The 41,134-nt window shown below is 45.9% G+C and carries 46 protein-coding genes and 1 pseudogene; 43 read left to right on the forward strand and 4 right to left on the reverse strand.

The genetic code is table 11. From position 1 onward, the window contains the following. Positions 1–111: 111 nt before the first annotated feature. Positions 112–825, forward strand: a complete 714-nt coding sequence (locus tag ACTNBR_RS12125) for a phosphatase (protein WP_427819682.1) — start codon at positions 112–114, stop codon at positions 823–825. Positions 826–864: 39 nt separating this feature from the next. Continuing rightward, on the forward strand, positions 865–1,482 hold the full coding sequence (locus ACTNBR_RS12130; protein WP_427808529.1) for a DUF1836 domain-containing protein: 618 nt from the start codon (positions 865–867) through the stop codon (positions 1,480–1,482). A 41-nt stretch (positions 1,483–1,523) separates the two neighbouring features. On the opposite strand, the gene ACTNBR_RS12135 is transcribed toward ACTNBR_RS12130, so the two are convergent. Further along, positions 1,524–1,832: a YerC/YecD family TrpR-related protein gene (locus tag ACTNBR_RS12135; RefSeq protein ID WP_427808531.1), complete on the reverse strand. Its 309-nt coding sequence runs from the start codon at positions 1,830–1,832 to the stop codon at positions 1,524–1,526. 219 nt (positions 1,833–2,051) lie between these two features. Between ACTNBR_RS12135 and pcrA the strand changes: the two genes are divergently transcribed. The 3 genes from pcrA to rlmD all read left to right on the forward strand — a co-directional run bounded on the left by pcrA (position 2,052) and on the right by rlmD (position 6,217). Next, positions 2,052–4,283: a DNA helicase PcrA gene (pcrA, locus tag ACTNBR_RS12140; protein WP_427808533.1), complete on the forward strand. Its 2,232-nt coding sequence runs from the start codon at positions 2,052–2,054 to the stop codon at positions 4,281–4,283. 135 nt (positions 4,284–4,418) lie between these two features. Beyond that, entirely contained in the window at positions 4,419–4,667 is a 249-nt protein-coding gene (locus ACTNBR_RS12145; protein ID WP_427808535.1) for a DUF4366 domain-containing protein, read from the forward strand. A gap of 146 nt (positions 4,668–4,813) precedes the next feature. Continuing rightward, positions 4,814–6,217, forward strand: coding sequence for a 23S rRNA (uracil(1939)-C(5))-methyltransferase RlmD (gene rlmD / locus ACTNBR_RS12150; RefSeq protein ID WP_441018469.1), 1,404 nt, complete (start codon positions 4,814–4,816; stop codon positions 6,215–6,217). 229 nt (positions 6,218–6,446) lie between these two features. Here rlmD and ACTNBR_RS12155 read toward each other — a convergent pair whose 3' ends face one another. Further along, entirely contained in the window at positions 6,447–7,340 is an 894-nt protein-coding gene (locus ACTNBR_RS12155; RefSeq protein ID WP_441018467.1) for a restriction endonuclease, read from the reverse strand. Positions 7,341–7,616: 276 nt separating this feature from the next. Between ACTNBR_RS12155 and ACTNBR_RS12160 the strand changes: the two genes are divergently transcribed. From ACTNBR_RS12160 to ACTNBR_RS12175, 4 genes are read left to right on the forward strand one after another with little or no spacing between them, the layout of a single operon-like run. Then, a complete protein-coding gene (locus tag ACTNBR_RS12160; protein ID WP_441018466.1) occupies positions 7,617–8,537 on the forward strand; it encodes a DpnII family type II restriction endonuclease in 921 nt (306 codons plus the stop codon). 14 nt (positions 8,538–8,551) lie between these two features. Then, complete coding sequence (locus ACTNBR_RS12165; protein ID WP_441018464.1) at positions 8,552–9,838, forward strand: hypothetical protein; 1,287 nt, start codon at positions 8,552–8,554, stop codon at positions 9,836–9,838. Positions 9,839–9,852: 14 nt separating this feature from the next. Then, positions 9,853–11,811: a DEAD/DEAH box helicase gene (locus ACTNBR_RS12170; RefSeq protein WP_441018462.1), complete on the forward strand. Its 1,959-nt coding sequence runs from the start codon at positions 9,853–9,855 to the stop codon at positions 11,809–11,811. Next, positions 11,786–12,718 carry a DUF3883 domain-containing protein gene (locus ACTNBR_RS12175; RefSeq protein ID WP_441018460.1) on the forward strand — a complete coding sequence of 311 codons (933 nt, stop codon included), beginning with the start codon at positions 11,786–11,788 and terminating at the stop codon, positions 12,716–12,718. The genes ACTNBR_RS12170 and ACTNBR_RS12175 overlap by 26 nt, the downstream gene beginning before the upstream one ends. Before the next feature lie 40 nt (positions 12,719–12,758). On the opposite strand, the gene dcm is transcribed toward ACTNBR_RS12175, so the two are convergent. After that, positions 12,759–14,207, reverse strand: a complete 1,449-nt coding sequence (dcm, locus tag ACTNBR_RS12180) for a DNA (cytosine-5-)-methyltransferase (RefSeq protein WP_441018458.1) — start codon at positions 14,205–14,207, stop codon at positions 12,759–12,761. Between the two features lie 187 nt (positions 14,208–14,394). On the opposite strand from dcm, the gene ACTNBR_RS12185 reads away from it, so the two are divergent. From ACTNBR_RS12185 to ACTNBR_RS12195, 3 genes are all read left to right on the forward strand, one after another. Next, positions 14,395–14,772 (forward strand): helix-turn-helix domain-containing protein, encoded by a 378-nt coding sequence (locus ACTNBR_RS12185; RefSeq protein ID WP_441018456.1) that lies wholly within the window; start codon positions 14,395–14,397, stop codon positions 14,770–14,772. Next, positions 14,772–15,434, forward strand: a complete 663-nt coding sequence (locus tag ACTNBR_RS12190; RefSeq protein ID WP_441018454.1) for an ImmA/IrrE family metallo-endopeptidase — start codon at positions 14,772–14,774, stop codon at positions 15,432–15,434. Before ACTNBR_RS12185 ends, ACTNBR_RS12190 begins: the two co-directional genes overlap by 1 nt. 118 nt (positions 15,435–15,552) lie before the next feature. Next, positions 15,553–15,756, forward strand: a complete 204-nt coding sequence (locus ACTNBR_RS12195; RefSeq protein ID WP_441018452.1) for a hypothetical protein — start codon at positions 15,553–15,555, stop codon at positions 15,754–15,756. Positions 15,757–15,838: 82 nt separating this feature from the next. Here the strand turns inward: ACTNBR_RS12195 and ACTNBR_RS12200 are convergent, their stop codons facing one another. Beyond that, entirely contained in the window at positions 15,839–17,050 is a 1,212-nt protein-coding gene (locus tag ACTNBR_RS12200) for a hypothetical protein (protein ID WP_441018450.1), read from the reverse strand. A 352-nt stretch (positions 17,051–17,402) separates the two neighbouring features. Here ACTNBR_RS12200 and ACTNBR_RS12205 point away from each other — a divergent pair, with 352 nt between their 5' ends. From ACTNBR_RS12205 to ACTNBR_RS12355, 31 genes and pseudogenes are all read left to right on the forward strand, one after another. After that, positions 17,403–17,891 (forward strand): RNA polymerase sigma factor, encoded by a 489-nt coding sequence (locus ACTNBR_RS12205; protein WP_441018448.1) that lies wholly within the window; start codon positions 17,403–17,405, stop codon positions 17,889–17,891. Between the two features lie 82 nt (positions 17,892–17,973). Then, positions 17,974–18,177, forward strand: a complete 204-nt coding sequence (locus ACTNBR_RS12210) for a hypothetical protein (protein ID WP_441018446.1) — start codon at positions 17,974–17,976, stop codon at positions 18,175–18,177. Beyond that, a complete protein-coding gene (locus ACTNBR_RS12215; protein ID WP_441018444.1) occupies positions 18,170–18,508 on the forward strand; it encodes an rRNA biogenesis protein rrp5 in 339 nt (112 codons plus the stop codon). The genes ACTNBR_RS12210 and ACTNBR_RS12215 overlap by 8 nt, the downstream gene beginning before the upstream one ends. Next, entirely contained in the window at positions 18,501–19,631 is a 1,131-nt protein-coding gene (locus ACTNBR_RS12220) for a DUF2800 domain-containing protein (protein ID WP_441018442.1), read from the forward strand. The genes ACTNBR_RS12215 and ACTNBR_RS12220 overlap by 8 nt, the downstream gene beginning before the upstream one ends. 4 nt (positions 19,632–19,635) lie before the next feature. Continuing rightward, the gene (locus ACTNBR_RS12225) at positions 19,636–20,181 is read left to right on the forward strand and encodes a DUF2815 family protein (protein WP_278778867.1); all 546 of its coding nucleotides are present in this window, start codon (positions 19,636–19,638) and stop codon (positions 20,179–20,181) included. A 67-nt stretch (positions 20,182–20,248) separates the two neighbouring features. Then, the gene (locus tag ACTNBR_RS12230) at positions 20,249–20,440 is read left to right on the forward strand and encodes a hypothetical protein (protein WP_278826185.1); all 192 of its coding nucleotides are present in this window, start codon (positions 20,249–20,251) and stop codon (positions 20,438–20,440) included. A gap of 57 nt (positions 20,441–20,497) precedes the next feature. Next, entirely contained in the window at positions 20,498–22,426 is a 1,929-nt protein-coding gene (locus ACTNBR_RS12235; RefSeq protein ID WP_441018440.1) for a DNA polymerase, read from the forward strand. An 88-nt stretch (positions 22,427–22,514) separates the two neighbouring features. Further along, positions 22,515–23,264 carry a phage antirepressor KilAC domain-containing protein gene (locus ACTNBR_RS12240; protein WP_441018438.1) on the forward strand — a complete coding sequence of 250 codons (750 nt, stop codon included), beginning with the start codon at positions 22,515–22,517 and terminating at the stop codon, positions 23,262–23,264. A 3-nt stretch (positions 23,265–23,267) separates the two neighbouring features. Beyond that, positions 23,268–23,693 carry a DUF7768 domain-containing protein gene (locus ACTNBR_RS12245; RefSeq protein WP_441018436.1) on the forward strand — a complete coding sequence of 142 codons (426 nt, stop codon included), beginning with the start codon at positions 23,268–23,270 and terminating at the stop codon, positions 23,691–23,693. Beyond that, on the forward strand, positions 23,686–25,932 hold the full coding sequence (locus ACTNBR_RS12250) for a phage/plasmid primase, P4 family (RefSeq protein ID WP_441018434.1): 2,247 nt from the start codon (positions 23,686–23,688) through the stop codon (positions 25,930–25,932). The genes ACTNBR_RS12245 and ACTNBR_RS12250 overlap by 8 nt, the downstream gene beginning before the upstream one ends. Before the next feature lie 150 nt (positions 25,933–26,082). Next, positions 26,083–26,364: a VRR-NUC domain-containing protein gene (locus tag ACTNBR_RS12255; protein ID WP_441018432.1), complete on the forward strand. Its 282-nt coding sequence runs from the start codon at positions 26,083–26,085 to the stop codon at positions 26,362–26,364. Then, the gene (locus ACTNBR_RS12260; protein WP_441018430.1) at positions 26,345–27,691 is read left to right on the forward strand and encodes an SNF2-related protein; all 1,347 of its coding nucleotides are present in this window, start codon (positions 26,345–26,347) and stop codon (positions 27,689–27,691) included. The genes ACTNBR_RS12255 and ACTNBR_RS12260 overlap by 20 nt, the downstream gene beginning before the upstream one ends. A 5-nt stretch (positions 27,692–27,696) precedes the next feature. After that, positions 27,697–27,921, forward strand: coding sequence for a hypothetical protein (locus ACTNBR_RS12265; protein ID WP_441018428.1), 225 nt, complete (start codon positions 27,697–27,699; stop codon positions 27,919–27,921). Next, on the forward strand, positions 27,918–28,331 hold the full coding sequence (locus ACTNBR_RS12270; protein ID WP_441018426.1) for a sigma factor-like helix-turn-helix DNA-binding protein: 414 nt from the start codon (positions 27,918–27,920) through the stop codon (positions 28,329–28,331). The genes ACTNBR_RS12265 and ACTNBR_RS12270 overlap by 4 nt, the downstream gene beginning before the upstream one ends. Positions 28,332–28,465: 134 nt before the next feature. Next, positions 28,466–28,840, forward strand: a complete 375-nt coding sequence (locus ACTNBR_RS12275; protein WP_441018424.1) for an HNH endonuclease — start codon at positions 28,466–28,468, stop codon at positions 28,838–28,840. A 107-nt stretch (positions 28,841–28,947) separates the two neighbouring features. Next, positions 28,948–29,487, forward strand: coding sequence for a P27 family phage terminase small subunit (locus tag ACTNBR_RS12280; protein ID WP_278826195.1), 540 nt, complete (start codon positions 28,948–28,950; stop codon positions 29,485–29,487). A 2-nt stretch (positions 29,488–29,489) separates the two neighbouring features. After that, positions 29,490–30,272: an S-adenosylmethionine synthetase N-terminal domain-containing protein gene (locus tag ACTNBR_RS12285; RefSeq protein ID WP_441018422.1), complete on the forward strand. Its 783-nt coding sequence runs from the start codon at positions 29,490–29,492 to the stop codon at positions 30,270–30,272. Further along, entirely contained in the window at positions 30,272–31,540 is a 1,269-nt protein-coding gene (locus ACTNBR_RS12290; protein ID WP_441018420.1) for a site-specific DNA-methyltransferase, read from the forward strand. Before ACTNBR_RS12285 ends, ACTNBR_RS12290 begins: the two co-directional genes overlap by 1 nt. After that, positions 31,533–33,383 carry a DNA cytosine methyltransferase gene (locus ACTNBR_RS12295; RefSeq protein ID WP_441018418.1) on the forward strand — a complete coding sequence of 617 codons (1,851 nt, stop codon included), beginning with the start codon at positions 31,533–31,535 and terminating at the stop codon, positions 33,381–33,383. Before ACTNBR_RS12290 ends, ACTNBR_RS12295 begins: the two co-directional genes overlap by 8 nt. A 93-nt stretch (positions 33,384–33,476) precedes the next feature. Next, the gene (locus ACTNBR_RS12300) at positions 33,477–34,181 is read left to right on the forward strand and encodes a virulence protein (RefSeq protein ID WP_441018416.1); all 705 of its coding nucleotides are present in this window, start codon (positions 33,477–33,479) and stop codon (positions 34,179–34,181) included. Continuing rightward, entirely contained in the window at positions 34,178–34,411 is a 234-nt protein-coding gene (locus tag ACTNBR_RS12305) for a DUF4314 domain-containing protein (RefSeq protein ID WP_441018414.1), read from the forward strand. Before ACTNBR_RS12300 ends, ACTNBR_RS12305 begins: the two co-directional genes overlap by 4 nt. Continuing rightward, entirely contained in the window at positions 34,401–34,589 is a 189-nt protein-coding gene (locus ACTNBR_RS12310; RefSeq protein WP_278826201.1) for a DUF5049 domain-containing protein, read from the forward strand. The genes ACTNBR_RS12305 and ACTNBR_RS12310 overlap by 11 nt, the downstream gene beginning before the upstream one ends. Beyond that, the gene (locus ACTNBR_RS12315; RefSeq protein WP_441018412.1) at positions 34,579–34,821 is read left to right on the forward strand and encodes a DUF7678 domain-containing protein; all 243 of its coding nucleotides are present in this window, start codon (positions 34,579–34,581) and stop codon (positions 34,819–34,821) included. Before ACTNBR_RS12310 ends, ACTNBR_RS12315 begins: the two co-directional genes overlap by 11 nt. Positions 34,822–34,967: 146 nt before the next feature. Continuing rightward, positions 34,968–36,533: a terminase large subunit gene (locus tag ACTNBR_RS12320; protein WP_441018471.1), complete on the forward strand. Its 1,566-nt coding sequence runs from the start codon at positions 34,968–34,970 to the stop codon at positions 36,531–36,533. Positions 36,534–36,550: 17 nt separating this feature from the next. Beyond that, on the forward strand, positions 36,551–37,924 hold the full coding sequence (locus ACTNBR_RS12325) for a phage portal protein (protein WP_441018410.1): 1,374 nt from the start codon (positions 36,551–36,553) through the stop codon (positions 37,922–37,924). Continuing rightward, positions 37,809–38,555: a head maturation protease, ClpP-related gene (locus ACTNBR_RS12330; RefSeq protein WP_441018408.1), complete on the forward strand. Its 747-nt coding sequence runs from the start codon at positions 37,809–37,811 to the stop codon at positions 38,553–38,555. The genes ACTNBR_RS12325 and ACTNBR_RS12330 overlap by 116 nt, the downstream gene beginning before the upstream one ends. A 6-nt stretch (positions 38,556–38,561) precedes the next feature. Next, positions 38,562–39,737 carry a phage major capsid protein gene (locus tag ACTNBR_RS12335; protein ID WP_441018406.1) on the forward strand — a complete coding sequence of 392 codons (1,176 nt, stop codon included), beginning with the start codon at positions 38,562–38,564 and terminating at the stop codon, positions 39,735–39,737. Between the two features lie 67 nt (positions 39,738–39,804). Continuing rightward, positions 39,805–40,077: a head-tail connector protein gene (locus tag ACTNBR_RS12340; RefSeq protein WP_278826207.1), complete on the forward strand. Its 273-nt coding sequence runs from the start codon at positions 39,805–39,807 to the stop codon at positions 40,075–40,077. Further along, on the forward strand, positions 40,077–40,409 hold the full coding sequence (locus ACTNBR_RS12345; RefSeq protein ID WP_441018404.1) for a phage head closure protein: 333 nt from the start codon (positions 40,077–40,079) through the stop codon (positions 40,407–40,409). Before ACTNBR_RS12340 ends, ACTNBR_RS12345 begins: the two co-directional genes overlap by 1 nt. A gap of 2 nt (positions 40,410–40,411) precedes the next feature. Continuing rightward, positions 40,412–40,792 carry an HK97 gp10 family phage protein gene (locus ACTNBR_RS12350; RefSeq protein WP_441018402.1) on the forward strand — a complete coding sequence of 127 codons (381 nt, stop codon included), beginning with the start codon at positions 40,412–40,414 and terminating at the stop codon, positions 40,790–40,792. Beyond that, positions 40,789–41,028 (forward strand): annotated as a pseudogene (locus tag ACTNBR_RS12355) (hypothetical protein); the annotation flags it as partial. The gene ACTNBR_RS12350 and the pseudogene ACTNBR_RS12355, both read left to right, overlap by 4 nt. Between the last annotated feature and the right edge of the window lie 106 nt (positions 41,029–41,134).

The raw sequence follows: 41,134 nt of genomic DNA on the forward strand, positions 1-41,134 counted from the left end.
ATTTCAAGGGGATAGTCTACCCATTTTTGTGGATAACTCGATTGATTTCATGGGAGCTGGTTCAAGGTTTTGTAGTATCGAGCATTTTTATATGCTCATGAATAATTCAGGATGAAGATTGTTTTAGATACACATGCACATACATTGGCAAGTGGACATGCATATAATACGATAAGAGAAATGGCAAAGGCGGCTGCGGATAAAGGACTGGAGGCGATCGCACTGACGGATCATGCGCCGGACATGCCCGGAAGCTGCCATTTGTTCTATTTTCAGAATCTGCGTGTCGTTCCAAGAAATCAATGCGGCGTAAAGCTCTTCCTTGGAACGGAAGCCAATATACTGGATGAGAACGGAAGTGTGGATCTCCCGGATTCGGTTCTTGCGGAAATGGATCTGGTCATTGCCAGTATTCATCCGCCGTGCTATAAAGGGGCAAAGACGAAAAAGGATATTACAAACGCATATCTTGCAGCAATGGAGAACCCGCATATTGATATTATCGGGCATCCGGATGATGGTAGATTTATGGTAGATTATGAAGCAATCGTAAAGAAGGCGAAAGAGACGCACACGCTTCTGGAACTGAATAACAGTTCCCTCCGTCCGGGAGGATTCCGTGTGAATACCAGGGAAAATGATCTGGAAATGCTGCGTCTCTGTAAAAAATATGAGGTGCCGATCTCCATTGGAAGCGATGCCCACGTGGATGTGGATCTGGCAGGATTTGATCTGGCGATGGAAGTTTTGAAAGAATGCGAATTCCCGGAAGAACTGGTGGTAAATACATCCCTTGAGAGGCTGGAAAAAATACTTGCCATCTAGTTTTCATTACTATATAATGAATATATTGAGGTGAGAAATATGACAATTGACACGGAAGATTTACTGAACAGTATTATGGAGAGTATCGGAAGGATCGATTATATCAAACCTGCTGATATCCCGAATATTGATCTCTATATGGATCAGGTAACGACCTTCATGGAGGAACAGCTTAAGACGACGAAGCGGTATCCGGATGACAAGATCCTGACGAAGACAATGATCAATAATTATGCGAAAAATGACCTCCTTCCTCCGCCGGTGAAGAAGAAATACACCAAGGAACATCTGCTGGTATTGATCTTTATTTATTATTTTAAGAGTATTTTATCCATCAAGGATATCGGAACTCTGCTCGAACCCATGATCAGCCGATATTTCGGCTCGGAATCCGAGTTGGATATGGAGCGCGTTTATGAAGAAATCTGTCAGATGGAGAAGGGCAGGGTCGGACAGACGCAGGAAAGTGTCGGCGAGCTGTACAAGATCGCTGAAGATTCTTTCAAAGATGCACCGGAAGAAGAAAGGGAGTATCTCCAGATGTTCGCCTTTATCTGTAATCTGAGTTTTGACGTATATATTAAAAAGCAGCTGATTGAAAAGCTCATTGACGGATTTCCGGAACATGAAGAAAATAAGAAAAAGCATAAAAAATAAGAACAGGACGCTTTCCCCAGGCGTCCTGTTTCTTCTCACTTTTATTCTTCAGTTGCCTCCGGGTCCTTGCTAAGGCGGGCGAAAACCATGTCATATCCGTCATTTCCATAATTCAGTGAACGGTTTACACGGCTGATCGTCGCTGTAGAAGCTCCTGTCTTTTCTGCGATTTCCAGATAAGTCTTCTGTTCTCTCAGCATCTTCGCTACTTCGAAGCGCTGTGAGAGTGATAACAGTTCATTTACCGTGCAGACATCTTCAAAAAAAGTATAACATTCTTCGCGGTTTTTCAGACTTAAAACAGCATCAAATAAAAAATCAACAGCTTCAGTTCTAATTTTCCGGCTCATGATGATCCCTCCGTATCTTTATTGACCATACCATTTTAACACAGTAAATTTTTAAAGTCTATAAATATTTTCTTAAGTTCCATTTGTATGTAGGGATTCTTGAAAAAACAAGAGACAATTGAAGGATTTTATATTATAATAAAAAGTACGTCTGCGAAGGCAGAGATTAGACAGGAAAAGACAGGCTGTGACAAGCGGCTGCAGAAAAGGATGTAGAATATGAGTATTTATGATTCATTAAACGAACAGCAGAAAGAGGCTGTTTGCCATACAGAAGGACCGCTTCTGATCCTTGCGGGAGCAGGTTCGGGAAAAACGAGAGTGCTGACACATCGAATCGCATATCTCATTGAAGAAAAAGGAGTGAATCCTTGGAATATACTGGCGATTACATTTACCAACAAAGCGGCAGGAGAAATGCGGGAGCGAGTGGATTCCATCGTAGGATTCGGGGCAGAGAGCATCTGGGTGAGCACCTTTCATTCCATGTGCGTCCGGATTCTGAGAAGATACATTGACCGTCTGGGATATGATACCAACTTTACGATCTATGACGCAGATGATCAGAAGACTCTGATGAAAGATGTGTGTAAATATTTGAAGATCGACACCAAGATGCTGAAAGAAAGAACCATTCTCGGGGCAATCTCATCGGCAAAGGATGAGATGGTCACACCGGAGGAATTTGCACTGAGGGCAGAGGGCGATTATATGCAGAAGAAGATCGCGCAGGCTTACACCGAATATGAGAAACAGCTGCGGGCAAACAATGCGCTGGATTTTGATGATCTGCTGCTAAAGACGGTTCAGCTTTTCCAGACACAGCCGGATGTTCTTGAGAGCTATCAGGAACGATTCCGCTATATCATGGTGGATGAGTATCAGGATACCAATACAGTACAGTTCATGCTTGTGAGTATCCTTGCGGGGAAATACAAGAATCTCTGTGTAGTCGGAGACGATGATCAGTCCATTTACAAATTCCGTGGGGCAAATATTAAGAATATTCTGAATTTCGAACAGGTATTTCCGAATACGAAGGTCATCAAGCTGGAACAGAACTATCGATCCACGACGACGATCCTGGATGCGGCAAATGCAGTGATCCGCAACAACAAAGGACGTAAGGCGAAGGCGCTCTGGACCCAGAACGGTCTGGGAACGCCGATTCAGTTCCGCCAGTTTGATACGGCATTTGATGAGGCGGAATACATAGTAAACAATATAAAAAATGAAGTAAATTCAGGAAAACGAAGCTATCATGACTTTGCGGTTCTCTATCGTACCAATGCCCAGTCCCGTATGTTTGAAGAAAAGTTGGTCGTATCCAATGTGCCCTATCGGATTGTGGGCGGCATCAATTTCTATGCCAGACGGGAGATCAAGGATCTTCTTGCATATCTGAAAACCATTGATAACGGAAGAGATGACCTGGCTGTGCGGAGGATCATTAATGTGCCGAAGAGGGGAATCGGCCTGACCACGATCAACCGCGTGCAGGAGTATGCCGCAGAGCGTGAGATCGGCTTTTATGATGCGCTGGTTGGCGCACACAGTATTCCGGCGATTGGGCGAAGCGCAGGGAAGCTGGAATCCTTTGTGGCGCTGATCGAACAGCTGAAAGCCGAAAGCGCAAACATGAGCATTTCCAAGCTTATGGATGAGATCATCGAGCTGACCGGGTACGTGGAAGAACTGCAGGCTGATACTGATGAAGAGGCACAAAGTCGTATTGAAAATATCGAAGAATTCAAGAATAAAATCATAGCATACGAGGAATTATGTGAAGCAGAGGGAACGAAAGTTACTTTGTCCGGATTTCTCGAAGAAGTCGCACTGGTAGCCGATATTGACAGTCTTGACGAGGATACCGATTACGTGGTTCTTATGACCCTGCATAGTGCGAAAGGATTGGAATTTCCGCATGTCTATCTGGCAGGCATGGAGGATGGACTTTTCCCAAGTTATATGTCTGTTACCTCGGATGATCCGTCCGATATCGAAGAAGAAAGAAGACTCTGTTATGTGGGAATCACCCGGGCGAAGGAAGAACTGACCCTCACCTGCGCAAGACGGCGGATGGTCCGGGGCGAGACACAATATAACAGGATGTCCCGTTTTATGCAGGAAATCCCACCGGAACTTTTATCTACCGGAGAAGTCTTCCACAAAGAAGAGAAAAAGGCAGAAGAGGCAAAGCGGACAGCATATCAGCAGGCTGTGATGAATTTCCACAAGAATGCCTATGCCGCACCGAAACAGTTCCAGGTCAAGAAGAGTGAGGGACTTTCTTACGGTGTAGGAGACAGGGTGCGTCATATGAAATTCGGTGAAGGAACGGTGACACAGATCACCGAAGGCGGACGTGATTACGAGGTGACGGTTCAGTTCGATACGGCCGGTGTAAAGAAGATGTTTGCTATGTTTGCAAAACTGGAAAAAGTCGAATAGAACGATAAAGAATTTCTAAAAATGATATAATTTGGTAGAAATTTAGTAACGGGAATGATATAATAATTTCATATTGATGAGCGTATGATACTCAGTGTAAGAACTCTGAGTGAATGGCAGAAAGGATGTGAAGGCATGAGCAGAATAGAAGAAATGCTTGCTACAACAAAATTGAATGACTTAATCCACAAGAAAGAGGAAGAGGATAAGGCTCAGAAGACGATTCTCTGGGTTCTGGCTATTGTAGGAGCAGTCGCAGCAGTTGCAGCAATCGCATATGCAGTATATTGTTTCTTTACCCCGGATTATCTTGAAGATTTCGATGAAGATTTCGACGATGACTTCGATGAAGATTTCTTCAGTGACGAGGATGAAGTACAGTAAGTTGAAAAGAGTAAAGCGAGGCAGGAATTGAGAGAAAGGTTCCTGTCTTGTTTTTTGCCATGCCTGAGCTTTGCTTATGCCAAGAAATTTGCATTGTTGATTAGAACAAGTATATTAGAATAGAATAGTATTTTTAGAGGTGTACGATGAAAAAAGGACAGATTCTGGAAGGAATGATTGAAAAAGTAGAATTTCCAAATAAAGGGATTGCAAGAATAGATGGGGAAGAGAAAAACGTGATTGTTAAAAACACATTGCCAGGGCAGAAGGTGAGCTTTGCAGTGAATAAAATCCGCAAAGGGCAGGCAGAAGGAAGACTCCTTCAGGTACTGGAACCGTCCCCGATTGAGATAGAACCGATGTGCCCACATTTCTGCCAGATGCCATCTGCAGAAGGAGACGATTTTCAAAAAGGCTGCGGAGGCTGCACGTATCAGAATCTCCCCTACGAAGAACAGATCCGCTTAAAAGCGACACAGATTAAAAACATGATGGATTCAGCGGTAAATGGAGACTATATCTGGGAAGGCGTCGCAGAAAGCCCGGTGCGGGAAGCATACCGGAACAAGATGGAATTCTCCTTCGGAGATGAGTACAAAGACGGTCCGCTTGCACTTGGAATGCATAAACGGGGAAGCTTTCATGACATCGTCCCTGTGACCGGATGCCGGATCGTAGATGAAGATTACCGGAAAATCCTTGCCGCCGTGCTGGAATTTGCCGCAGGGACAGGCCTTCCATACTACCACCGCATGCGTCATGTAGGATTCTATCGCCACCTACTGGTCAGAAAAGCGGTAAAGACAGGGGAAATCCTGATCGATCTTGTGACAACGACAGAGTATGAACTGGATAAAAGGGGACTGGTGAATTGCCTGACAGCCCTTGAACTGGACGGGACGATAGCCGGAATTCTTCATACGAAAAATGACAGCCTGGCGGATGTCGTGAAAGATGAAGGAACGGAAATATTGTATGGGCAGGATTATTTTTACGAAGAACTCCTGGGACTTAAGTTCAAGATCACACCATTTTCCTTCTTCCAGACCAACTCCCTGGGAGCGGAAGTGCTGTATGAAAAGGTAAGAGACTATGTCGGCGAGACGAAAGATAAGGTGATTTTCGATCTCTACAGCGGAACCGGCACCATTGCCCAGATCCTTGCGCCGGTTGCAAAAAAAGTTGTTGGTGTGGAGATCGTGGAAGAAGCAGTGGAAGCGGCAAAGGAAAATGCGAAAATGAACGGGCTCGATAACTGTACCTTCTGGGCAGGCGATGTGCTGAAGGTGATCGATGACCTCGGGGAAGTGCCGGATCTGATCGTGCTGGATCCGCCCAGAGACGGCGTGCACCCGAAGGCGCTGGAGAAGATCATTGATTTTGGTGTGGAGAAGATGGTGTATATTGCATGCAAGCCGACCAGTGTGGCGAGAGATCTGGAAATGCTGCAGGGGAGAGGGTATCAGGTGGAACGGATTGGGTGCGTGGATCTTTTTCCTGGGACTTATCATGTCGAGTCAGTAGTATTGCTGTCAAAGGTACAGAAGTAAATAGTGTAAATAGACTTAAAATAAAGCATTTCCGGGTATTCGGACAACCTTATGTGGGTTGCCTGGATACCCGGATTTTTTCTTTTTGAGAACAAATCAACCGCCGAAATCAGAGGTCGAGTTGACAGGATGAAAATGGCTAAGGTTGAGTTGACAGAAAGACTTTGCGGAGGGTTGAGTGGATAGGAATATTAAAAAAGCTGACCACCTGTATAGTGATCAGCTAATTTTATATTTTCTTAAAGAACTCTTCATCAATAGCGTAGGTAGTTACTGGATGAACTCCAATTTCATATTCAGTAAGTTTGTTAATGAACTCTTCGCCATCCAGGAGGTCGATTTGCTGCTTTCCGGGGCTACAAGCTTCTTCTCTAGCTGCCTTTGAGAAAGTACCAGTTGTGATAAAGAGCCCCTTTTCTATGTTTGTGGTTAGAGAACCACGAAAGTCTCTAATGTCTGGTGCACCGACAACACCGCTATATCGTTTGCATTGGAATGCAACATTGAAACTGAAAATCCCGTTGATTTTCAGTTTTCCAGTTCCATCAATTCCACCATCTCCAGATTTTTTTGTTACCTCTACCTGCGAAAAGCCACATTCACGAAGGACTCGTTGTGTCAATCTCTCGAACCCATATGGGTTCATTGATTGAAGAATTTCAGCTAACTTTTCTTTCCAAGGTTTAATTTCATCTGGATATTCTTCGTCATCGTTAGTGGGGTCATCATCTTCAGGGATATCATCTGTCGTGGTTGTAGTTGTAGCTTTGTTCCGCTTTTCTGCATTCTTTTTAACTACTGAAGCCACAATTTCTTTTTCATCTAATACATCTACACCTACAAATTCAGGAGTGATTGACCATACGGAACGGGCACTATTTTGAATTACTCCGTATTTAGAAAGATAGGTTCTTGCCCAAGCTAACTGATAAGACAACTCGCTTTGGTTAACTTTTCCCATGTGCGTAATATCAGCAACCTCATCCGGGATGTTTAAGTCTTTAATTACTTGGTTGAGAATTTCATCATTAGTTCCAGAACCACCGAGTTCTTTCAAAGCGGTAAAGGCAGGCATTATTAACTTATTGTATCGTGGAATTCGGCTGTCTATTTTGTTTCGCACATGATCACTTCCTTTACGGCATAATTAATTACAATTATACAGCACTAGGCTTCAAAGATCAAGATCACAGATTTGTAGATTCGTCTTCTATTATCCAATCATACCTTTAACAAATACGCAAAACAGCGTAATGGCGGAAAAAGGTCCCTCGTAAATACAGCGGAGAACGAAATTTTAGGTTCTCACAAAATTCCGCAGAAAAGTGTAATTTTAATATTGCCATTTACACACATCGGTGATATAATGTGTATATTATGAAAGATAGGAGGATCAGCTATGTCAGCAAAGAAGCTTACTTACGATGAACTTTTTAACTCGACAACAATGTTCTATATGAATGACCAGTATGAAGCAGAAATCGAAGAAGAAGTAAGGTCAAAAACGGCAGATATCTCCGTTGGCCTCAGAACTATTAAGGATAAAGAAAGTCTTAAACAATATATTATTGACCACAAAGATGCCTTGGATAATCTTACCTCTGTTGCAGAGATTTCTGTAGAACGATTTAAGCGTATGGTATCAATGATTAGAAAAGACAGAGGTTTTGTTTTTGCCACAGAATGGAGTCTTGGAAAAATAAGAACTGCGATGATGGAAAGTCCAGCTATGATGGAGAGTATTTTGAATCTCATCTGGAACGGCAAAAATGATGAGAAGATGAAGGCTTGTATCCCAGCTTTCTATCTGGAAAACATGGCAATGGATGAAACCACACTTAAAAAACTGCAGGATGAAAGCCTTGTGCGACAGCTGGTTAAGCGTGGATTAGAAGGAAGATACAGTAATGGTATTGGTGATGCAGTTCTTGCGGATATCGAGAGAGAAATCAAACGTGTTTGTGCAAAGCATGGGTTGGAGTATCAGAAGAACGTACGGGTGCCACTGTTGGACAGAGCAGTTAGTTTTGTTTTGGAGAGCCCAATGCAGCCTAAACTGATTATTGATGTCTCCTACAGCGTTACTACATCAAGTAGCCAAGGTAGCAAGAAAGAGGCAGCAAGAAAAACTGTTGAAGTCTTAAGTAGAGAAAAGGCGGCAGGTCGAAATATCGTGTTCGTTAATTTCCTTGATGGTGCTGGCTGGATTGGCCGCCAAGCGGACATGAGAGAGATACATCGTTGTTCTGATTATGTATTGAATTTTCAGAATCTTGGAACGTTAGAAGATATCATAGACGCTCATATTTCAGATTTTTAATGGAGGGCTTTTGAATGAATGCACAGGAGAGAAAAGCTAAATTAAAAGAATTCACTGATAATCCGGGTACCGCAGTTCGCACAGGTATTCCTATCACCTACCATAACAGCATCATCACCTTGAATGCATATGCAATTCCGTTGGAATATCTTGTGTACAACCCTTACAACGGTCGTATTGGTAGTGTAGTTAAATCCTATGAGAGACAGAACCACACTCTCAATCCAGAGGATTCTGCAGATAAGGCGCTGATTGAGAAGTTTTTATGGGAATCAAAGCCGGAAGCTAACAAGAAAACGAAGGCACGTCTTCTTAAGGAACATCAGCAAAAGCACGGTATCGTAACTGCAGATGGTATCATTATCGATGGAAATAGAAGAGCAAGTTTACTTAATAATATAATGGCAGATGCCGATATCCCGTATACGGATAAGAGCCATTGTCAGTACTTTATTGCCATCATCCTGCCGGAGGATGCAGATAAAAAAGAAATTCTTGCACTCGAGACTACATATCAGATGGGTGAAGACGCAAAGGTCGATTATAATCCTATCGAAAAGTATTTGAAGTGCAAAGACCTTAAGGACGCTGGATTTACCGATGATGATATTGCTGGAATGATGGACTGCAAACCTGGAGAGGTTCGTACCATGCTTTCTGCATTGAAATTGATGGATGAGTATCTTGACGAATATGGCTATTCAGGAATGTATACGCAGCTCGATAAGAATGAGGACTCATTCTTAAAACTGGATTCAGCTCTCAAAAAGTACAAAGCGGGAGTCCCGTCCATGTGGGCTTATGATCCAGACGCTGATGTTTCGGATTTGAAACTTATTGCTTTTGACTACATTCGCTCTGGCTTTGAACAGACTCTTTTCAGAAATATTATTACGGCGCCTACAGCAAAAAAACCTGCATCAAGTTTTTTTGCGAAGCAGGAAGTTTGGGAGACATTCAGGGATGCCCATTTTGAAGCAACTGATTCTATTCAGGAAGACTCTGTAGAGGACATTATGGCTACCAATCCTCCAGATTTATCTCGTGCATTAAAAGCAAGAGATAAGAAGTGGCAGCAGAAGGTCGGAGACGATTTTGAAGAGAACTTTGTGCGTTGTCTGGATCAGCTTAATAACCATGCAAATGCTGCTAAACCTCTCCAACAGTTAATTAAAGCCTGCCAGGCTCTTGAGGTAGTAGATGTTGACCAGCCGAGTTTCTTGAACGATAGCAGCGTCAAGGGGTGCGTAACTACTTTGGATGAGTTCGTGGCGAAGTTTAAAGAAATACTTGGAATGTAAAGGAAGCGTAGTGTATGAGGAAGCTATATCTTGAATCAAAAGAAAATAGCAATAGCCTTATCATTACTGGAGACATAGAGGCAATCTTTTCTAACCGAAGATCTGCCAGATATATTAAGGATAACCTGCACTATAGCCTAGTGCAGGAAGCCTTAGTTATTGATGTAGAGGATGACTTGAATAAAACAATAGACAGGCTGAAAAAGGTCTGCGAATATATTTCGGCTGAATTGATTTATTCTGGAAGCGTATCCGAGGCAGTAAACCAATATGCAATGGAAGAAGAAAAGTTTGCTGAATTTGCGGAAAAAGCACGATTGATTCGAGATAATCACTGTAATCGTGTTGATTTTCAAGCTTTTATAGATTCGGTAAGCAGAAACCTAAAAAATAGAAGTTTGTATGAACTTCAGCTTTTGTCGGCTTACCACTTGGCTTTTGCACAGAATGCGTGTAATTTTTCAGTACCAGGTGCTGGTAAAACAAGCGTGGTATATGGTGCATTTGCGTATCTATCAAATCTTGATAAGACCGATAAAAAGTATGTTGATAAGCTATTGATAATATCTCCGTTAAGCGCATTTGGACCGTGGGAATTAGAATACGAAGAGTGTTTTGGAGAAAAACCATCAACAAAGCGTTTGAACGGCTCGGTGTCTTTGGATGATAAGAAACAGTATTTATATTCTTTAGACCCCGCAAAAATCACATTACTTTCGTATGCGTCTGTACCATCTTTGAAGGAAGAACTGATTTATTTTCTTCGTAACAACAAGGTTATGGTGGTACTAGACGAGGCACATAAGATTAAGAATACGAGTGGTGGCATCACAGCTACCGGTGTACTTGACATTGCTACTTTTTGTTCTTCAAGAGTGGTCTTAACGGGTACGCCTGCACCAAATGGATATGAGGATCTTTACAACTTATATAAATTCATTTGGCCAACAAAAAAAGTTATTCCTTTCGAAGTGTATCAGCTAAAAGATATGAGTAAAGCTGAGAACGATCCTCGTGTTGATACCTTGCTTCGTGCTGTAGAGCCGTTTTTCATTCGTGTTAAGAAGAGTGATTTAGGTATTCCGGCGGCAACTGAACATGCGCCTATAATAGTTCGTATGGGTGATACCCAAAGGCGTATTTACGATGTAATTGAAAAACGATATATGGGTGAAATTGTATCAAACAGGGATAACAGTTTCAGACAGGATCTAGTAAAGGCTCGATTAATTCGATTGATGCAAGCTGCTACAAACCCCAACCTGTTAACGGTGCCATTAAAGAACTTCGCGTCCTTTGAGGACTTTGACCCGGAAGTTGTCGAAGAGGATAATTCCTTAATAAATGACATTTTGCAATATTCTGCAAATGAAGTACCTGCAAAATTTGTAAAGGCAAGAGAATTAATTGAAGACATTATCCAAAATAAAGGCAAGGTTGTAGTTTGGGCTATTTATGTAAAGAATATTTTAGACTTTGAAGCATATTTACAATCCTGTGGTATACCCTGCAGAACTCTGTACGGTGCAACACCTGTTTCTTCTGGTGATGAAGATGATGACACCACCGAAACCCGTGAGAAGATTATCTCAGAGTTTCATCGTGAAGATTCATCATTCAATGTCATCATTGCTAATCCGTTCGCAGTATCTGAATCGATTTCTTTGCATAAAGTGTGTCACAATGCAATTTATATGGAACGTAGTTTTAATGCTGCTCACTTCATTCAGTCAAAAGATAGAATTCACAGATATGGCTTAAAACAAGGAACAGTAACCAATTACTATTATCTCTTGTCCGAAGACTCTGTTGATGATGTAATTCACAACAGGCTTATCACAAAGGAGACAAGGCTTCGTGAGATAATCGAGAGTATGCCGATCCCGCTCTTTGAAAATGCGGAATTGGAGACTGGAGATGAAGATATCAAAGCCTTGATAGCAGAGTATGTTAATAGAACTAAAAAGATGTAATTCAATCGGCAATGTTGATGGTCTACTGTTCCTGATATCAATGATTGCCGGAAAGGATAAAATAAGCCAATCTGAAATTCGGAATAGATGTGCACTTGAGAACGGAATAACTCTGAATTGCCCAGGTGCAATTGCGTTTCTGCAGTATTTGGGATATGTAGATGTCACTGATAGCAGTGTTGTTCCTAATGATAGCATGAACGTTTTTTCTGCAGAGAAAGTTGATGTTATTAAAATCCTTATTAAGCGGTGTATGGAATGCCTAGTTGAGGAAGGTATATTCGATGCAGACACAATAGGGTTTGATTCTGAAAAAGGACGCTTGAGCATAAAGCGCTCTGCGTTTCCACTCTCTCATGCAGCTATAAGAAATTTTCTTACGACAGCGGGAGCGTTGGAAAAGGAAGAACACGGCGAAATATGTCTGACAGATTATTATGAGAGTGACTTTACAGCGCAGCTACGTTCTAGAAAGAAGAGATTTACTCTTGAAGAACTGATGCAAAAACAAGAAGAACAGAGCATGCGTGGTCTTGAGGCTGAAGAGTTTGTCCTTGAAATCGAGCGCAGTCGACTGCCTATTAAAGCCGGGAAAATAAAGAGAATTTCTGATATTGATGTATCTGCTGGTTATGATATTGTCTCATTTAGCAAAGCGGAATCAGAAACCTATGATCGGTTTGTAGAAGTTAAGTGCTATATTGGACAGCCACATTTTTATTGGTCTGAAAACGAAGTGGATGTTGCTAAGATTAAAGGTGAGAAATACATTCTTTGTCTTGTAGATTATTCACGGATATTAGAACCTGGTTATGAACCAGAGTATATTTCAGATCCATACAGCGTAATATTTGATGATGAATCCTGGATGGTAAATACGGCATCTTACAGAATTCAAAAGATATAAAAAGTGGGCATGACTTAAAAAGTCATGCCCAAAGTTTTTCTTATGCTCTATACAAATCAGCAAGTCTTCCAGAGATCGCTTTTATGACAGGAACGCATACTGTATTTCCGAGGAGATCAAACGCTTCACTTTCTTTTAAGAATGATAAATCATAATCTTCTGGGAAGCCACAGAGTCGTTGTCCTTCTCTGATTGAAAGTCTACGAAGACCATCACCATCGATAATTCCAAGATGAGATACATCCATTGCAACAAGAGTCGGTGCCAAATCATTTGGATTGAGAATCTTCGTGAATTCAAATGAAAGCTTTCCGGCTACGATGTTGTATCCCTTAGGTTTTGTTTCGTCCGGGACTCTACGTCCGTTTTCTTTCTTTCGAGGATGTTCTAAGGTTAAATACCCCATATCAACAAGTTCGGTGAGAAAATCATGTAAATCTTCTCTTGGGAAGAATGTTGAAATCTGTGCCTCTGTCAGAGGCATACCGTCCATCCAATCGATTCCTATTTCAGCTGCCCATTTGCGTTTGCGTCTTTCTAACAACAACTGGTTTAAGAATTCACATTGTTCTGCAGTAGTGTCTCCTTTAAGACCTAACTCCCAACTATGGATGTTGTCAGCACCGCCACGCTTATCCTTGATAGCTTTGCCAACAACTTGATCTGGGGTAAAGTGTGCGAACAGTTTCTTTGTGAATTCTGAGTCTACTGTAGGCAAGCCACTTTCAAGGATATCTCCTAACACAGCAGTTTCATCATTGAAATTATCAAGAGATACATGGGCGTCAACACTACCGACGATGTATACTCTTTTTCTTGACTGTGCCAACCCAAAGTATTGGCTATCAATAAGACGATAAGATACATAGTATCCTAACTGTTTCAAGTGATTGACAATTATAGAAAGGGTTCTTCCGTTATCGTGATTCACTAGACCTTCGACATTCTCCAATAAAAAGCCGTATGGTTTCTTTTCTTTTAGAATACGTTCAATTTCAAAGAACAGTGTACCACGAGTGTCTTCAAAACCAAGACCAAGACCTGCAGCTGAAAATGGCTGACACGGAAAACCCGCTAAAAGAAAATCAAAATCAGGAATTTCAGAAGCCGGGATTTGTGTGATGTCTCCAGCAACATCTGAATCTCGATAATAATTCTTATAAGCTTTGATTGCGTATTCCTTTATTTCGCTACTGAACACGCAGTTGGGGTTAAATCCTCTCTCACGAAATGCAGATTCGAATCCAAGTCGAATTCCACCAAGTCCAGCAAAGAGATCAATAAATCTAACCTCGTTATCAGCAGATCTTTTCCGTCTGGATATCTGTGCTTCTATTAGATCTATACACTTTTCAGAAAAGCTGTTTCCTTGAGCATACAGTTCAATCTCATCATTTTGGGTTGGGGTAATATAGATGGTTTTTGCAATCTTCTTTTGGCTTTCTGGGAGAGGAGTGCGTCCTGAACCTTCTCGTTTTCCTCCGTGCATAAGCATACTCCTTCCAGGTTATTCTACTCCGTCAATAATAATACCACATGAAACTTGATTTTGCAATGCCTTAAATCAAGTTGGAAAGACTTTGTTTTTCGTAGGCATTGACAAACATGTATCGGTGTAGTATATTAATATTACGCAAAAGAGCGTAATGGCGTAATTGCTAAAAGGAGGAAGAAAGATGGCAGGAGAATTTGGAGCATTTATAGCTCGTAAGCGTTTGGAAAAAGATATCAAGTTAAAGCCTATCGCAGAAAGGCTTGGTGTTTCAGTAACTTATTTGTCTGACATTATTAAAGGCCGTAGAAATCCACCCGATATCGATGGATTAGAGGCTATTGCTGCAGCATTAAATCTTGATGAGAACGAACGCAATGAAATGTTTGATCTCGCAGGCAGAGAGAGAAACCAAGTATCCCCTGACTTGCCAGAATATATCATGGATGAGGCTTTACCGAGTGCACGAGTTGCTTTAAGAAGGGCAAAGAGTCAAAGTCTTGGAGATGACTTTTGGCAGGAGGTTAATAAAATCATTGATAAAAGAAATGGAGGCCACTAATGAACTACAACCCAAACAGTTTAGTACCATTCATTCCGCCAGAAGAGTATGATGCCGTGGCAGAAGAGTTTCTAAGTTTGTACTGCGAAGAGGCTCTGCTGAAACCAATGGCGGTCCCGATAGAACACATTGCAAAAAATGAATTAGGGCTGGATGTGAAGTATATTTGTCTATCCGAGGAACTGGATATTTACGGTATGACACTCTTTACGGATGGTGCAGTTGAGATATACGACCCAGAAGAAGGTTTGTATGACACGAAGGTGTTTAAAAAGAAAACCGTTCTTATTGATCCCGAGGCTGTAAAGAAAACGAATATCGGTTGTCGAAATAATACATTGGCTCACGAGTGTGTTCACTGGTTCAAGCATAGACTATATTATAAGATGCAACAGTATACGCTTCCTCGGCAAGCTAAACATTGCAAATGCAGAGTCTGTGACCTTCCTGGTTTGACTGACGAAGAAAACATTATGGAGGCTCAAGCTGTAGGTATTGCCCCAAGAATCCTTATGCCGAAATCAACTTTTATTGAAGCAGCTGAAGATGTTGGGATTATTCCAGGGGAAGATAACTGGAGAGCGGTTGCTGAACTTGCTGAACTATTTGATGTGTCGAAGCAGTCAGTCGGCATTAGACTTGAAGAATGTGGCTTACTATAATACTTGCTGTTAATACAGCAGCAAGTATATTTTTTTGATATTAAGTTACGCAAAACAGCGTAATTGCGTAAGAAAGGAGGGCGATGCCTATGAATAACGCAAGGAAGGAGGAAGATAAATGCTTGAAGTTAGGGATGCTAACAATTGCAAAGTATGTGAGATAGAGGAGTGTTCAGGAATGATATATGTTGGATACAAAAGGCAGATGAATACAGTTGAATTGTCAATTGGGAAGCCATATACAATAGAGCGAAATGGTTGCCGGACTGTAATTACAAGAACAATTGGGAATCATTACAGAATTAACCGATACAGTGCTTAATTAAATATGCTGCAATCCGCAGAGCTGATTTACGGCCAGGATTTGTTCTTCACTTTGGAGGACTTCCTGGCCGTTTTTGCTTTTATTTGCCATTCTTTCGACTTGCGAATCCTGGTTTATTACGTGGACGATCCGGATTCTCTTTATCTTTCATACGTTGTCTACGTTTGGCAACAAGCGAACCGCAACGATGAGAGCAGTACATTCTATCAAGATGCCCTTCATTGGGTGTGAAGAACTTCTCACAGGTAGGGTTCTTACACTTTTTCAGCATGTTTTTTGAAGAAATCATTAGCAATAATTCCATGCAGAACCCTTCAAATTGGAAATTGAAATTCCAATCCACATTAAACTCTCCATTTGCTGTAGGTGTCATTTGTGGATGAACCTGATGCATGAGTTCATTTATGGAGTCCGCCAAAACAAACGGGGCCACATCATACATGATTTGTTGCAGTTCTTGTGGGATGTCTAAATCAAAAGGAACGGTCAAACTGAAAAACTCATCATATTCCATCTGATTCAAAGCAGCAGTATCGAGTTTACATACTTCAATGATTAGATTATAGAGCTTTTGGATATAGGGCTTACGTAGTAAGCGAGACAGTTCTTTATCAATGTAAACCTTGTTTTGATTTTTTCCAATAGCTTGTATTTCGGAACAAAAATCAAGCAGATCAATAGCAAGTTTTCCTTGTGTCGTTTTGCTTTTATGACGCACGGATAGGAAGTAGTACTGAAAGGCGGTTGTAGGTGTATGACATTCTGGGTCATCACCATCGAAATTGTATAGAGCGAACCTGTCATACAACAAGAGAGGGAGCAGATATTTAAGCATATCCAGAGGTTTTTTCTCTTTACTTTCAAGTTCGTATTTTATCTGCATCATACGTTTTGCAGTAGACACATGTCGACAAAACTCACTCTTAGTCATGGTGTCATTTCGGTAATAAGGATTCCATGCCGCATAGGCTTCTTCTGTAAAGTCAATTCCCATTATGTAGTAGCCAGGCTGTTGATCATTGATTTTTGCTGATGAATACGGAAGTCCATACCTGTTACAGAAGTCAAGTATTTCAGCATCTTTGCTTGTATCAATGTTAGCTAGGTCAACCAGAAGATATTGATTGGTTTTGAAATCATCACAGAACAAACGCTTTTTTATTAGCTTTTTTTCACCTTCTCTTGCTGGATGAAACTCTTCTGATACGAGTATTGCATTTCCGTTATCATCAACGATTCGGTATGTACCAACGTAATTATCTACAAAGAAACCTCGGTCTGATGTAATCATGGATATCCCTCCTTGTGTCATACAAAACGGTATATAGAGCGTATGACGTTGTTTATTTATAATTGTATCACAACGAAATAAATATTCCTATTTGAACTTTCAGATGACGTCGCATTTGGTGCGATGTGATCTGAAGGCTCAAAGCTTTCAAAAAATCTCATCGTCTGAGATGCGCATTAGGACGGCGGGATGCATATAGGAAATCCGAAACAGCGAAAGCTGTGCAGAACTCCGATGCACCCACCGTATTTCAGCATGCTCACTTTCAGGCTCGGGGTCGGTGGAATCGGAATCCATCGACCCCTTTTGCGTCCCACCGTTCTTGCCCACCAGGCAGAAAGGAAGGGACTTTATGAGAAAGTTCAAAACAGCAGCGGATAACCGCACCAACTACATTTATTACTTCAATGACGGCAGCAAGTGCGTCATCACTCCGGGAGAAGACGGAGAAAACACTACCATCATAGCACAGCTTCATGCGATGGATGATGAACAGGTCGATGCTGACCGTCGTGAGGATTATCACTGCCCGGTTCATTACCAGGCATACTCCGATGGCGAAGGAGAAGATGCGGATGACCGCAACCCTTATCTGTGCGACACAGATGCAGATCCATTGGAGCAGATGCTTGCCTCTATCAGACAGCAGGAACATTCGGACAAGCTGGACAGGCTCAAAGCGGCACTTACCACACTTACTGACCTGCAGAGAGACACCATCTACAAAAAATTCTACCGCAACATGTCCAACGTGGATATTGCAGCGGAAGAAGGCGTGTCCGAGGCAGCAATCCGTAACCGTCTGAAAAAGATCTTTGCAAATCTTGCGAAAAAAATCTAAGAAATGGGGGTTCGATTCCCCCGTTCCTTTCGCATATGGACAGAGGGATACAACAAAAGACCCTCGGAAAGGAGCCAATGCAATGAAACACAAAGTATGTATCAACATTGCAAAACCCGGCGGTACACCGACCCCGGTAGTAAGAAGCGGTACTGTGCAGATTCGAAAGCGTCTGCTCGACTTCCTCTTTGGGCAGCAGGCCAATGTCCTTGTCCTGTCCCCCGGTGACTCGGTGCAGACTGTCGAGATCCGAGAACTGAAGGAGGGAGGTAAGAACCGTGACTAACAATCAGAAGTACAACTTATTTCTTGATGCGGTGAGAATCATCCGCTCTCTGGCAGATGTGTTCGAGGCAATTGCAGAAACCTACAGAGATGCAACTGTAGTAGAAGCCGATGCCAAGGTCATTGATACACAGGAAGTAAAGGAACTCCCTGCTGAGAAGGAAGTAACCTTGGAAGATGTCCGTGCTGTTCTGGGTCAGAAGAGCCAGGCTGGTATGACTGCCGAAGTGAGAGAACTCATTACAAAATACGGCGGCACCAGACTGTCAGACATTGACCCGGCACAGTACAAGGCACTTCTTGCTGAAGCGGAGGTGTTGGGAAATGAGTAAACACGCATTTCTTTCTCCTTCCGGTTCACACCGTTGGCTGAACTGCACACCAAGTGCGATGCTTGAATCCGAGTTTCCGGGCGGCAGCAGTTCAGCCGCCGAAGAAGGTACCGCAGCCCACGCATTTTGCGAACACAAGTTAAAGAAAGCGCTCCGCAGAAGAAGCAAAAGGCCTGTCTCCGATTACGATAGTGACGAGATGCAGGAGTACACCGATAGTTATGTGGATTATGTGCTGGAGCAGCTTGAAGTCGCAAAGCAGGCCTGCAAAGACCCAATGGTGCTGATTGAGCAGAAAGTAGACTTTTCGGAATATGTTCCGGACGGCTACGGTACAGCAGACTGCATCATCGTATCGGACGATGCCCTGCAGATTATTGATTTTAAGTACGGGCTGGGAGTTTTGGTGGATGCTGAACAGAATACGCAGCTGATGTGTTATTCCATCGGTGCGCTGAACATCTTCGATAGCCTGTATGACATCAAGCAAGTAACGATGCACATCTTTCAGCCTCGCAGGGAGAATGTCCAGAGCTGGACTATCCCGGTAGATGAACTGAAAGCATGGGCAGAGAACGAACTGAAGCCGAAGGCACAGATGGCCTTAAACGGCGAGGGCGAATATCACCCCGGCGAATGGTGTCAGTTCTGTAAGGCAGCAGTACGCTGTCGAGCAAGGGCAGAAGAAAAACTTCGTCTTGCACAGCAGGAGTTCAAAATGCCGCCGCTTCTTACAGATGCTGAAATCGAAGAAGTGCTGACTATCCTTCCTGACCTTACCAAGTGGGCAGACGGCATACTGGCTTATGCCACCGATGCGGCAGTCAACCACGGCAAGGAGTGGAACGGCTTCAAGGTTGTCGAAGGCAGATCCGTCCGCAAGTACAAGGACGAAGAACTGGTCGCACAGGCAGCCAAAGACCACGGCTATACCGATATCTACCGTCAGAGTCTTATCACCATGACGGAGATGCAGAAGCTGATGGGCAAGAAACAATTTGAACAGATCCTGGGTGACCTCATTGTGAAACCCCAGGGTAAGCCGACCTTGGTTCCGATAACGGACAAGCGTCCGGCAATGAACGTAACAAACGCCAATAACGAATTTAAACAGGAGGATTAATATCATGGCTATTTCTAAGACAAAAGTTATCACAGGTGTAAACACTCGTCTCTCTTATTTCCACGGCTGGGAACCTACCAGCATCAACAACGGACCTGAGAGATATTCCGTTTCCGTACTTATCCCTAAGTCTGACACCGAAACAGTGAAGGCTATCAATGAGGCTATCGATGCCGCAATCGAGGAGGGCGTTGCCAAGTTCGGCGGCAAGAAGCCTAACAAGGCCGCTATCAAGCTTCCTTTGCGTGACGGTGATACCGAGCGTGATGATGAGGCCTATAAGGGTCATTACTTCATCAATGCCAACAGCACAACTCCGCCTCAGATCGTGGACAAGTATGTGAAGCCTATCCTTGACCGCAATGAAGTATACTCCGGCTGTTATGCACGTGTATCTCTGAACTTCTATGCGTTCAACAGTAACGGTAACAAGGGCGTGGCATGCGGACTGGGCAACATCCAGAAGATCCGTGACGGTGAAAGCCTTGGCGGCAGAAGTTCTGCAACTGACGATTTCAGCACTGTGGCTGATGACGATTTCCTTTCCTAAACATATAAACCCGGCGGGCGGTGGTGTAGCCACCGTCTGCCCCACAATGAATAACGAGGTGAACGTAATGAACGAATTATACGAATTTATGAAACAAGTCGATGTGATAGTCCTTTTCTGCCTGATCTACGGTCTTGCCATCAATGGTATCGTATGGGCAGTGTGCGAATTCTTTAGCTTTGTAGTAAAGAAGGTAAAGTGCTTTATTGCCAAACGCAAAGAGAAAAAGGCTGCACATGAGGATGATGTGACGGAGTAAACATGACGGGCGGCGGAGGATATTCTTCTGCCGCCTTTGTCATAGAAAGGAGCAGCTATGCAGTATTTAAGCATTGATATCGAAACATACTCCAGCGTGAATCTGCAGAAAGCCGGAGTTTATAAATATGCCGAGAGTCCTGACTTCGAAATCCTGCTGTTCGGTTACAGTGTGGATGGCGGAGCAGTTCATGTCATAGACCTTGCCTGCGGCGAAAAGATTCCTGCGGAGATTGTGGATGCCTTGTCGGATGAATCGGTTATCAAGTGGGCATTCAACGCACAGTTTGAGCGTGTATGCCTGTCGAATTATCTTGATACCTGGCTTTCCCCTGACAGCTGGCACTGCACGATGGTGTGGTCGGCAACACTCGGATTGCCTTTGTCCTTGGAAGGAGTAGGAGCAGTTCTGGGACTGGAGAAGCAGAAACTGACCGAGGGAAAGCATCTCATCAAATACTTCTGTGTTCCCTGCGCCCCTACCAAGACCAATGGCGGCAGAACCAGAAATCTTCCTCAGCACGATATGGAAAAGTGGGAGCAGTTCAAGGCATATAACCTGCGTGATGTGGAAACCGAGATGAGCATCCAGAAGAAACTGTCCCGTTTCCCTGTTCCCGATACCATCTGGGATGAATACCATCTCGACCAGGAAATCAATGACCGCGGCATCGGTCTGGATATGACGCTTGTGGAGCAGGCTATTGCCATCGACAGCATCAGCCGTAAAAGTCTCACACAGCAGATTCAAAATCTGACCGACCTTGACAATCCCAACTCTGTGGCACAGATGAAAGGATGGCTTTCGGATAACGGACTGGAGATGGATACCCTTGGCAAGAAGGCTGTGGCAGAAACACTCAAGACTGCACCAAAGCATCTGGCAAATGTCCTTTCCCTCCGTCAGCAGCTTGCCAAGAGCAGCGTGAAGAAATTCACCGCCATGCGGACTGCTGTGTGCAAGGATTCCAGGGCAAGAGGAATGTTCCAGTATTACGGTGCCAACCGAACCGGACGATTTGCCGGGCGCATCATCCAGCTGCAGAATCTTCCGCAGAATCATATGTCAGACCTTGAAGCTGCCAGGGCACTTGTCCGAAGCGGGAACTACGATGCCCTGGAACTTTTGTATGACGATATCCCGGATACGCTGTCGCAGCTGATCCGTACAGCATTCGTTCCCCAGGATGGCAGGAAATTCATCGTGGCAGATTTCTCTGCAATCGAAGCGAGAGTCCTTGCCTGGCTTGCAGGTGAGAAATGGAGAATGCAGGTATTCGCCGATGGCAAGGACATTTACTGCAGCTCGGCATCGCAGATGTTTGGTGTCCCGGTAGAAAAACATGGCATCAATGGTCATCTCCGCCAGAAGGGTAAGATTGCGGAACTGGCACTTGGTTACGGCGGTTCGGTCGGTGCGCTCAAAAGTATGGGTGCTTTGGAGATGGGACTTACAGAAGAGGAGCTTCAGCCGCTGGTGAACGCATGGAGAAATGCCAACCCGATGATAACGGCTCTGTGGTGGGATATCGACAGAGCGGTGAAGACCACGGTCAGAGAACACATTCCAACTGAGGTGGCAGGACTGAAGTTTATCTATGAGAGTGGATTCCTTTTCATGAGACTTCCTTCCGGCAGACGGCTTGCCTATGTGAAGCCACGCATGGGTATCAACCAGTTCGGCAGTGAGTCCGTAACTTATGAAGGCGTGGGTGCTACAAAAAAGTGGGAGCGTCTTGAAAGCTATGGCCCGAAGTTTTGTGAGAATGCTATCCAGGCAATCGCAAGGGATATTCTCATGTATGCCATGCAAACACTCCGCAACTGCAGTATCGTTGCCCATGTCCATGATGAACTGATCATCGAAGCGGACAGTCGCATGAGCCTCAGTGCAGTCTGTGAGCAGATGGGCAGAACACCTCCCTGGGCGAAAGGACTGCTTCTCCGTGCTGACGGATACGAATGTGATTTTTATAAAAAAGACTGATTTTAGGGGGTTCGATTCATTCGGATTCTTCGCATATAGGCAGAAGGAAGTGTCCTTCTGTCTATTTCATTTTTTAGGAGGATTCGCTATGGACGAATTAATCAGAATCAATTACGACAGTGAGCGCCCTACTGTGAACGGACGTGATTTGCATGAGGCTTTGCAGGTGAAGACCGCATACAAGGACTGGTTTCCAAGAATGTGCGAGTACGGCTTTGTGGAAGGCAGAGACTTCTGCTCATTTTTGAGCGAAAGTTCTGGCGGACGTCCGGCAGTAAACCATCGGCTTACCATCGACATGGCAAAGCAACTCTGCATGATTCAGCGCACTGACATCGGCAGAAAGTTCCGTCAGTACTTCATCCAGGTGGAAGAGGCATGGAACTCCCCGGAGGCCATTATGGCAAGGGCACTGCAGTTTGCCAATCAGCAGCTGGCACTTTTATCACAGCAGAACATGGCTCTTACAGAAACCGTGGCTATTCAGAATCAGCAGATCACAGAGATGAAACCGAAGGTCAGCTACTACGATGTGGTGCTGAATTGCAAAGACCTTATTTCTACATCTGCTATTGCCAAGGATTACGGCAAGTCTGCCATCTGGATGAACCGATATCTCCACGAAAAGGGTGTGCAGTTTAAGCAGGGTGACATCTGGCTTTTATATCAGCGTTATGCCCGAGAGGGTTATACCAGCACCAAGACTCATACCTATCCCGGTACGAATGGTGAAACGCATACGAAGGTGCATACCTACTGGACACAGAAAGGCAGACTCTTCATTTACGAACTGATGAAATCAGACGGTTATATGCCTCTGATCGAAATGGAGGTGTAAGCCGTGAACATCGATAAGTTCAATTCAGAAGGTTACTATGACCCGACAAGTTATGAGGCTATGACCAATGTGGCAAAGGCGGACAAGCAGTCCACTTTTCGCCCGCTGGTTTATATCTGTTCTCCGTTTTCCGGTGATACGGAATACAACAGCAATCAGGCAAGGAAGTACAGCCGTTTTGCTTACGAGCAGAATACGATTCCGGTGACACCGCATCTTTTGTATCCGCAGTTCATGGATGATGAAAATCCAAAAGAACGTGCCGATGCCATGCGTTTCAACTATGTGCTGCTTGGCAAGTGCAATGAACTGTGGGTGTTCGGTGATGTGATATCCAAGGGCATGGCACATGAGATCAGTATCGCAAAAAAGAGACAGCAGACCATCAGATGGTTTGACAGAAACTGCAAGGAGGTTAACCATGATTGATTTTACCCTTTATACCGCAAACTGCTGCGGTGACAGTTCCAACTGCGTGTATCCCAATAAGGCTCACATTACGGACTCGGCATCTTTCGTGGCTGCCATCAAGCAGGATCATGTGTGTGCTGCTTATAAGAACAACTACCGCAGCAATGACAATTTCCTTGAAACGGATGCCCTTCCGATGGACTGCGACAATGACCACTCCGATGATCCGAAAGACTGGATCTATCCCTTGGATGTGGTGATGGCATTCCCGGATGTATCCTTACTTGTCAGCTATAGCCGTAACAACATGAAGGTGAAAAACGGCAAGGCGGCAAGACCAAAGTTCCATGTGTATTTCCCTATCCCGACCATGACGGATGGAAAAGCCTATGCGGAACTGAAGAAACGCATCCAGGAGTTCTTCCCGTATTTTGATGCGGATGCTCTGGGTGAGGCTCGTTTCCTTTACGGCACCGATTCACCGGACATTGAAGTATATGACGGAGCAGGTAATGTAGCTGACTTTATTGACCGCGATGAGTTCGCAGACTTTGATGCCAGTACGGAAGAAATCAGTGAAGGCAGCAGAAACAGCACCATGAGCCATATCGCAGGAAAACTTATCAAGAGATACGGTGCAACGGATGAAGCTCATGCCCTGTTTATGAAAACAGCGGAAAAGTGCAATCCACCTCTGGCTGATTCCGAACTGGATAAGATCTGGCACTCTGCCACCAAGTTCGGTACCAAGGTATCCAGGCAGGAAGGCTATATCGATCCTAAGGTCTATAACTCTGACTGCGTGTTAAAGCCGGAGGATTTCTCCGATGTGGGACAGGCCACGGTACTCGCAAGAGAGTACAAAGGAAAACTTCGCTTTTCGCCTGCTACCGATTACATGGTCTACAACGGCAGCTTTTGGGAAGAAACCGCACCGAAATCCCAGGGCATCTCCCAGGAACTGACGGAGCGTCAGCTGGAAGAGGCTGAAGCAGAGATCAAGAAAGCAATGGATGAGATGAACAAGAACGGTGCGATGGAGATCCTTGTGGCAATGGGTCCGAAGAAGGCAGCGAATGCCTTCAACCGTCAGCAGGCACATTCTTTTGAGATGTATGAGAATGCACTGAATTACAAGAAGTATGCCATCAAGCGCCGTGACTCCAAATACATCGCATCTGCCTTAAAAGAGGCAAGACCGATGCTTGAGATTGAGCAAAAGTTTCTGGATGCGGATGAATTTCTGCTGAACTGTCCGTCCGGTACGATAGACCTTCGTAAGGACACCCGCAGTTTGCGTGACCATGACCCGGAAGACTTCATTACCAAGCAGACCGCTGTTGACCCCGGAAAAGACGGAGCGGATATCTGGCAGGATGCTCTGAACACCTTCTTCCAGAACGATGCTGCCCTTATTGACTATGTCCAGAAAATCGTAGGTCTGTCCGCAGTGGGCAAGGTCTATGTAGAGGCACTTATCATTGCCTACGGTGAAGGCCGAAACGGCAAGTCTACCTTCTGGAATGTGGTGTCGAGAGTCCTTGGCACCTATAGCGGAAATATCTCTGCGGATATGCTGACGGTCGGATGCCGCAGAAATGTAAAACCGGAACTTGCCGAGGCAAAAGGTAAAAGACTGCTCATTGCTGCTGAATTGGAAGAAGGCATGAGACTTAACACATCCAATGTAAAGCAGCTCTGCTCCACGGATGAAATCTATGCAGAGAAGAAATACAAAGACCCGTTCTCCTATGTTCCTACCCATACGCTTGTGCTTTATACCAACCACCTGCCCAAGGTCGGTGCAATTGATAAGGGTACCTGGCGAAGACTCATCGTGATTCCCTTCGGTGCAAAGATCGAGGGCAGTTCGGATATCAAGAACTATGCCGACTATCTGTTTGAGAAGGCCGGCGGTGCGATTCTCTCCTGGGTGATTGAGGGTGCAAAGAAGGTTATTGCGGATGACTTCCATATTGCTGCGCCCAAGAAAGTTCAGGAGGCTATCGATGCCTATAAGGAAAACAATGACTGGATGAGTGCGTTTTTAAACGAACGCTGCGAGATTGATGATACCGCCGTGGTCAAGTCGGGAGAACTTTACAACGAGTACCGTTCCTTCTGCTTACAGGTGGGTGAGTATGTTCGCAGTTCCGCAGATTTCTATACCGCTGTTGAGTCCTTCGGTTTTGAACGGTTCAGAAACAGAAACGGCAGATTTGTCAAAGGCTTAAAGCTGAAAACTGAGTTTGAATAAGCCTTATACCGGTATGTGTGACACCTTATGCTACCTATCTTACTAACTTTTCTAAAAAGCCTAAAAAAACAGATATATAGAAAAGTATAGAAAATACCCTGCATAAGGCGGCACACATACCAATATTAAGCCGTGATGGAGGTGCGGAATATGCGTGAAAAAGAAGTTGAGCAGGCCCTTGTCCGCTCCGTCAGGAAAGCGGGTGGGCTATGCATGAAGTTTACCTGTCCGGGCATGGACGGTGTGCCGGACAGACTGGTACTTCTCCCTTTTGGGAAGTGTGCCTTTGTAGAATTAAAGGCTCCCGGTAAAAAACCGAGGCCTTTACAGATACGAAGAATGAAACAGATTACCGCTCTTGGTATTTCCTGCTATGTGATTGATGCTAAGGAGCAGATAGGAGGTGTAATTGATGCAATATCATCCTCATGATTATCAGACATATGCGACCAATTTCATATTGGAACACCCGGTGGCGGCAGTGCTTTTAGAAATGGGACTTGGGAAGAGTGTCTGCACCCTGACTGCTATCTATGAATTGATGTTGAACCGCTTTGAAGTGGAAAGCGTTCTGGTCATTGCACCTCTTCGAGTAGCAAGAGATACATGGCCTGCGGAGATTGAAAAATGGGATCACTTAAAAGGTCTTACCTACTCGGTGGTCATCGGTACAGAGGCTGAAAGGATAGCTGCCTTAAACAGACCCGCCCATATCTATCTCATCAACCGAGAAAATGTGGACTGGCTCATTTCAAAGAGTGGTGTGCCCTTTGATTTCGATATGGTGGTCATTGATGAACTTTCCTCATTCAAATCTTACTCAGCCAAACGATTCAAGAGTCTGCTGAAAGTAAGACCAAGGATAAAAAGGATGGTGGGACTTACGGGTACGCCATCCAGCAACGGACTTATGGATCTGTGGGCAGAATTTCGAATACTTGATATGGGTCAAAGGCTCGGCCGGTACATAACGAACTATCGCAATATGTTCTTTGTGCCGGATAAGCGAAATCAGCAGATGATTTTTTCCTATAAGCCAAAACCGGGAGCGGAGAAACTCATCTACCAACTGATTTCGGATATTACGATTTCCATGAAGTCGGCAGATTTTCTGAAAATGCCGGAATGTGTGATAAACGAAGTCCCTGTGGTGCTTTCTGAAAAAGAAAGAAGTATTTATGAGAAAATGCGTGATGAGATGGTCATTTCCCTGGAAGAGGAAGAAATCGATGCGGTGAATGCAGCGGCTCTTTCCGGAAAACTTCTGCAGATGGCAAACGGTGCTGTCTATACCGAGGATAAGGAAATCGTGAATATCCACGACCGCAAACTGGATGCCCTGGAGGACCTCATCGAAGGCGCAAACGGCAAACCTATTCTGATTGCTTATTGGTATAACCACGATTTGCAGAGAATCAAGGAACGGTTTAAGGTTCGTGAGATAAAGACATCTCAGGATATCAAGGATTGGAATGATAGTGAGATACCTGTTGCTGTGATACATCCTGCGAGTGCAGGACATGGACTGAACCTCCAAAGCGGTGGCAGCACCCTTGTGTGGTTTGGACTTACCTGGTCTTTGGAACTGTATCAGCAGACCAATGCCAGACTCCACCGCCAGGGTCAGACGGAAACAGTGGTCATACACCACATCATTGCAAAGGACACCATCGATGAAGATGTGATGAAAGCACTTCGTAGAAAAGAGAAAACACAGTCCGACCTTATCGATGCTGTCAAAGCAAGGCTTCGGAGGTGATGCTTATGGCTGACCCTTATGAAAACCTTGCAAATGCCATTATTACAACAGCTGCCAAGGACTATATGGCAGCGTTAAAGATACTGAAAAAATCACCCGCAAATGTAAATGCCAAAAGTACCGTGACTGAGTGTGAGCGTTTCTTTCGTTCCTCCTGGTATGCGGCACTTACAAGCGTGGATAGTGAATTCCTTATACGAAGACTGAGAGAGGAGGCTTTGAAAAAATGACCGCAAAGGAATATTTAAGACAGGCCTACCGCCTGAACGAGAGAATCAACTCCCATATCGAGGAACTGGAAAACCTGCGTGACCTTTCCACCCGCATCCAGGGAGTCAGCTACGGAGAACATATTCCTTCTCCCAACAGACCAACGGATGCTCCTTTCACAAAGGTGCTGTTTAAGATTATGGAATACCAGGAGAAAATCAATCATGAGATTGACACCCTTGTTGACCTCAAGGCAGAGATGGAAGATGCTATCGAGAAACTGTCCAATGTGGATGAACGTCTTCTTCTCCGTTATAGATACCTGGATAACCATTCGTGGGAAGAAATCGGTGTGCTGTTAAATGCGTCTGTACGCACCGTGCATCGTATTCATTCTTCTGCACTGCAGAACTTTTCTGTGCCGGACTGAAAGTTGGCACACTTTGGCAGAGAATGGCACAGTCCTTATAGGTATAATGGTAGTATAGAAAACTGTATGATGAACGAAGCCTCAAGGGAGAAATCCCCTGGGGCTTTTGCTTTACCCGGACGGAGGTGAGGACAGTGCCGAGAAGGCCGAAACGACCATGTTCACATCCCGGCTGTCCCAACCTGACTGATGGCAGGTTCTGCGAGGAACACCAGAAGGAAGAGAACAAACGATACGAGCGCTATGACCGTGACCCCGCCATCAAACGCAGGTATGGACGAGCATGGAAAAGAATCAGGGACAGCTATGCTGCAAGCCATCCGATGTGTGAGGAGTGCTTGAAGAACGGTATCTATGTACCGACCGAAGAGATCCACCACAAGCTGCCGTTATCTCAAGGCGGCACTCATGACAGAGAGAATCTCATTGCACTTTGCAAGTCCTGTCATGCAAGAATCCACGCCAAGAGTGGTGACAGATGGCACAACAACTGCCCCCAGGGGCGGTAAAAATCTCTACGCATTAAGGTCCCGGGGAACGGCGCGAGGGTCACACGCGCAAAAATTGCTATTCAAAGGGCCTATAAGGAAAGGTCCCGTGAGGAGGTGAAAAACGAGTGGCAAAAGACGGAACGATGAGAGGCGGTGCAAGACCCGGTAGCGGGCCAAAACGCAAGGCTCTGACAGAGAAAATCTCTGCGGGCAAGACTGCTACCGTCATTGACCTGCCGGATGCGTCCGAACTCACGGGTGTGGATATGCCTCCTGTGAAGGACTATATGAAAGCAAAGCAAAAAAGCGGGACAGATCTGTGTGCGGAAGAAATCTTTCAGGAAACATGGAACTGGCTTAAGAAGGTGGGATGCACCGAATATGTGAATACGCTGCTGATCAATCAGTATGCCATGAGCGTTGCAAGACAGATTCAATGCGAACAGGCAATTTCGGAATATGGTTTCCTGGCAAAGCACCCTACGACCGGGGCGGCTTGTCAGAGTCCGTATGTGTCCATGCTTCAGCAGTTCACAAAACAGGCAAACCAGTCCTGGTATCAGATTTACCAGATTGTTAAGGAGAACTGCTCCATCGAGTACACGGGAGCAACTCCGCAGGATGATGTAATGGAGCGCTTGCTGCGCGCCCGGAAAGGACACTGACTATGATTGAAAAAGTAAATCCATGCCACCCTGATAAAGTGGCAGACAGAATCGCAGGCGCAATCGTTGACCTGGCGTATAAAACAGAAAAAGATCCGAAGATTGCCGTTGAGGTACTCATCGGACACGGTGTCTGCTATGTAATTGTAGAAACAAGTGCAGACATTTTTGCAGAACAGATTAAAAGAATTGTACATCGTATTGCCGGACAGATGGCTGTTGTTTCTGATATCAAACCCCAGGATAAACACCTGGCAGATAATCAGGCGGATGGTTTCCGCTGCGGAGATAACGGCATCTTCAAGGGTATGCCCTTGACGGATGAGGAGAAGAAACTCTCTGCAATCGCAAGGGATATCTACAAAGCCTATCCCTGTGATGGTAAGTACATCATGGATGGCGAGAGACTCATCATCTGCCAGAGCAATGCAAAGACGAAAGAACTTCGAAACAAGTATCCGGGGGCAGACATCAATCCTATCGGGGATTGGACTGGCGGCACGGATGTTGATACCGGGGCAACTAACAGAAAGCTTGGCTCAGATATGGCACAGTCCGTCACAGGCGGCGGTTTGCATGGTAAAGACCTATCCAAGGCGGATGTATCCGTAAATATCCACGCATTTTTGAAGGCGCAGAAAACAGGTCAGCCTGTGGTGCTTTCCTGTGCTATCGGTGATGATATCGTGGACGGAGTTCCTTATTCCGAAATCGTGGAAGAAGCAAGAGAGTATATCAACTCCCTGGGTGGATTTGAGAAATTTGCGGAATGGGGGTTGTTCTGATGGCAAAAACGACTACGGAGATGCAGCTTGTTCCGCTCTCCAAATTAGTACCCTATATCAATAATGCAAGAACCCACTCCCCGGAGCAGATCACAAAGCTTCGTTCCTCCCTGCGTGAGTTCGGTTTTGTAAATCCCGTTATCATCGACCGTGACTATGGCATCATTGCCGGACACGGCAGAGTGATGGCTGCCAAGGAAGAAGGCATCGAGGAAGTTCCTTGCGTGTTTGTGGATTACCTTACCGAAGCACAGAAAAAAGCCTACATCATTGCGGACAACCGATTTGCCCAGGACGCAGGTTGGGATGAGGAACTCTTGAGAATCGAGATAGAAGCCTTGCAGGGCATGGATTTCGATGTGGGGCTGACAGGCTTTAACGATGATGAGATTGCTGATCTTTTCGCCGGAGATGATAAGTCTGAGGCAGAAGACGATGATTTCGATTTGTCCGCAGCACTTGAGAAAGCATCCTTTGTACAGCGTGGGGATATCTGGACAGTTGGCAGGCACCGTCTTATGTGCGGTGATGCCACATCCGCCGAAGATGTAGCCGCTCTTATGGACGGTAAGAAAGCAAACCTCATCGTAACAGATCCGCCTTACAATGTGGCCTTTGAAAGTTCCGATGGTCTTTCCATTAAGAACGATAAGATGGCAAACGATAAGTTCTATGAATTCCTGCTTTCGGCATTTCAGAACATGGCGGCAAACCTGGAAAAAGGCGGTGCAGCCTATGTGTTCCATGCCGATACGGAAGGACTTAATTTCCGCAAGGCATTTGTAGATGCAGGTTTCCATCTTGCCGGATGCTGCATCTGGGTGAAAAACAGTCTGGTGCTCGGACGCTCCGATTACCAATGGCAGCATGAACCCGTCCTGTACGGTTTCCTTCAGAACGGCAAGCATTACTGGAGCAAGAACGCAGGAAGAAACCAGACTACTATCTGGAATTTTGACAAGCCGAAGAAGAACAAGAACCATCCGACTTCAAAGCCCCTTGATCTCCTGGCATATCCCATTGGCAACTCCAGTCAGGAAAATGCAATCGTCATTGACACCTTTGGAGGCAGCGGTTCTACCCTGATGGCCTGTGAGCAGACCAATCGCATCTGCCACACGATGGAACTGGATGAGAAGTATGCATCTGTTATCTTACGCAGATTCGTGGGAGACGGCGGTGACCCTGACAGCGTATATGTGATCCGAAACGGAGAGAAATATATGTACTCCGACCTTGTAAAAGAGGTGGAGGCAGCAAATGAATAATGACAGATTGACCCTCGGCAGCCTGTTTGACGGCTCCGGGGGTTTTCCTTTGGGCGGTGTGCTTTGCGGTATTGAGCCTGTGTTTGCATCGGAGGTCGAGCCTTTTCCAATTAGGGTGACCACAAAGCGTTTTCCCAATATGAAACACATGGGTGATGTAAGCAAGCTTGACGGAGCAAGCCTTCCTCCTGTTGATATCATCACTTTCGGAAGTCCGTGCCAGGATATGTCTGTGGCCGGCAAGAGAGCGGGTTTGGATGGCAGCCGTTCCAATCTTTTCTATGAAGCCATCCGAATCGTAAAGGAAATGAGGTGTGCAACCAATGGAAAATATCCAAGATTTATCGTCTGGGAAAATGTCACCGGTGCCTTCTCCTCAAACAAGGGTGCAGACTTCAAAGCGGTCCTTGAGTCCGTATGTTCAGTCAAAGCCGATTCCGTTTCTATCCCTGTCCCTCCGAAAGGCAAATGGACAGGAGCAGGACACATTGATGTGGCAGATGGATTCGATATTGCCTGGCGAACAGTCGATGCTCAGTATTGGGGAGTACCCCAGAGAAGAAGACGTATCTATCTTGTCGCAGATTTTAGTGGCGGATGCGCCGGAAAAATACTATTTGAGTCAGAAGGCTTGTCTGGGTATCCTCCGCAGGGCTTCTGCCCGTGGAAAGGAACTGCCGGAACTTTTGAAGAGAGCCTTGGAGAGACAGGCAGCACAATCTGCTTAAATGACCAGGGCGGCAATCGCATGGATGTGACGGAAGATGTGACCTGCACCCTTCGTGCCGAGAGCCATCATCCTCCGCTTGTGTTTGAGAACCACTCACAGGACAGCCGATACACAGGCCCCCTTGATGTGGCACAAACCGTGCTTTCCACATTTGGAACCGGCGGCAATAATCAGCCCTTTGTGGTGCAGACACCGAAAACGCTGAAGATCCGTTCCGGCTGTGAAGGCGGTGGGAAAGGCGCACTCATCCAGGAGAACCTTTCCGCTACGCTTTCCTGCAACAATGACCAGACTGTTTTCGTTCCTGTTGCATATGGCATCTGTGCCAAGGACAGCAACTCCATGCGTTCAGACAATCCCAAGAGCGGATTCTATGAGGCGGATACCTCAAGATGTCTTGACCAGAACGGCGGCAATCCAAACTGCAATCAGGGCGGCATTGCTGTGGTTTCCGTACAGGGTTCTATGATTGGAAGAAAGGACGAGAACGGTCCCCAGGGCAATGGAATCAATGAAGATGTCAGCTTTACCTTAAATACCATCGACCGCCATGCCGTTGCCTATGGCATCGACAGAGCAGCCTTCAACCAGGGCAAAAACGCACAGTACGGATTTGCTGTGGAGGAAGAAACGCAGCCTACGATGGTGGCAAAAGGTCCCGGTGCAGTAGAAGCACCGACCTTTTCCAGCAGCAAGGCATCCTTCTTTACTTCTGCCGAGGAAGAACTGGCAAACACCTTGGTGGCAACAGACTGGAAAGACCCTCCCGTGGTCAACGACATGGACGCAGACCTTGAGTATATCGTCCGCCGTCTTACTCCGACCGAGTGTGCCAGGCTGCAGGGGTTTCCCGACTGGTGGTGTGATGGTCTTGGTACAAAAGTGCCGTCCGAAGAGGAATTGCAGACATGGATGGACATCTTTGAAACCTGGCGTCTGATCGAGGGGAAGTCCTCCAAGCCGAAGACGAAAAAGCAGGTCTTCAAATGGCTGCAGAACCCCCATTCCGATTCTGCGGAATATAAGATGTGGGGCAACGGCGTAGCCCTTCCCAACGTTTGCTTTGTGCTTTCCGGCATCGTGTACTATAGCCAGAATCCTCCTGAAAATTAAGGCAATTATCTCTACAGAATTACTGAGATTATACTTGCTATTACAGCCATTCAGAGTGATATATGTAGTACCAAATTAAAGGAGGTACATTCAATGGAATTACATTTTAACGCTACAAAGGAAAGCAGAAAAGCAATGGTCGAAGCCATCAGCAAGGAACTTGGAATCAAGGCGAAATACCTGGGTGTTCCAAGCTGTGCTTACCAGGTCGGAGATTACCACATCGAAAAAGACGGCACCTTGATTTTCGAGAACGAAAACATCGAGGAAAGTTCTAAAATCATCAATGCCTGCGTGATGGTAACGGGAGTCACACCTTCCGAATGGGAGAAAAACACAGAGCCGGAAGAAACGGCAGAAATTGCCGAACCCGCAGAGAGCGAAAGCACAGGTCTTACGGTTTCCCTTCCCCTGGATAAGGTGATGGTCGGAAACCTCACAAGACTTCTGGAGGTCAAGGGGCAACTGATCAAGAAGGCACTTGGCATCAGCAAACTACCGATTGAGGTCGGTGAGGATACCATTTCCTTCCCCTGGTTTTCCAAACTGCCGGATGCAGATACCGCAAGAGCCTACACCAACTTCATTGCAGCCCTTTGCAAAATGAGCAAGGAGCAGAAACGAATCACCGCCAGCGAAAAGGAAGTGGAAAATGAAAAGTATGCATTCCGCTGTTTCCTTTTGAGACTCGGATTTATCGGTGCGGAATACAAAACCGACCGCAAGATTCTGCTTCAGAACCTTTCCGGCTCTTCCGCATTCAAGAGCGGTGCAAAGAAAGGCGGTGAGGAGGCATGATGTTCCCTGCAAGAGCAATCGTAGAGCGAATCAAGAAAGAGTATCCGAAAGGCTGCCGTGTGGAACTCATTCACATGGATGACCCATACAGAACGATGCCGATTGGACTTAAAGGTACAGTCAGTTGTGTGGATGATACCGGAACGATTCATGTAGACTGGGACAATGGCTGCCACCTTGGTGTGGTGTATGGCGAAGACAGCTGCAGGAGGGTCGCTCATGAAGATTAAAGATCAGATCCTTGCAGTCCGGGACACAGGACTTACCAATATGTTCGATACCCGTGCGGTGCAGGTCATTGCAAACGAGATGGGATTCTACGAACTGGTCATCTTCCTGGAAGAACACAAGAAAGAATATGTACAGTTCATTCTCTGCGGAGAGGACGGTGTTCTCGATGTGGAATGAAGGAACGATAGGAATCCCGGGAAAGGACGGCGGCTATACGGCAGCCCACTACTGGGTCAAGCATTATGAAGAGCCGAGTGAGTTTGGCATCAATGGAGGCAGGATTTCCAAGCTGATGATTAAGATAAACGGTGTAGTTACCGCTAACTATGACAGAGGATGGGACATCAAGCCAGATGAAGACTTACCGACACAGATGGCTTATTGCATCCTCTTAAACGAATACAACTAATTTTCCGAACTGAATATTCAGCAGGACGGTCCCAACAAGGGGCTGTTCCTCGTATACGGCAGTCGCAGTAATGCGGCTATTTTTTATGCCAAAGAAAGGAGTGACGGCACTTGCGGAAACTGAAAAAGTACAAATCCACGAAGTTCATGGCGAAGGATTCCCACTATGATGCGGATGCCGCTGACTTTGCTGTGGCATTCATTGAGAGCCTTTGCCATACCAAAGGCACTTGGGCGGGCAAGCCATTTGAACTTATCGACTGGCAGGAGCAGATCATCCGAGACATTTTCGGAACGCTCAAGCCAAACGGATACAGGCAGTTTAATACCGCCTATATTGAGATACCCAAGAAACAGGGCAAGTCGGAACTTGCGGCTGCGGTGGCGCTTCTGCTTACCTGCGGTGACGGAGAGGAACGAGCGGAAGTATATGGCTGTGCAGCCGACCGACAGCAGGCATCCATCGTATTTGAGGTTGCCGCCGACATGGTTAGAATGTGTCCGGCACTATCCAAACGAGTCAAGATTCTTGCCTCGCAGAAACGAATCATCTATATGCCGACCAACAGCTTCTACCAGGTACTTTCCGCAGAAGCCTACAGTAAGCACGGCTTTAACATCCACGGTGTTGTGTTCGATGAGCTGCATACCCAGCCGAACCGAAAGCTGTTTGATGTCATGACCAAGGGTTCGGGTGATGCCCGTATGCAGCCACTGTACTTCTTAATCACTACAGCCGGAACGGATACCAATTCCATCTGTTATGAAACCCATCAGAAAGCCAAGGACATTCTGGAAGGCAGAAAGATCGACCCTACCTTTTACCCTGTTATCTACGGAGCGGATGAGAGTGATGACTGGACTGACCCAAAGGTATGGAAGAAAGCAAATCCATCCCTGGGCATTACGGTCGGCATCGACAAAGTAAAGGCAGCCTGTGATTCTGCCAAGCAGAACCCCGGCGAGGAGAATTCCTTCCGACAGCTGAGACTGAATCAGTGGGTGAAACAGGCAGTTCGCTGGATGCCGATGGAGAAATGGGATAAATGCTCCTTTGCCGTGAGTGAAGATGATCTGGAAGGCCGTGTATGCTACGGCGGACTTGACCTTTCCAGTACAACAGATATCACGGCATTCGTTCTGGTATTCCCGCCACTGGATGAAGAGGACAAGTTCTGCATCCTTCCATACTTCTGGATACCGGAAGAAACTCTGGAACTGCGAGTCCGAAGGGATCATGTTCCCTACGATGTTTGGAAACGGCAGGGGTATCTGCAGACTACGGAGGGCAATGTAGTCCACTACGGATATATTGAGCGGTTCATTGAAAAACTTGGTGAACGTTTCAATATCCGTGAGATTGCATTTGACCGCTGGGGTGCTGTTCAGATGGTACAGAACCTGGAAGGCATGGGATTTACGGTAGTACCTTTCGGGCAGGGCTTTAAGGATATGTCACCGCCTACCAAGGAACTGATGAAGCTGACCTTGGAACAGAAACTTGCCCACGGCGGACACCCGGTTCTTCGGTGGATGATGGATAACATTTATATCCGAACAGATCCCGCTGGAAACATCAAGGCGGATAAAGAGAAATCTACAGAAAAGATAGACGGAGCGGTAGCAACCATCATGGCACTTGACAGAGCCATCCGCTGCGGTAACCAAGTCACGGAAAGCGTCTATGACCACCGTGGCATTTTGTTTATTTAGAAAGGTTGGTGAAGCATATGGGACTATTTGATGTTCTATTTCGGTCAAGGGATAAGCCTGTGACCGACAGCATAAACGGCAGCGGATACCGATTCCTGTTCGGCGGCAGTACCTCCGGCAAGCGGGTCAATGAACGCTCTGCCATGCAGATGACGGCAGTGTATTCCTGCGTAAGGATTCTGTCCGAGGCGGTAGCGGGACTTCCGCTTCATCTGTATCGGTACAACAAGGACGGCGGTAAGGAAAAAGCTATTGAGCATCCACTGTACTTCCTATTGCATGATGAGCCAAATCCGGAAATGACATCCTTTGTGTTCCGGGAAACCCTTATGACGCATCTTTTGCTTTGGGGCAACGGGTACGCACAGATCATCCGAAACGGCAAAGGCGAAGTGGTAGCACTTTACCCTCTGATGCCGGACAGGATGACCGTAGACCGTGATGACAAAGGAAGGCTCTACTATGAATATCGGGTATCCGATTCCGATGCACCTACGATGAAAGATGGCACGGTAAGGCTCAAGCCTTCCGATGTGCTGCATATTCCCGGTCTTGGCTTTGACGGACTGGTTGGATATTCGCCAATCGCAATGGCGAAAAATGCTATAGGACTTGCCATCGCAACAGAGGAGTACGGTGCTAAGTTCTTTGCAAATGGAGCAACTCCGGGTGGCCTTTTGGAATATCCCGGAACAGTCAAGAACCCGGATGCCGTAAGAGAGTCCTGGGAGAAAGGGTTTTCTCAGAACAACTCCCACAAAATTGCCGTCCTTGAGGAAGGCATGAAATACACACCGATTTCCATCTCTCCGAACGAAGCACAGTTCTTGGAGACACGGAAATTCCAGATCAATGAAATTGCCCGAATTTTCAGAGTGCCTCCGCATATGGTCGGTGACCTTGAAAAATCGAGCTTTTCTAATATTGAGCAGCAGTCACTCGAATTTGTGAAGTACACGCTTGAACCCTGGCTTATGCGCTGGGAACAGGCTATGGCGAGAGCCTTATTCACACAGGAAGAGAAGACTGCTTTTTTCATCAAGTTCAATGTGGATGGACTTCTGCGCGGTGACTATGCAAGCCGTATGTCCGGCTATGCCACTGCAAGACAGAACGGCTGGATGAGCGCCAACGATATCCGTGAACTTGAGAACCTTGACCGCATCCCCGCTGAACTTGGCGGAGATCTGTACCTCATCAACGGCAATATGACAAAGCTTGAAGATGCAGGTCTGTTTGCAAATAAGAAATCTGACGGAGAGGAGGAAAAATCCGATGAAGAAGTTCTGGAACTGGAAGAGTCAGACCGTGACGAACCAGGAAACGAAGGAACAGACGGTGGAGAGAACACTGTTCCTAAACGGCACCATAGCAGAAGAGAGCTGGTTTGATGATGATGTCACACCGCAGCTTTTCCGTGATGAGTTAAATGCCGGGAGCGGAGACATCACGGTATGGATCAACAGTCCGGGCGGTGACTGCGTAGCGGCTGCCCAAATCTACAACATGCTGATGAACTACAAAGGCAATGTGACCATCAAGATCGATGGTATCGCAGCCAGTGCCGCAAGCGTTATCGCAATGGCAGGCACAAAAGTAATCATGTCCCCGGTTTCCATGATGATGATCCATAACCCGGCAACGGCGGCTTTCGGTGATTCTGCTGATATGCAGAAAGCCATCGCAATGCTTGATGAGGTGAAGGAGTCCATCATCAATGCCTATGAGATCAAGACGGGACTTAGCCGTGCCAAGCTGTCTCACCTCATGGATGCCGAAACCTGGATGGATGCCAATTCCGCAGTTGAGATGGGATTCGCTGATGAAATCATGCAGAGAAATGTTTCTGACAACATCGAAGTCCCAAAGGTCAGCATGGTGTTCTCCCAGGCTGCCGTGACCAATTCCCTTATGGACAAGCTGTCTGCAAAATGCCGCATTCAGCCAAAGTCCGAACCCACAAACAAAGTATCTGCCGACTCCCTGATGGAGCGGTTAAATCTGATGAAAAATTGGAGGTAAATTACAATGAGCAAGATTTTAGAAATGCGTGAGAATCGCAAAAAGGCATGGGAGGCTGCAAAGGCCTTCGTAGAAACCAAGCGTGACAAGGACGGTCTGCTTTCCGAGGAGGATGCAAAGACCTACGCTGAGATGGAAAAGAAGGTGCAGGCATACGCTGCGGAGATTGAGCGTATGGAGCAGATGGAGGCTATGGAGGCGGAAATGAACCGTCCCGTAAATACTCCTATCGTGACCAAGCCTGTGTCCGATAAGCAGATGCCCGAAAAGAAAGGCCGTGCAGCGGATGCCTATAAGGCAGCCATGCTGGATGCACTTCGTTCCGGCTTCAAGCGTGTGAGCAATGTTCTGCAGGAAGGTGTAGACACCGATGGCGGTTACCTTGTTCCCGAAGAGTACGACAACAGACTCATTGATGTTCTGGATGAAGAGAACATCATGCGTAAACTGGGTACTCGCATTACCACTTCCGGCGAACACAAAATCAACATCGCAGCTACCAAACCTGCCGCATCCTGGATTGAGGAAGGTGGTGCATTGTCTTTCGGTGATGCCACTTTTGAACAGATCCTTATGGATGCCCACAAGCTTCATGTTGCCATCAAGGTGACTGAGGAGCTTCTGTATGACAATGCTTTCGGCTTGGAGAATTACATCATCACCCAGTTCGGTAAGGCACTCGCCAATGCCGAAGAGGATGCGTTCTTAAACGGTGACGGTGTGGGCAAGCCTCTCGGTCTGTTCGCTGCATCCGGCGGCGGTCATATTGCAGAGACTCTTACTGCGGCTGTTAAGGCAGACGATATCATCAACCTGGTATATGCCCTTAAGCGTCCTTACCGCAAGAATGCTTCTTTCATTATGAATGACAAGAATATTGCGGCTATCCGTAAGCTGAAGGACAACAACGGTGCCTATATCTGGCAGCCTTCCGCACAGGCTGGTGAGCCTGACCGTCTCTTTGGTTATCCTGTTCATACTTCTGCGTATGCACCGGAAGATGCCATCGCATTCGGTGACTACAAGTATTACAACATCGGTGACCGTGGCACCCGTTCCTTCAAGCAGCTGACTGAACTTTTCGCCGGAAACGGCATGATCGGCTATGTTGCCAAGGAACGTGTGGACGGCAAGCTTATCCTCCCAGAAGCTGTCCAGATTCTGAAACTTAAGAGCGAGTAATCGAATTCATCACGGGGTCACTCTCTTCGGAGGGTGACTCCTGATTTTATGGGAGGTAGATATTTCGATGACAATTACATTAGAAGAAATGAAGAACTACCTCCGGGTAGACTTCGAGGATGATGACAGGCTGATTGAAGGACTGATCCGTTCCGGGCAGAAGATGTGCATGGATATCCTGCGAACTGATGACCCTGCGGTATTGGAAAACCCCGATGCCAGGGCGGCTATCCTCTATGCGGCTGCGTATCAGTACGAACACCGTGAGGAGGCTGACTATCATGCGCTGATGCTTTCCCTTCGTGCCATGCTCTTTGGTGACCGCAAGGAGGTGTTCTGATGAAGATTGACCTTTTAAATGTCCGTATTTTCATTTCCAAAAGCGAAGTGGTCACAGATAAAATCGGTAACCACAAGAATGAATGGAAACCATACTACACCTGCTATGCCACGGTTTCTGCAGAAGCCGGAAAAGAAATGACCCAGGTGGGCATGGTGGTGGATGATTCTTCGGTGGACTTTACCATCCGTTATTGTGAAAAGGCAAAGGCTATCAACACCACAAAATACCGAGTGGAGTTTAATGGTGAACTCTACAACATAGAGGGCGTTGACCATATGAACTACAAGAAGAAATCCATCAAGCTGAAGTGCCGGAAAGTGAGGCGGTAAGGATGGCATCAAACAAAGTGAGGATTGACTCTATAGCTGCTGCAATTATGGAGGGGCTTCAGGAGTATGCAGAACTTGCCACAGATGATGTAAAAAAGGCGGTCAAAAAAGCCGGGACGGAAGTCAGAAAACAGATATCGGAAACTGCGCCGCAGAAATCCGGCAAGTACGCCAAGTCCTGGACGGTAAAGACCACGAAGGAAACATCCAATGCCCTGGAGGTGACTGTTCATTCCAGAAACCGCTATCAGCTGGCACATCTTCTGGAACATGGCCATGCCAAGCGTGGCGGTGGCAGAGTTTCGGCAAGGCCGCATATCGCAGCCGCTGAAGAGGCAGGCATTAGAAAACTGGAGGAAGAAATCGAAAGGAGTCTGAAATGAAAAGGATTGCAGAACTAATTAAAAGCATGGGACTTCCTTTCGCCTATGACCATTTTGCGGAGAGCGAATCTCCTGCTCCTCCGTTTATCTGTTACCTCACACCGGGCAGTGACAACTTCGCTGCAGACGGCAGAGCGTATTACAAGATCAATATTGTAAATATCGAACTGTACACCGATACCAAGGACCCATCGGTGGAGCAGAAGGTTGAGTCGGTGCTGGATGCAAACGGTGTTGGACAGCGAATTGAGGGAGACGCAAACGACAAATTATTTTTCCGTCCTTTAAAGAATCGACCGCGCAGTCTGGGAGCTAATGGCAGATTGACAGCGATAATACGGC

This window comes from Bariatricus sp. HCP28S3_F11 (genome assembly GCF_052065395.1).
Taxonomy (GTDB): domain Bacteria; phylum Bacillota; class Clostridia; order Lachnospirales; family Lachnospiraceae; genus Allocoprococcus.

Bases quoted from the DNA above. Each gene is read 5' to 3' on its own strand.
- ACTNBR_RS12305 (WP_441018414.1), top strand. From the start codon at position 34,178: ATGATGTTCCCTGCAAGAGCAATCGTAGAGCGAATCAAGAAAGAGTAT.
- ACTNBR_RS12235 (WP_441018440.1), top strand. From the start codon at position 20,498: ATGCAGTATTTAAGCATTGATATCGAAACATACTCCAGCGTGAATCTG.
- ACTNBR_RS12225 (WP_278778867.1), top strand. From the start codon at position 19,636: ATGGCTATTTCTAAGACAAAAGTTATCACAGGTGTAAACACTCGTCTC.
- ACTNBR_RS12290 (WP_441018420.1), top strand. From the start codon at position 30,272: ATGGCAAAAACGACTACGGAGATGCAGCTTGTTCCGCTCTCCAAATTA.
- ACTNBR_RS12270 (WP_441018426.1), top strand. From the start codon at position 27,918: ATGACCGCAAAGGAATATTTAAGACAGGCCTACCGCCTGAACGAGAGA.
- ACTNBR_RS12135 (WP_427808531.1), bottom strand. From the start codon at position 1,832: ATGAGCCGGAAAATTAGAACTGAAGCTGTTGATTTTTTATTTGATGCT.
- ACTNBR_RS12175 (WP_441018460.1), top strand. From the start codon at position 11,786: ATGTTAATAGAACTAAAAAGATGTAATTCAATCGGCAATGTTGATGGT.
- ACTNBR_RS12210 (WP_441018446.1), top strand. From the start codon at position 17,974: ATGAAACACAAAGTATGTATCAACATTGCAAAACCCGGCGGTACACCG.
- ACTNBR_RS12185 (WP_441018456.1), top strand. From the start codon at position 14,395: ATGGCAGGAGAATTTGGAGCATTTATAGCTCGTAAGCGTTTGGAAAAA.
- ACTNBR_RS12250 (WP_441018434.1), top strand. From the start codon at position 23,686: ATGATTGATTTTACCCTTTATACCGCAAACTGCTGCGGTGACAGTTCC.
- ACTNBR_RS12195 (WP_441018452.1), top strand. From the start codon at position 15,553: ATGCTTGAAGTTAGGGATGCTAACAATTGCAAAGTATGTGAGATAGAG.
- dcm (WP_441018458.1), bottom strand. From the start codon at position 14,207: ATGCACGGAGGAAAACGAGAAGGTTCAGGACGCACTCCTCTCCCAGAA.
- rlmD (WP_441018469.1), top strand. From the start codon at position 4,814: ATGAAAAAAGGACAGATTCTGGAAGGAATGATTGAAAAAGTAGAATTT.
- ACTNBR_RS12310 (WP_278826201.1), top strand. From the start codon at position 34,401: ATGAAGATTAAAGATCAGATCCTTGCAGTCCGGGACACAGGACTTACC.
- ACTNBR_RS12320 (WP_441018471.1), top strand. From the start codon at position 34,968: ATGGCGAAGGATTCCCACTATGATGCGGATGCCGCTGACTTTGCTGTG.
- ACTNBR_RS12125 (WP_427819682.1), top strand. From the start codon at position 112: ATGAAGATTGTTTTAGATACACATGCACATACATTGGCAAGTGGACAT.
- ACTNBR_RS12190 (WP_441018454.1), top strand. From the start codon at position 14,772: ATGAACTACAACCCAAACAGTTTAGTACCATTCATTCCGCCAGAAGAG.
- ACTNBR_RS12315 (WP_441018412.1), top strand. From the start codon at position 34,579: ATGTGGAATGAAGGAACGATAGGAATCCCGGGAAAGGACGGCGGCTAT.
- ACTNBR_RS12350 (WP_441018402.1), top strand. From the start codon at position 40,412: ATGGCATCAAACAAAGTGAGGATTGACTCTATAGCTGCTGCAATTATG.
- ACTNBR_RS12260 (WP_441018430.1), top strand. From the start codon at position 26,345: ATGCAATATCATCCTCATGATTATCAGACATATGCGACCAATTTCATA.
- ACTNBR_RS12285 (WP_441018422.1), top strand. From the start codon at position 29,490: ATGATTGAAAAAGTAAATCCATGCCACCCTGATAAAGTGGCAGACAGA.
- ACTNBR_RS12145 (WP_427808535.1), top strand. From the start codon at position 4,419: ATGAGCAGAATAGAAGAAATGCTTGCTACAACAAAATTGAATGACTTA.
- ACTNBR_RS12205 (WP_441018448.1), top strand. From the start codon at position 17,403: ATGAGAAAGTTCAAAACAGCAGCGGATAACCGCACCAACTACATTTAT.
- ACTNBR_RS12325 (WP_441018410.1), top strand. From the start codon at position 36,551: ATGGGACTATTTGATGTTCTATTTCGGTCAAGGGATAAGCCTGTGACC.
- ACTNBR_RS12255 (WP_441018432.1), top strand. From the start codon at position 26,083: ATGCGTGAAAAAGAAGTTGAGCAGGCCCTTGTCCGCTCCGTCAGGAAA.
- ACTNBR_RS12230 (WP_278826185.1), top strand. From the start codon at position 20,249: ATGAACGAATTATACGAATTTATGAAACAAGTCGATGTGATAGTCCTT.
- ACTNBR_RS12165 (WP_441018464.1), top strand. From the start codon at position 8,552: ATGAATGCACAGGAGAGAAAAGCTAAATTAAAAGAATTCACTGATAAT.
- ACTNBR_RS12335 (WP_441018406.1), top strand. From the start codon at position 38,562: ATGAGCAAGATTTTAGAAATGCGTGAGAATCGCAAAAAGGCATGGGAG.
- ACTNBR_RS12340 (WP_278826207.1), top strand. From the start codon at position 39,805: ATGACAATTACATTAGAAGAAATGAAGAACTACCTCCGGGTAGACTTC.
- ACTNBR_RS12160 (WP_441018466.1), top strand. From the start codon at position 7,617: ATGTCAGCAAAGAAGCTTACTTACGATGAACTTTTTAACTCGACAACA.
- ACTNBR_RS12130 (WP_427808529.1), top strand. From the start codon at position 865: ATGACAATTGACACGGAAGATTTACTGAACAGTATTATGGAGAGTATC.
- ACTNBR_RS12220 (WP_441018442.1), top strand. From the start codon at position 18,501: ATGAGTAAACACGCATTTCTTTCTCCTTCCGGTTCACACCGTTGGCTG.
- ACTNBR_RS12345 (WP_441018404.1), top strand. From the start codon at position 40,077: ATGAAGATTGACCTTTTAAATGTCCGTATTTTCATTTCCAAAAGCGAA.
- ACTNBR_RS12240 (WP_441018438.1), top strand. From the start codon at position 22,515: ATGGACGAATTAATCAGAATCAATTACGACAGTGAGCGCCCTACTGTG.
- ACTNBR_RS12200 (WP_441018450.1), bottom strand. From the start codon at position 17,050: ATGATTACATCAGACCGAGGTTTCTTTGTAGATAATTACGTTGGTACA.
- ACTNBR_RS12265 (WP_441018428.1), top strand. From the start codon at position 27,697: ATGGCTGACCCTTATGAAAACCTTGCAAATGCCATTATTACAACAGCT.
- ACTNBR_RS12170 (WP_441018462.1), top strand. From the start codon at position 9,853: ATGAGGAAGCTATATCTTGAATCAAAAGAAAATAGCAATAGCCTTATC.
- pcrA (WP_427808533.1), top strand. From the start codon at position 2,052: ATGAGTATTTATGATTCATTAAACGAACAGCAGAAAGAGGCTGTTTGC.
- ACTNBR_RS12330 (WP_441018408.1), top strand. From the start codon at position 37,809: ATGAAGAAGTTCTGGAACTGGAAGAGTCAGACCGTGACGAACCAGGAA.
- ACTNBR_RS12300 (WP_441018416.1), top strand. From the start codon at position 33,477: ATGGAATTACATTTTAACGCTACAAAGGAAAGCAGAAAAGCAATGGTC.
- ACTNBR_RS12295 (WP_441018418.1), top strand. From the start codon at position 31,533: ATGAATAATGACAGATTGACCCTCGGCAGCCTGTTTGACGGCTCCGGG.